This window comes from Paraburkholderia sp. GAS42, from assembly GCF_050436565.1.
Lineage (GTDB): Bacteria > Pseudomonadota > Gammaproteobacteria > Burkholderiales > Burkholderiaceae > Paraburkholderia.
In genome coordinates, this window is record NZ_JBNDML010000022.1 from 57,209 (window position 1) to 114,879 (window position 57,671).

Annotated in this window: 41 protein-coding genes and 2 pseudogenes (2 of these 43 running past the window's edge); 19 read left to right on the forward strand and 24 right to left on the reverse strand. The window is 60.3% G+C overall.

All coding sequences use genetic code 11. The features are described from left to right. The 6 genes in view from P3T16_RS27415 to P3T16_RS27440 are tightly spaced (at most 42 nt apart) and all read right to left on the reverse strand, a layout consistent with a single transcriptional unit that may run on beyond the window. Window positions 1-559, reverse strand: the 5' portion of a protein-coding gene (locus P3T16_RS27415) for a LolA family protein (protein ID WP_429344675.1). 278 nt of this gene lie to the left of the window's left edge; 559 of the gene's 837 nt are visible here — the first part of the coding sequence; its start codon is at window positions 557-559; the stop codon falls past the left edge of the window. A gap of 41 nt (window positions 560-600) precedes the next feature. After that, window positions 601-1,425 carry an outer membrane lipoprotein-sorting protein gene (locus P3T16_RS27420; protein WP_429344676.1) on the reverse strand — a complete coding sequence of 275 codons (825 nt, stop codon included), beginning with the start codon at window positions 1,423-1,425 and terminating at the stop codon, window positions 601-603. Window positions 1,426-1,467: 42 nt separating this feature from the next. Further along, the gene (locus P3T16_RS27425; RefSeq protein ID WP_429344677.1) at window positions 1,468-1,986 is read right to left on the reverse strand and encodes a hypothetical protein; all 519 of its coding nucleotides are present in this window, start codon (window positions 1,984-1,986) and stop codon (window positions 1,468-1,470) included. A 13-nt stretch (window positions 1,987-1,999) separates the two neighbouring features. Beyond that, the gene (locus P3T16_RS27430) at window positions 2,000-10,276 is read right to left on the reverse strand and encodes a choice-of-anchor Q domain-containing protein (RefSeq protein ID WP_429344678.1); all 8,277 of its coding nucleotides are present in this window, start codon (window positions 10,274-10,276) and stop codon (window positions 2,000-2,002) included. A gap of 17 nt (window positions 10,277-10,293) precedes the next feature. Next, a complete protein-coding gene (locus P3T16_RS27435) occupies window positions 10,294-11,949 on the reverse strand; it encodes a multicopper oxidase domain-containing protein (RefSeq protein WP_429344679.1) in 1,656 nt (551 codons plus the stop codon). Between the two features lie 10 nt (window positions 11,950-11,959). After that, window positions 11,960-13,525, reverse strand: coding sequence for a multicopper oxidase domain-containing protein (locus P3T16_RS27440; RefSeq protein ID WP_429344680.1), 1,566 nt, complete (start codon window positions 13,523-13,525; stop codon window positions 11,960-11,962). A 543-nt stretch (window positions 13,526-14,068) separates the two neighbouring features. Here P3T16_RS27440 and P3T16_RS27445 point away from each other — a divergent pair. The 5 genes from P3T16_RS27445 to P3T16_RS27465 all read left to right on the forward strand — a co-directional run bounded on the left by P3T16_RS27445 (window position 14,069) and on the right by P3T16_RS27465 (window position 18,590). Continuing rightward, window positions 14,069-14,317: a pentapeptide MXKDX repeat protein gene (locus P3T16_RS27445; RefSeq protein WP_429260038.1), complete on the forward strand. Its 249-nt coding sequence runs from the start codon at window positions 14,069-14,071 to the stop codon at window positions 14,315-14,317. A gap of 338 nt (window positions 14,318-14,655) precedes the next feature. Beyond that, on the forward strand, window positions 14,656-14,967 hold the full coding sequence (locus P3T16_RS27450; protein WP_429260037.1) for a high-potential iron-sulfur protein: 312 nt from the start codon (window positions 14,656-14,658) through the stop codon (window positions 14,965-14,967). A 1,051-nt stretch (window positions 14,968-16,018) separates the two neighbouring features. Beyond that, window positions 16,019-16,717, forward strand: coding sequence for a YfiR family protein (locus tag P3T16_RS27455; protein WP_429344681.1), 699 nt, complete (start codon window positions 16,019-16,021; stop codon window positions 16,715-16,717). Then, complete coding sequence (locus tag P3T16_RS27460) at window positions 16,714-17,982, forward strand: diguanylate cyclase domain-containing protein (RefSeq protein WP_429344682.1); 1,269 nt, start codon at window positions 16,714-16,716, stop codon at window positions 17,980-17,982. Before P3T16_RS27455 ends, P3T16_RS27460 begins: the two co-directional genes overlap by 4 nt. A 98-nt stretch (window positions 17,983-18,080) precedes the next feature. Beyond that, complete coding sequence (locus P3T16_RS27465) at window positions 18,081-18,590, forward strand: OmpA family protein (protein WP_429260034.1); 510 nt, start codon at window positions 18,081-18,083, stop codon at window positions 18,588-18,590. 261 nt (window positions 18,591-18,851) lie between these two features. On the opposite strand, the gene P3T16_RS27470 is transcribed toward P3T16_RS27465, so the two are convergent. Then, window positions 18,852-19,052 carry a copper chaperone gene (locus tag P3T16_RS27470; protein WP_429344683.1) on the reverse strand — a complete coding sequence of 67 codons (201 nt, stop codon included), beginning with the start codon at window positions 19,050-19,052 and terminating at the stop codon, window positions 18,852-18,854. 680 nt (window positions 19,053-19,732) lie between these two features. Here P3T16_RS27470 and P3T16_RS27475 point away from each other — a divergent pair. Genes P3T16_RS27475 through P3T16_RS27485 form a run of 3 tightly spaced genes read left to right on the forward strand, consistent with a single transcriptional unit; the run spans window position 19,733 to window position 23,982 of the window. Next, on the forward strand, window positions 19,733-21,358 hold the full coding sequence (locus P3T16_RS27475) for an MFS transporter (protein ID WP_429344684.1): 1,626 nt from the start codon (window positions 19,733-19,735) through the stop codon (window positions 21,356-21,358). 12 nt (window positions 21,359-21,370) lie between these two features. Beyond that, window positions 21,371-22,447 carry an HlyD family secretion protein gene (locus P3T16_RS27480; RefSeq protein ID WP_429344685.1) on the forward strand — a complete coding sequence of 359 codons (1,077 nt, stop codon included), beginning with the start codon at window positions 21,371-21,373 and terminating at the stop codon, window positions 22,445-22,447. Next, entirely contained in the window at window positions 22,444-23,982 is a 1,539-nt protein-coding gene (locus P3T16_RS27485) for an efflux transporter outer membrane subunit (protein ID WP_429344686.1), read from the forward strand. Before P3T16_RS27480 ends, P3T16_RS27485 begins: the two co-directional genes overlap by 4 nt. A gap of 228 nt (window positions 23,983-24,210) precedes the next feature. On the opposite strand, the gene P3T16_RS27490 is transcribed toward P3T16_RS27485, so the two are convergent. The 5 genes from P3T16_RS27490 to P3T16_RS27510 all read right to left on the reverse strand — a co-directional run bounded on the left by P3T16_RS27490 (window position 24,211) and on the right by P3T16_RS27510 (window position 30,522). After that, on the reverse strand, window positions 24,211-24,612 hold the full coding sequence (locus P3T16_RS27490) for a DUF3331 domain-containing protein (RefSeq protein WP_429344687.1): 402 nt from the start codon (window positions 24,610-24,612) through the stop codon (window positions 24,211-24,213). Window positions 24,613-24,982: 370 nt separating this feature from the next. Beyond that, window positions 24,983-25,447, reverse strand: a complete 465-nt coding sequence (locus tag P3T16_RS27495; RefSeq protein ID WP_429344688.1) for a hypothetical protein — start codon at window positions 25,445-25,447, stop codon at window positions 24,983-24,985. Between the two features lie 45 nt (window positions 25,448-25,492). Further along, window positions 25,493-26,434, reverse strand: coding sequence for a LysR family transcriptional regulator (locus P3T16_RS27500; RefSeq protein WP_429344689.1), 942 nt, complete (start codon window positions 26,432-26,434; stop codon window positions 25,493-25,495). Window positions 26,435-26,764: 330 nt separating this feature from the next. Beyond that, window positions 26,765-27,607: an oxidoreductase gene (locus P3T16_RS27505; RefSeq protein ID WP_429344690.1), complete on the reverse strand. Its 843-nt coding sequence runs from the start codon at window positions 27,605-27,607 to the stop codon at window positions 26,765-26,767. Window positions 27,608-27,696: 89 nt separating this feature from the next. Beyond that, a complete protein-coding gene (locus P3T16_RS27510) occupies window positions 27,697-30,522 on the reverse strand; it encodes a 2-oxoglutarate dehydrogenase E1 component (RefSeq protein WP_429344691.1) in 2,826 nt (941 codons plus the stop codon). A 633-nt stretch (window positions 30,523-31,155) separates the two neighbouring features. Between P3T16_RS27510 and P3T16_RS27515 the strand changes: the two genes are divergently transcribed. Next, window positions 31,156-31,815, forward strand: a complete 660-nt coding sequence (locus tag P3T16_RS27515; protein ID WP_429260025.1) for a response regulator transcription factor — start codon at window positions 31,156-31,158, stop codon at window positions 31,813-31,815. A 360-nt stretch (window positions 31,816-32,175) separates the two neighbouring features. Here P3T16_RS27515 and P3T16_RS27520 read toward each other — a convergent pair whose 3' ends face one another. From P3T16_RS27520 to P3T16_RS27530, 3 genes are read right to left on the reverse strand one after another with little or no spacing between them, the layout of a single operon-like run. Continuing rightward, complete coding sequence (locus tag P3T16_RS27520) at window positions 32,176-33,717, reverse strand: efflux transporter outer membrane subunit (RefSeq protein WP_429344692.1); 1,542 nt, start codon at window positions 33,715-33,717, stop codon at window positions 32,176-32,178. Continuing rightward, window positions 33,714-34,790, reverse strand: coding sequence for an HlyD family secretion protein (locus tag P3T16_RS27525; protein ID WP_429344693.1), 1,077 nt, complete (start codon window positions 34,788-34,790; stop codon window positions 33,714-33,716). The genes P3T16_RS27520 and P3T16_RS27525 overlap by 4 nt, the downstream gene beginning before the upstream one ends. A gap of 12 nt (window positions 34,791-34,802) precedes the next feature. Next, window positions 34,803-36,428, reverse strand: a complete 1,626-nt coding sequence (locus P3T16_RS27530) for an MFS transporter (RefSeq protein WP_429344694.1) — start codon at window positions 36,426-36,428, stop codon at window positions 34,803-34,805. Between the two features lie 442 nt (window positions 36,429-36,870). Between P3T16_RS27530 and P3T16_RS27535 the strand changes: the two genes are divergently transcribed. Continuing rightward, entirely contained in the window at window positions 36,871-37,803 is a 933-nt protein-coding gene (locus tag P3T16_RS27535; protein WP_429344695.1) for a LysR family transcriptional regulator, read from the forward strand. 307 nt (window positions 37,804-38,110) lie between these two features. Next, entirely contained in the window at window positions 38,111-38,701 is a 591-nt protein-coding gene (locus tag P3T16_RS27540) for an AraC family transcriptional regulator (protein WP_429344696.1), read from the forward strand. Window positions 38,702-39,122: 421 nt separating this feature from the next. Here P3T16_RS27540 and P3T16_RS27545 read toward each other — a convergent pair whose 3' ends face one another. From P3T16_RS27545 to P3T16_RS27560, 4 genes and pseudogenes are all read right to left on the reverse strand, one after another. Beyond that, entirely contained in the window at window positions 39,123-40,064 is a 942-nt protein-coding gene (locus P3T16_RS27545) for an aldo/keto reductase (protein WP_429344697.1), read from the reverse strand. A gap of 230 nt (window positions 40,065-40,294) precedes the next feature. Further along, window positions 40,295-40,438, reverse strand: a pseudogene (locus P3T16_RS27550) (Zn-dependent hydrolase); the annotation flags it as partial. Window positions 40,439-40,510: 72 nt separating this feature from the next. Continuing rightward, complete coding sequence (locus P3T16_RS27555) at window positions 40,511-40,939, reverse strand: (R)-mandelonitrile lyase (RefSeq protein WP_429344698.1); 429 nt, start codon at window positions 40,937-40,939, stop codon at window positions 40,511-40,513. A gap of 216 nt (window positions 40,940-41,155) precedes the next feature. Next, a complete protein-coding gene (locus P3T16_RS27560) occupies window positions 41,156-41,461 on the reverse strand; it encodes a DUF4148 domain-containing protein (RefSeq protein ID WP_429344699.1) in 306 nt (101 codons plus the stop codon). A gap of 258 nt (window positions 41,462-41,719) precedes the next feature. Here P3T16_RS27560 and P3T16_RS27565 point away from each other — a divergent pair, with 258 nt between their 5' ends. Further along, entirely contained in the window at window positions 41,720-42,142 is a 423-nt protein-coding gene (locus tag P3T16_RS27565) for a VOC family protein (RefSeq protein WP_429260016.1), read from the forward strand. Window positions 42,143-42,230: 88 nt separating this feature from the next. Here P3T16_RS27565 and P3T16_RS27570 read toward each other — a convergent pair whose 3' ends face one another. The 3 genes from P3T16_RS27570 to gltP all read right to left on the reverse strand — a co-directional run bounded on the left by P3T16_RS27570 (window position 42,231) and on the right by gltP (window position 45,874). Next, window positions 42,231-42,707 carry a GlcG/HbpS family heme-binding protein gene (locus P3T16_RS27570; protein ID WP_429260015.1) on the reverse strand — a complete coding sequence of 159 codons (477 nt, stop codon included), beginning with the start codon at window positions 42,705-42,707 and terminating at the stop codon, window positions 42,231-42,233. A 508-nt stretch (window positions 42,708-43,215) separates the two neighbouring features. Next, window positions 43,216-44,490, reverse strand: coding sequence for an aminotransferase class V-fold PLP-dependent enzyme (locus tag P3T16_RS27575; RefSeq protein WP_429344700.1), 1,275 nt, complete (start codon window positions 44,488-44,490; stop codon window positions 43,216-43,218). Window positions 44,491-44,548: 58 nt separating this feature from the next. Beyond that, window positions 44,549-45,874, reverse strand: coding sequence for a glutamate/aspartate:proton symporter GltP (gene gltP, locus P3T16_RS27580; protein WP_429344701.1), 1,326 nt, complete (start codon window positions 45,872-45,874; stop codon window positions 44,549-44,551). A gap of 163 nt (window positions 45,875-46,037) precedes the next feature. Between gltP and P3T16_RS27585 the strand changes: the two genes are divergently transcribed. Both P3T16_RS27585 and P3T16_RS27590 read left to right on the forward strand, forming a co-directional pair. Beyond that, window positions 46,038-47,003, forward strand: a complete 966-nt coding sequence (locus tag P3T16_RS27585) for a LysR family transcriptional regulator (RefSeq protein ID WP_429344702.1) — start codon at window positions 46,038-46,040, stop codon at window positions 47,001-47,003. A gap of 228 nt (window positions 47,004-47,231) precedes the next feature. Next, a pseudogene (locus P3T16_RS27590) lies at window positions 47,232-48,155 on the forward strand (amidohydrolase); the annotation flags it as partial. Window positions 48,156-48,706: 551 nt separating this feature from the next. On the opposite strand, the gene P3T16_RS27595 reads toward P3T16_RS27590, so the two are convergent. Then, a complete protein-coding gene (locus P3T16_RS27595; protein WP_429344703.1) occupies window positions 48,707-49,210 on the reverse strand; it encodes a DUF1993 domain-containing protein in 504 nt (167 codons plus the stop codon). 276 nt (window positions 49,211-49,486) lie between these two features. On the opposite strand from P3T16_RS27595, the gene P3T16_RS27600 reads away from it, so the two are divergent. Then, entirely contained in the window at window positions 49,487-50,389 is a 903-nt protein-coding gene (locus P3T16_RS27600) for a LysR family transcriptional regulator (RefSeq protein WP_429344704.1), read from the forward strand. A 75-nt stretch (window positions 50,390-50,464) separates the two neighbouring features. Here the strand turns inward: P3T16_RS27600 and P3T16_RS27605 are convergent, their stop codons facing one another. Further along, entirely contained in the window at window positions 50,465-50,983 is a 519-nt protein-coding gene (locus P3T16_RS27605) for a winged helix-turn-helix transcriptional regulator (RefSeq protein WP_429344705.1), read from the reverse strand. Between the two features lie 275 nt (window positions 50,984-51,258). On the opposite strand from P3T16_RS27605, the gene P3T16_RS27610 reads away from it, so the two are divergent. The 4 genes from P3T16_RS27610 to P3T16_RS27625 form a co-directional block, all read left to right on the forward strand. Then, entirely contained in the window at window positions 51,259-52,509 is a 1,251-nt protein-coding gene (locus tag P3T16_RS27610; protein ID WP_429344706.1) for an efflux RND transporter periplasmic adaptor subunit, read from the forward strand. After that, window positions 52,506-55,697, forward strand: coding sequence for an efflux RND transporter permease subunit (locus P3T16_RS27615; RefSeq protein ID WP_429344707.1), 3,192 nt, complete (start codon window positions 52,506-52,508; stop codon window positions 55,695-55,697). The genes P3T16_RS27610 and P3T16_RS27615 overlap by 4 nt, the downstream gene beginning before the upstream one ends. Beyond that, complete coding sequence (locus P3T16_RS27620; RefSeq protein ID WP_429344708.1) at window positions 55,694-57,172, forward strand: efflux transporter outer membrane subunit; 1,479 nt, start codon at window positions 55,694-55,696, stop codon at window positions 57,170-57,172. The genes P3T16_RS27615 and P3T16_RS27620 overlap by 4 nt, the downstream gene beginning before the upstream one ends. 118 nt (window positions 57,173-57,290) lie before the next feature. Then, window positions 57,291-57,671 carry the 5' portion of an MFS transporter gene (locus P3T16_RS27625; RefSeq protein ID WP_429344709.1) on the forward strand. Its footprint extends 795 nt past the window's final position, so 381 of the gene's 1,176 nt are visible here — the first part of the coding sequence; it begins with the start codon at window positions 57,291-57,293; its stop codon lies beyond the right edge, outside the window.

A 57,671-nucleotide genomic window follows, 5' to 3' on the forward strand; every position in this document is an offset into this window, starting at 1 on the left:
CGACCTTCACATCCAGAAAGCTTTGCGCGTCGACCCACACATGACGGATAACGCCGGAAGGCAGCTTCACCCCCAGGCGGTAAGCGTCGTGTCCGTCGACCTTCTCGATACCGTCGAGCGCGACATCGACGCCCTTCGCCTGATGGTCGATCAGCAACCCGTCGATCACCTGCTCGTCATGCGCGGACTTCAACTCATCCGGCGTGTACGCCCGCACCTCCCCGCTACCCATGACGCTCGGGCTCACCTTCCATCCTTGTTTGCCGTCGAATACCCGGACCGCCCGCCGGTTGAGCACCGTGATCTCAAAACGCGTCTTGTTCGGGCGTTTCAGCGCGAGCACAAACGGCAATTCCTGCTCGGGCGCATTCGCACTATCCACGTGTCCGACCCAGACCATCGTCTCGATCTTTCGCCATGCGTCGAGGCCGCCCCTCGCGTCGGCGTTCTTCTCGACGATCTGATCCACGCTCAGATCGTGCCCTGCCGGTATCTGTTCGCTCGCGTACACCGCCGCCGTCAGGCAGCCGACGAGCATCCACAATACGATTCGTTTCATGGCCGTACACCTCGCACGGATGTTCGGCTAGTCGCGAGCGACTAGTGGCTGGTGCCCGGCACTTTGGCCATGGCCAGTTGCGGTTTCGCAAACAACGCGTCGTCCGTCGGCGGATTCACCGTGACGTGGTCGATCGTCAGCTTGTGCCCCGGCTGGACGCCGCTGACGACGGTCTCGAGCGTGTGCGGGATGACGAGCCCGTTTTCTTTCCGGTAGTCTCGATAGAAGATGGCGACGTCGTGCATACGGCCGTCGAGCTTGCGCGGTTCGCCGTCGATCTTCAGTTCGAGAAAGCTGCTGGCGTCGACCCAGATGCGGCGTGACGTATTGTCTTTCGTTGTCAGTTTCAGGACGTACGCGCGGTGCCCTTCCACCGATTCCATGCCTAGCGCGTCGACCCGCGAACCCTTGTTCGCAAAGTCGATCAGCGGCCCGTCCAGTTCCGCCGATGCCGCGGCCGATTTGACCTCCGCAGGCGAGTACGGCTCGACTTCATCGCGGCCGAGGAAAGGTCTCACCTTCCAGCCCTGTGCGCCGTCGTAGACCTGAAACGCCGTCTGCTCGTTGAAGCGAACCTCGAAGCGGCTCTTGTGCGGCCGCTTCATCGTCATCGTGAACGGCAGCCTGGTGTTCTTCTTGCCGCCGGCTTCGATCTGCCCCGACATCGTCATCGCATTGACCGCACGCCATGCCTGCAGCCCGCCACGTGCCGCGACGTTCCGCTCGACGATCTGCGCCGCGCTCAGATGGCTCGCCGCCGCGGCCTGAGCCGTTCCCGCGGCCGAGGCCGCGAACGCCACCGGGCCGGATGCCAGAACACCGGCCACGGAGGCCGCCGAGATCGCCATCAATAGAAACCGGGCCATGAGTCACCTCTCCTGTCTATGTTGCTGATCGCTGTGCCGCGATCATTCCACTATCAGTCCGTCGATATGGAGCGAACCGATGAATACGTCGACGCGCTCGCCGGCCTTGATCGGACCGCCCTTGTTGGAAAACACCATCCAGTATTCCTGGCCGGCTTCGAGGGGACCGGTCTGACGCAGTTGGCCGATCTTGTCCATGACCGGAATCTCGAGCAACGCGTGGCTCGCTTCCCCGTACAGATAGGCGGTCGCGGTCTTCTCGCCGAGCAGATGCGCCGCCACCGGATCCGTCACGCGATAGTTGAAGCGAATCAGATTGCCCGATGCGGTGCGGCGCACGCTCAGGTTGTCGATGCCCTTCACCATCCCGTAGTAGTTCTTCGCGTGCTGCGACAGACTCACGGGCAAGTACGGCGAGTGTCTGAGCGTGACCGTCGCCGGCGGTTTGAGCGGCGCCGGTGCACTCTGCCCGGCCGCGACCGCTTGAACCAGGGTCGCGGCCAGGCAGACGCTGCTTCTGAACAGCATCGCTGGCAACGTCGAGGGGGATCGAAGTTTCATTGCAGTGTCCCCATCAGCGTATGAATGCCGGCAGCGCCTGCGCCGGAGTCAGCGGCGGTGCCGTCGGCGGTCTCACGGGCAACTTCGGTGCCCCGCCGAGGTTCGGCGCCAGCCCCTGGAACAGCCCGAGCAGACCACCCGACGGGCTCCCCAATGCGAGTGGATCGATCGGGAGGCCACCAAACAGCCCTGGCTGCACGAACTCGACCGCGCCGATGTCGTATCCGAAGCCTTGCGGCCGCGACGTGCCGAAGAAGTCATGATTCGGCGCACCGGCTGACGTGCCGTTATTGATTGCCGGTGAACCGGTCTTGATCGTGTAGTTGCCCAGCAATACGTTATAGCCGGTGCTGCCCGACGTGAGCGCTTCGTTGAACAGCGACAGCGGCCCGTACGACATGTTGATCCACTGGTTGCCTTCATCCGGCGTCGCCGACGGCATCAGGGTGAACAGCGGATTCGGAAGAACCGTATCCGAAATGCCTGGAGGCACCGTGATGCCGATTCCGCCCGCTTCCGGCGGCACACGCGAACCGTTGCAGTACTGATGCACCACCGCTGGATTCAACCCGCTGTTGTGCGCACCCGGGTAGTCGCCGGCGTCGGTCAGAATCGAATACTGCGGATTCATCGACATACCCGCCTGACGGCTGCTGGCCGAGGTGTCGCCGAACGCGCCGATATCCCAGTAGACAGCATTCGGATCGCAATAGCCCGTCGTCTTCCCCGCCTGATTCAAAGACGGATTCAACGTGACAGCGTTCTGCAGGCCCGCTATGTTCGGATTCTGCCCTCCCACCGTGATATAGAACGTGCGGTTTTGCCAGAACACATTGTTGGTCAGCACCGGGTTCGAGAACGTCGTGCAGTTGGGCTCACCCGCCGGGCACGTCACGTTCGGATTGGTGAACGCGGGGATGAGGTTCGACGTGTGGCGCGCGGTTTCCAGCCCAGCCGGCTCGTAAGTCGACGTGGTGATCGGGCTGCACGTCGTTTCCGACCCCACCGTCGTGCAGTTCGGCGGCCCGACGTTGGCCTGCGTGGCGGCAGAGGTATTGAAGAGCACGCCCGCCGACGCCGTCGAGTCGTTGGAGACGACCGTGTTGTTGACGAAGTTCACGCGCACCGCATCCTGCAGCGAGACGCCGCCCCCCGCCCAACCAGCCACGTTGTTCGCGATGATGTTGTTGATCACGCGAACCTGATACCACGCGTTTGCGTTGCTTGGGCTGCGTTGCACATCGGTGCCGTTGACGTTCTGCAGCCGCAGGCCTCCGCCCTTGCCGCTTTCCGCCGTGTTGCCGACGATCAGATTGCCATCGATCACGAGGCCAGGGCCAACGCCATCCGACAGCTGCGGTGCGCAATCGATGTCCGTGGTCGCGTTCTCGCAGAACGTACCGTCCGGAGGCACACCTTGGGCGATCACACCGCCGCCGTAAGTAGGCAGTGTCGGGTTGTTGCTCTGGTTGAACAGCACCCAGTTATGCGAGATGTCGCCGTTATAGCTGAACCCGAAGTGCGCAATACCGCCGCCGTCGCCACTGCTCATGTTGCCGCAGATCCAGTTGTAGTTGAAGTGATAGTAGTCGGCTCCTGTGCAGAAGGTCACACCGCCCGCTGACGAAGGCGTGGTCGAGTTGATTTCGTCGCCGTACGAAGCGTTCGACGTCACCGCGTTGTGGTGCACGTTCACATGCGCGTTGAACTGGAACGGCGTCTGCGTCACGCCGTCCGCAGCGATTGTCGCCTCGGGCGTTTCGACCTGGCCCACCGTGATGCCGCCCGTGAGCGTCCCTGCGTTGGCGAAGACACGGTTGTTCGAGACCTCCGTGTAATGGTTCCAGCCGTGCAGGAAGATTCCGCCGCCGCCTTGCGAGCTGTTGGTGAAGGTCATGCCGTCGATACGCGACGGATTGCACAGGAAGTTGCTCGAATACGTAGTGCAATCCGCGTTGCTGTTCGTGAGCGGCGCGCAGATGCCGTTCGCGGTGCAGTTCGGATCGGGTTGCAGCACGCCGCCCACCAGCACGTCCTTCACGCCTTTGCCGAGGACGGTGATTGCCGCGCCTTCATACGCGCCCATCAGCGTCGGCTCGATCAGCAACTCAGCCAGATTGCCGTTTAGGTTGAAGTCCCAGCCGGAGATGGGTTCGAACGGTATCCCGTCAACTTTGCGCTGCATCGTCGCCAAACAGGAATACGTACCGGTCGGATCGTACTGATTGCTCGCCGAGATCAAGCCGCCGTTCAATGCGTCGCCGAAGAGACACCCGACTTGCCTGCGCCACGGGTCCATCTTGCCCGACGGATGGGTGTTCGCGTTGACGGTCACCGACGTCGCGCCGACACCTTGCAGCCGGACCGGCTTCCACATGAGCAGCATTTCGTTATAGACACCCGGTCCGACGACGATCATGTCGCCCGGGATCGCCTTGTCGATCGCGGTCTGGATCGCGTTGCTCGTGGCGTTCTCGCCGTTCACGTAGGTCGGCGCCTTGCCGCCGATCGTGACGGTGACCGTGTCGATCGAGCGCTTGCCGTTGCCCGCCGTGATGACGAGTTCACCGCACATCGTGGGCGTGAGCACACCGCGTTGCTGGATCGTGCAGCTCGACTGCGTTCCAAGCAACGGAGGAACGATCACCTTGATCTGCGTATCGGTCCATGAAGTCACCAGTGCCGGCATGCCTCCGATCGTCACCGATCCCGATCCCTGTTGCGTACCGAAGCCATAGTGGCGCGTGATGAACTTCTGGTTGAACGGCGCCTTGGTCGCGCTCGGGCCCGTGTACCCATGGTTCGGTACCTGCTGGTTGCCCTGAGCCTTGATCGTCAACGTGTGGCCGAACGTGCTGACCCACGGTCCCGCGCCGCCGCCGCTCGAGTCGCCGGTTACGCTGGCGATCGCCGGCGTGGCATCCGGGTACGCACAGTCAGGCTGGTCGTAACCCTCCGCGAAGGCCGAGACCGGCACCACCGGCGTATCCATGTACTGCGTCTGCCCAGGCATGAACGGAATCTCGTAGCAGAACTGGCTGTACGCCGGGTTGAACAGGGGATCGCGAATCGTCTGGCCAGGATGCGCCGGATCGGGCATGTCAGGATCGTTCATGCAGGCGACCATCATCGTCGGTGCATAGCCGGTCGGGTTCGGCGGGTTGACTTGCCAGGTCGAATAGTTCAACCCGTTGAAGATGCCCCACTGATCCGAATAAGTGCGAGCGATTTCGTTGCCGGCAAAATCCTTCATCGAGATCGGCACGTTCGGGACCGCGAACTTTTCACCGAATTGCGGCGAATACGGATCGAACTCAGACGAGAAGTCGTCCAGCATGAATCCGGTGTAGTGCGCGGCGACGTGGGTCGAACTGAAGATCCAGAACTTCGTCAGCACGGTCATCTGGTTCGACAGCGTCACTTCCTTGCGGTCGCACAGGTGCCGTGATGCGCCCGCGAACGGCGCGACTTCCTGCGAGCCCGGGAACAGGCTCATGTAGTCGGGCACGATACGCAGTGCACCGACGCAAGGCCAGGAGGTCTCGATGCTGCCCGTGTCGCCCTCACCCCGGGAGTACGTGTTGGATCCGAGATTCGTGGTCGGATTCTGCGCATTGTTCCGGTTATAGGTGGAATTCACCGCAGCCTGGTCGGGCAGGATGAAGATGGCGCCGATACCGGTGAACTGCTGCGTTATCGGCGCAATGTAGTTGTCGCCGATCAGGATGTTCTTGTCTTCCTCCTTCACCAGTTCGTAGCCCGGCGGCACGATCACTTCCACCACATATTTGCCGGCAGGCAGCATCTGCGTGCCGTCGCCCGAAGGATTGGCCGTGCAGATTGTGCAGTTCGTCGTGGTTGGCTTGCCGGTGGTCGGACTCCTGCCCGTCACGCTGGGGAATTTGTACATCCCGTCATACGGCGCCGGCTGCAGCTGGTTGAACGCGTGCATGCCGTCATAGCACTTGAACTGTGAATGCGCCGGCAGCGCATGATGATTCGGGTCCAGCCATTGGGTGGTGTCCTTCAAGGTGAAGAAGAACGGATCGTTGGTCTCTTGCCCCGGACAGTTCATGTTCGGCACGCCGTCGGAGCGGAAGCCCTGCGCCCAGTCATCCCAGCTGGCGGTCTTCGTCGTGTCCACCAGCTTCAGGCTGGTGGTGCCGTCCGCAGCGGTGCCTTCCTGATACAGGTTCACCGTGACGTTCGGCACGTCAGGCGTCCACTTCGTATGGATCAGCAGCGAGGGATCGTCGAACGGCCGCGTCGATGCATAGATGACTTCGCCCCTGATGCCGCCGTTTTCATTCGCGCCAAACTGCGCCTTGCCGAACTCAATAAAGGAACTCTGCCCCGAGAAGCCCTGCCAACCCATCGTGGTCACCCACGGCGGATCGACTCTGCCGGTCGAAGGAGCCGTACCCGAGCGGTCCGTGCAGTCCGCATCGTTGCAATACACCGCCCCCGGTACGCGCAGGCTAGGAGGCAGGTGCGCCGTCGCGGATTCCTGGGTATTGGCATAGTTGGCGGCAATGGTCGAGCTGCCCCCGCCAGGCGTGCCATCGGGTGGACCGCCCGCGTCATAGACAACGTGTACGCCCGTCTGCTTGAAACGGGTCTCATCGGTGTCGACGACATACCAGTTGAACAGCGGGAACACTTCGTTAAACGACGCATAGCCGTTCATGTCGGTGTTGTTGAAATTCGAATAGCTGCCGTCGCGGAAGCGCACATTGGTCGGAACCAGCGGGAGCCCCGGGGAGCTAGGCTGCGAGACGCCGGAACCGTTGAGGTCCATAAACGTCCGGGTGTAGAGATTCGTGTGCCATTGGAGCACCGAAATATCCCCGACATCCCTGGTCTGGCCACCTGCCAGCTGGACCGCCGTTGCGAGCCCATCGACGATCTGATCGTTCCATTGATCGAAGATCGTGATTCTGAATGTACCCGTGGGCAGGCCGGTAAAGCTGAACGTTCCGTCGGCATTGCACTTCGTGAAGGCGATATCCTCGCTGTCCGGATCGCCGACGCTCACGTAGCACTGCGTGAAACCCAACGAGGTGCGCGAACCGCTGCCGTAGAGGTTCTCGTTCGGCGGACGGCTGTAGTGCAGGTTCGTTACCCGGCCCTTGAGCCCGTTGTTGCACGTCGCAGCTGCGGCACCTGCGCAGACGAGCGGCAGGCGGGCATTGATGATTTTCGGATTGGCAAAGCCGATCGCGACGTGAAAGCCCGCCGGTCCGAACTCCTGGAAGTACGCCGGGCCGCCTACCTTGACGAAAGCGTCGTGACCCTTCTGTCCGTCCAGCGTATTCGTCTGCAGCCATTCCTCGCCCCTGCCGATTCTGTCGGCTGCCGGCGTCGCGACGATACCGTACCGGCCTGGCATCAGGTTGGCAATGATGGCCTGGCCGACCAGCGGCGACACCGTCTTGCCATCCGACTCGTATTTCGGACACGTCGGAATCATGCCGACGAGACCGTCGGTCGACGTCGAAATCGGGCAGGCATTGAGCCCTGAGACCGGATCGATAGTCCCCTGCAACGAATTGGACAGCGGCATGTTGAACATGTCGTAACTCATCTGTCCGGTCGGGTCGCCGGTGCTGCCCGCGTCGTCCCAAAGCTTGATTTCGAATCCGCCGAGTCCAGGTTCGCGTGCCGTACCAAACACGTCGGTTCCGCCACTAACGTCCACTTCGCCATTGAGCGGGGCGTCGTCCTCGAAGACGAACACGGACACCTTCGCCGTCGCCATCGGCGTCTGTTGTGCCAGCACGTTGACGCTGGTCTGTCTGGGCGCGATCGGAGCGCCGCCCATGGTGTGGCCGCACTTGCCCGTCCCCGGTGCAAAATCCGCGCCGCCGGGACCCGACGGGCAGTCCTTGGCGATATCGAACGGTCTCTGCGGCCCAGAGGGGTTCGTTGGATCGACCGGCTGCGGCAAGCCCGCACCATTCCCGAAGCTGTTGCCGGCATCGCCTGGCAACACCGAGATGTAGTAGTGCTTCGTCGGATCGAGCGCCACCTGGCTGGGATCGACCGGCACCTGTTGCGCAGCGGTCGTGCGGCACACGCCGTCGCCGATGTCGCACACTGCCGGCAGGTGAGAGCTGGTCGCGGGGTCATACACGGTTTGCCCCGACTCGCAGGCGACCTTGCCGACACAGCCTGCCGCGACCACCGGCATGTAGCTGGTGTGGAAGTTCGCGCCGAGACTGGGAACCGGCAGCGGCGGGCACGTAGCCGGACGCGGTGTCGTGTTCACCTGGCACGCAGGATCGATCTGGAAGGTGCGGTCTTCCTCGATGATCCAGCGGTAGTCGCCAAGCTGAACCGGGGTCTTGCCCGGCGCCACGCTCGGCCCGTCCAGCACCTTGACGACAAGTCCGCTGCCGCCTTTGAACGTCACGGTCACGGTCCCGGCAGAAGCACTCGGCGTGTTCTGCGAATTCGTTACCGTATATTTGAACGTCAGGTTGGCAGTCGCATTGCTGCCGACCGGCGGCGTCGTCGGTATCGCGGTAAACGATCCGTCCGGATTCAGCGTGACGGTCCCGCCGGTCACGCCACCGGAAATCGCCGCGGTAAGCGCCAGGCCCTTCGGATCGCTGGCATTGACCAGCACGCCAGGCGCGCCGATTTGCAGACGCGACGCGATGTTGCTGATGTAACTGCCGTTGTTGGCCACCGGCGCGCCAGACAGACAGCCGTTGCCGGAGGTACAGGCGGACAGCGTCACCGTCGCCGATACCGCGGAATTGCCGTTCGCCTGGTACACAAAGCTGTCGGCTGTCGTGCCGGGATTCGGCACATAGACGAACGTGCCGTCCGGGTTCAGCGTGAGCGCGCCACCGGTGGTCGTGGTCTTGACCTCAACGCCGTAGACATTGACGTCCCTGGCTTTCACGCCCTTGGCCGGATCCGACACGGTCAACGTGGTGCCCGGGATAAAGAAGTAGTTAGCGGCATTGGCAACCGCATTCTGATTGGTGAGCGTCGACGTCGGCAGTGCGCCGCCATTGACGGCGATGTAAGCCTGCATGCCGCCGTCGCGTTGATTGTTGGTCGACAGGCTCAGTTCGCGGTCGAACACCGGCATCGCCGTTGCGCCAGTCGCCGGTGCGTTGACCATCACGTCGTAGGTTTTGCCGGCCGCCAGAAACACTTCCGACTGGACCCGCGTACTGCCGGGCAGCACGTTGCCGTCCTCGGCGATCAGCGAGAAACCGGAAGCGACAGGATTGCCCGTTTGTGCACCGACGATCGACGGAACGTGCATCCGCAAACCGGCGTTGACGAAACGCACGAGCACCTGGCCTGTGGTGACCGGTGCATTCACGGGAAACGACGATCCGCCGGGATTGGTCCGGTCGAAGGCGACGCCATTGATCAGGTAGTAACGCGGATCGTAGTTCACCGTCGGCGGATAGCAGGTGCCGAACGAGGTCGACTTCGAATCGCCGCAGCCGCCGGGCTGGCCCGACCACGATTTGGTTTCGCTAAAGCCCGTCGTCGTCACTGCCGCTGCAACCGCCGTGTTTTGCACGGGATCGATTTCGCTCAGGACGAGCGGCACGTCGGCGTCATAGCAGATAGCCGGATTCGTATAAGCCTGATACGTCTGCGACGCCACCGGGCAGGTCACGGTGCTGCCGACCGGGGCCTTCACCACCAGCACGCCGTAAAGCCCCATCGGCCCCTGGATCGACGGATGCGTTCCCGACTCGATCAGATAGGTGCCAGGGCTGAGGTTGTTCCAGGTGAGCGCGGTTGCCGTCGTCTGGCCTGCCGGCACCTCGGTCCCAAACGACTGGACACGAGCTGCTTGCGCGGGCGGCGTGAACGATGCACCGGTTGCCGCGGTGGCAATCGGCCACGTGACCGCGGTTTGTGTCGGATGCGGCGGACTCGCCGTTCTCACCGGAGTCCCGCCCAGACCGCCGCCCAGCTGCCCCACGATCATGAGCGAGGTCGGCACGGCGCCCGGCAGGCTATTGGTGAGATTGATCGTCAGGGGTCCTGGCGGCACGGTGATCACCACCGGCGACCAGTTCGCTCCAGCGCCCGGGTTCGCCGCCGCACAGGTGGCGGGCGCCACCGCGGCCGCCGAGCACGTGTAGCCCCACATCGGAACGGACTGTCCGTCGGGCAACACGGCAGTGCTGGCTTTCGCTGTCAGATTGACGACTTGAGCGAAAGATGCTCCACTGGCCGTCAGAAGAATGGACGCCGCGACACCTGCCTTGAGCAAGTCGAAGAGCGTCGCTCTAAACTTGGTGGATCTCATCGCGTTTCTCCCCGCCTCTAATTGGATTCGTCGATCAGGAATGCTTGTGGATCGACGAGCATCATCATCATCATTCCGCCTGGGAAGATGTTGTTCGTAGTGATCTCGCGCTCGTTATGCGAGTGCCACATGAATGCAAAGCCTGCTTCTGTCGCCGGTGGATTCACCACCGTCCCGCTCGGTGGCGTCGTCCCGGTGGGCGCAGTGGCGCGTATGGTCGCGTTAGGCCCGAGATAAGGACTGCCGCCATACCAGAAACCGTTTGTCAGCACGTGCGAGTCCGGCAGGGTGACCGGCCCGCCGCTGCCGACGTTGCCGAACGGATGCGCTTCGAGCGCCTTGCCGTGATCGGCGCACCACTCGTAGTAGTTGGGCGCGTGCGGGTCGGCCGTGTAATAGCCGTTCGCATCCGGGGTGCAGACGACGGGCTTGCCGTAGTAAGCCGCGAATTTCGGATCGGTCTCGGTGTACACGTCCACCGGCTTATGCCCATAGACGTCCCAGTTCAGGCCCTTGCCCGTCCAGTAGAAAATCCCGTCCATCGCAAGACCCGGCGTCGTGGTCGTCGTGAACAGCAAGGGGCCGGCCACCTTGGTCGGGTCGGTCTTGCTGAGCAGCATGTTGCCGTCGCGTGCCAGCACCCGGACGTGATTGCCGTGCTCGTGGAACGGATGCTGCCAGCGGCCGGTGCCGACGATCCGCAACAGCACCAGTTCACCGGGATGCATGTGCGGATTGCCGTTATAGGGCTGGTGCGGATACTGCACCGCGTAGTTCGGGTCCATGTCGTCCGGCATCGAGCGGCCGTTGACCATGAAATAGGCCGGGTGATACGGCTCCGTCTCGACGGTCATGCAGCCGTTTGGCAACGTGCAAGCGTTGCCCGCCTGCTGTTCCGCCTGGACATGGATGCGCGGGTCTATTTCGGAGAACTGGAACAGATACTCGCGGTCGTAACAAGCCGCGCTGTGGTTGTAGGCCGCCCCGGCGTTGCGGAAGTCCGGCTGGCCATCGGGAAGCGTCGCCGCGACGGCGCGGCAGCCTGTCGGCACCGCGACCGTGCCGGGCGACGAGGTCGGCAAGACGATGATCGCGCCATACAGGCCCATCTCGATCTGCAGATCGCCCTGTGTGCCGCTGTAGTAAGCATGCGTGCCGGGCGTCGCCGCGACGAAGCTATACGTGACCGTGCCGCCGTTCGGGGCAGCTTCGCGCGTCAGCAAACCCGGCGTACCGGTGAGCGTGGCAGGACAGGTTCCATCGGGGTTCAACAGCGCGGCGCAGACCTGGAATCCCGGAAAGAGGATCGACGTGTTGCCCGCCGCCGGCGGCAGGTTATTGGTGAGCGTTACCGTAACCACGTCGCCCTGCTTGACGATCAGCGTCGGACCGGGAATCTGCATGCTCGGGCAGTTCGCGCCCGCGATCGTCGACGGCGAAAAGCCGGCCGGCGCGGTGCGGCATCCATAGCCCCACGAATAGATGCTCGCGCCGTCGGGCTGGGTGATGCGGTTCGCCTCGGCGCTCAGATCGAAGTGCGTCCCCGTGATGCCGGGTGCGGCAGCTTGCGCGTGCACGCAGAAAAGCGTGACGAGCGTCGCCGCGCCGAACCGTGCAAGCCGTCCAAGGCGCGCGAGCATCGCGAGCCATGTGTGGTGAGTGATGTGGGCCACGGCTCTTCTCCTAGGTGCAGGACTTCGTGGTCGGATCCACCGCATGGCAGATATGGACCTCGGTCATCAAGCCGCCAAAGTTCTCCTGGTCATTGGCCAGGTGATCCAGATTCGGCGTGTACAGGTAATAGATCGCGCCCGGCTGATACTTCGTCGTGTCGCTGGCGTCGAGGATCACGTCCAGGGATTCACCGCCGGCCAGCGTGATCGAGTTCGTGTTGTAGGTCAGGTCGTTGCCGGATATGTCGCGCAGCAGGCGAGCGTTAATACCGATCACGTGCATCGGAATGCCGAGCGACGCCAGCGTCTGATACTCGGTCACGTCGAGGTCCGAGATGCGCAGCAGCGCCTTGCCACCGGCCGGAATGTTGATCAGCGTCGGCAGCGGTTGCGAAAAGCGTGGCACGCCGTCCGACGCGGGTGTCGACAGCGGGTTCGGATTCACGGTGTCCGGATAGCTGCGTCCGTTCAGCATGAAGATCTTGTCCCTCATGTCGGTGAACGGCTCCGGATTGAACGTCATGCCAATGAAGTGAAAATTCGGATCGAAGCCGTGTATCTGCACCGGGTATTCGACGTCGTAGGCAGTCGAGCCGTCGCCGTCGTTGTATGCGTAGAGCGTCGGCGAGCCGCTCATGTTATTCGCATGGAGGACACCGTTTTGCGGCGGCAGCGGCGTCGTGCACAGAATGTCGTTGCCGCACGCCGTGCGCAAATCCTGTTGCTGCGCCACCAGCGAGTTGTACAGCGACGTGCCGGCGGGTACGCGGTTCTGGCGTGGCCGCACGAAGATCTGGCCGACCATGCCCATCTGCAGGTGTTCTGGCGGCGTGATGTGGCAGTGCCAGAAGTAGGTGCCCGCATCCGGCGCGAGATAGTAGTACGTGAAGCTCGCACCGATGTTGATCGCCACCGACGCATCCGGCACACCGTCATAGAACGACGACGCGTTCGGATAGCCATGGAAGTGCACCGTGTGCCTTTCGAACAGGTCAGGGCGCATGATCATCCCGACGTTCGTCAGCGTGAGGAAGAACTCGTCGTCTTCGTCGATCGCCATCATCGGCGCCGGCTCGTTGCCGTTCATCACGCCGACATCCATGATCGGCCGTGGATCGACATGGCCGGTCAACTGCCCCGGCGGCACAGATTCCGGATCGGGTACGATGCCGACTGCGCCGTTGTAGGTCGGGTCAGTTCTCGGGTCGCCGACGGTATTGAACACCGATGCGAACTCGGTGCCGGGCAGGCCCGCCTTGATGTCGGCGAGCCCCGACAACGGGCCGAAAGCGAACAGGTAGGTCTGCACGCCGTTACCCATCGTTGCGTAACCATCGCCGCCCGAGATCTGCTGGCACTTGATCGCGCCGTTGACGACGTTGGTCGGGGTGGAGTTCTGTCCGGTCACGGACGGCCCGGTGTATGCCGGCTCCGACGCTCCGAGAGGGAGTGCCGTCGGATGCAGCGGCGTCGTTGGTGGACATTGCACCCGGAACGACTGGGCGAATGAAGGAAGCGTGAATAGCAGAAACAGCAGTGCTGCAACACTGCTGCGATAGGTGCGGGTACTGAACATATGACCTCCGTCCCAGGGGTCAGCCAGCGCGATGCGCACTGGACGTCATGCTCTACTGCGAATGCGGGCTGGTGACGTCTTGACACTGACCCGTATCTGGATTCTGCATATGCGCGACGGGGCCTGCGATGGGTTACCTCCCTACACTTGCGGTAGGGCAAACCCAGTCACGCGCTTCAAATTAGTCCTTGCCAGACAGGAGGGCTGCGGCGGGCGCGTGCAGCGCCCATCCGGTGCGTTTGCCGAGGCCAGCCTGAGGTGCAGTTTCGATTCCAGCGAGATCGATTCGCGCAGGGCGAACAACTTGAAGCCTGGTGCCGGCCGAATGATGCGTTGACCGGCACGGTGGCTCCGCTCCGGGATGTTGAGCGGGTATTTACCCATGCCGTTCGGCGGGGGGTCCCTACTTCATTTCCCTGTCTGTCCCGACAAGAATGAAAAGAATCCTGGGCGCGCGCTGGCCCAGCCGCGACCCAGGACGACGCGCATGTTCCATTTGATATGCGCGATGGCCTCACCACTGGATCGCTGAAGGATGACATCATGAACAAGCTCACTGCCACCATTCTTTCCACCTGCATGACGCTCGCGACTGCGGGCGCCTTCGCTGCCGATAGCCCGTCAAACGACCCCGCTGCCCAAGACGCAGTGAGTCAGGAAACCCCGACAATGGACGCAACGCCGCATGACGCGATGAGCGCGGCCGATATGGCCAAAGACGGGATGAAAGAAGACACGATGAGTCACGAGAACATGGCCAAAGATGAAGCGAAGGGTGACGAGGTGAAGTAGTAGTTCACCTGATCCGCGTGCGCCTCCGTGAGGGCCCCTGTATAGCCAGCCAGCTTCAACCCGCGCGCGCCTGCCATCCCGCAACATCAGGCAGATGCGTTCCGGAAGGCGCGGGCCGGTCTGCTGACGATAAAGTGATTGCTGCAGTCGGCGACGGAATTTATCAATAGCAATCCTGCGTAATTAAGAGAGTCCATTGACGTTTCGCGCTGAGCTGGCGAATTCGGAACAGGAAGACTTTCATGAACATGCGCGTGGTTACCATCCGGCGCGAGTACGGGTGTTCATTCATGCCGACACCCGTGCCGGCTTATTCGAAAGCGGTTAGGAGTGGCATCATGAAATCGTCCCGCCGTAGCTTCATGCTCACAACTAGTGTATTTGCGTCTTCGCTCGTCCTCTCGCGCAGCGCGCTGGCCGGCGCCGAGCCCGTCTCCGATTCGGATGCGACCGCACAGGCGCTCGGATACAAGGCTGACGCGACGAAAGTCGACACGGTGAAATATCCTAAATATCAGACCGGGCAGGCTTGCGTGAATTGCCAGTATTTTCAGGGCAAAGCCGGCGACGCGGCTGGACCGTGTCAGATCTACAACGGCAAGGAGGTCAACGCGACAGGCTGGTGCAGCGTGTACACGAGAAAAGCATAGCGCACGATCGATGCAGGAATTCGAGCGGGTCCGAATGCGACAGATCTCGCTGCTCTGTCGCATCGTTGTGCCACAGATGCAGCGATTCGCGCCCATGTCACTGCGCATCGACATAAGAATGGGTGACTTACGCGATTTTGTCTAACTTGTTGACTAAAAATCGCGCAGGTTCTGGCGTGGGCTCGCGGGTGATTCTCCATTCAAGTCAGACAGTTTCCGATCGACGCTGAGCCTGCCGCTCACCGTTCTACGAAGCGGACATTGATTCACGGTAACCGCCAGTTTTCGCACGAAATGTACGAGTACCCCGGGACGCAGTCCGAATGCGCGCGTACGAGCCTGACTCAACAAACTGGCCGGATTCGGGGCCACGCGGGTGTTGGGTAAGTCAGCATGATGACGTCGCCGACGCTACTTGCGGTGGACTACACTTGGCTACACGTATATGCGCGTAATGGCCTGCCGCTGCGCAACCCGTATGTCTGGACTGGCACCCGAAGCCTGCCCACCTTTCTCGTATTTGGAGCTCGATACGATGAACCCTGAAGCCTATCAACCGTGTATCGATGCATGCGATGCATGTGCCGCCGCTTGCGACCGCTGCGCATCCGCGTGCCTTGGAGAACCCGGCGTCGCGGTCCTGGCAAAGTGCATCCGGCTCAACGTCGATTGCGCGTCGCTATGCCGGCTTACGTCCGCCGCGCTGGCGCGGCAGAGCCGTTTCGCTCCTGAGTTCTGTGCGCTTTGCGCGCGGATCTGCGACGAGTGCGCGGACGAATGCGCAGGTCACGCACCCGAGCACTGCGGTGCATGCAGCGATGCGTGCCGGATGTGCGCGGAGGCGTGCCGAACAATCTGATGACCCCGCACGCTGCCATCGCCGACTCGATCCGCCAGTTCACCCCCAAGGCGCTCGCGGGTGTTTCCCACTGGTTGATCACGCGGCTTTGTGCGTAAGATGAACTGATCGGTGCGCGTGATACGGTGCAGGCCCGCGAATGGCGGGTGGCAGGAGGCAGCGCCGGGATCGACGCCAACGAATGTTTCCATCATGCATGCGAGCGTGTGCGCCGCGGCTGCCTGTCATGCGGCCGCAATGAAGCCAGGGGGCGCGGCAGCTATCGCCACACAGACGACGTCCGGTCGGCGTGGCTGGGCCGGGCCGCTTCGGCACGCCTTGCTCGCAGTGGCTTGCACGCTGGGCGCGGCACCAGCCGCACTCGCCGAAACACCCGCCAATGCAGCCGGTCCAGCCGACGCCACGCCCGCCGTCAGCACCGCGAGCCGCGCTGATCCCGCCATTTCGCCGGGCGACGCCGCCGTGCGCCAGGTCGTGCTAGGCATTGTCAGCTTCACACACTGGCCGACGACACCGGCCCGCCTGCGCCTGTGCGTGACGGGCCGGCCCGACTACGCGCACGGCCTGGTCGATACGCTGCAGGCCGGCTCGACGCCGCTCGACGTGCAGCGCATCGCCTTTGATGATCCCGCCATCGGCGCAGCCTGCGACGTCGTCTATTTCGGCAACCTGAGCGACGATGAGAAACAGCAGGTCAGGGCCGCCGTGGCCGGCCATCCGGTCTTGACCATCTCGGAACACAACCCGTCCTGCACCGCCGGTAGCATGTTCTGCCTCAATGTCGATGACGAACGCGTCACGTTCGACATCAATCTCGACGCCGTGGCGCGCAGCGGCGTACGGGTTCACCCGAATGTGCTCAAGCTCGCCCGGCGGCCGCTGACGCCATGAGACAGCCCGCGCCCCCCGTTTCCCCTCCTCGCACGCCGCGCCCGACGCTGCAAAGCGTGTTGCGCCGCGCGCACCTGCGCCTGGCGTTCGTCGCCGTCGCGATGGCCGCTGTGTCGTTGATCGTGGTCGCCGTGATCGCGCTGCGTGCCTATGCCGGCAACAATCTGAACCTGCTGGCCCGCTCGCTCGGCTATACGGTCGAGGCGGCGCTGGTGTTCGGCGACCGCATCGCAGCGGCCGAGGCAATCGGGCTGATCGCCAACGAAGAGGACGTGGCCGAGGTCGTCGTCACAGATGGCAAGGGCCAGCCGTTCGCGGCGTGGCAGTTGCCCGCCGGCAGTGCGATCGCCAGGCTCGAGCGGGAGGTCGCCGGCATTGCGCTACCCGGGCCCGTGACCACGTTGGTGCTGCACGACGGCATCGTCGTCGGTCACGTCGAAGTGCGCGGCCGGGGTCACCAGTTCTTCGGCTTCCTGCTCGGCGGCGTCGGCGGCATCCTGGCCTGCCTCGCCGTCAGCGTGCTCGGCGCCTATGTCAGCTCGCAGCGCCTGCTGCGCAACATCGTCGCGCCGCTGCGCGCGCTGGCCGGCGTCGCCCACGCGGTGCGGCGCGAGCGCGCGTTCGAGCAGCGGGTCGAGCCCGTGGCGATCGCGGAACTGAATCAGCTTGGCGACGACTTCAACGCCTTGCTCGACGAATTCGAAAACTGGCAAAACAGCCTGCGTGAAGAAAATGCCTCGCTCGAACACCAGGCCAACCACGATGCCCTCACGGGCCTGCCCAACCGCGTGCAGTTCGAGTCGCGCCTCGCGGGTGCCCTCCGCGAGGCTGCGGAAACGGGCCAGCGCGTCGCCGTGCTATATCTCGACTGCGACCGTTTCAAGGAGATCAACGACTGCCTCGGTCATGAAGCCGGCGACGCGGTGCTGATCGGCATCGCGGCGCGGCTGCGCGCGCAGTTGCGCGAGGCCGATCTGGTCGCGCGCCTGGGCGGCGACGAATTCGCCGTGATGCTGGCGCCCATGCGCGAAGCGGCCAGCGCCGGCCGTATCGCCGAGGGCGTACTGGCCAGCATGACGCCGACAATCGTCTTGCCCGATGGCCGTACAGTGGCCACCATGATGAGCATCGGCGTTGCGCTGTATCCCGATCACGCGTGTGACGCGATCAGTTTGCTGCGCGCCGCAGATGCAGCGATGTACCGGGCCAAGCGCGCGCGGCCGGGCTCGTGGGAGTTTGCCGAAGGCGTCGCCGGACCGGCTTGACGGGATGGCCCTGGCGCAGCAGCCGAGGCGCAGCCGGGGCCGTCGCAAGGGTTCGAAACAGCGCGCGCAAAGCGGGCGCACTCGAGGGGAATGCGATGATGAGACACTCGTTTCCTGCAGGCATCTGGCGGATGTGTATTGGGAGCGCACTGCTCCTTTGCATGCTGCTCGCGGGCTGCCAGACGCCGCCGCTTTACCGCGGTCTGACCCAGACGCAGGTCAAGGCGCTCAAGTCAGAAGGATTCCAGGAGACCGAGCAGGGCTTCGAGTTCGGCTCGAACGAACCGATCCTGTTCGACTTCGACCGCTACGACCTCAAGCCCGAGGTCCGCCGGGTCGTCGAGCGCATCGGCCACACGCTCGTGTCCGTGGGGCTCAACAGCGTGCGCGTCTATGGCTACACCGACGGGGTGGGCACGGACGCCTACAACATCCGGTTGTCGAGGCTCCGTGCCGAGACCGTGGCGAACGAACTGGTCGACACGGGCCTTGCTGCGGACCACGTCCACACCATCGGGAAAGGCAAGCGCGACCCGGTGGGCGACAACCGCACGGCCGCCGGCCAGGCGCAGAATCGCCGCGCGGCGATCGTCGTCTCGCCGCGTTGAGCCCGCGGGGCAGTTGCCTTTGCCGCCCGGAGCTGCCAATCGGGTTGGCAACGGATTGTTCAAAACTCGCACAAGACCCGATCCTCATGATTGGACTATCCAGTCATAACGTTGGTCCAGATGCGCCAGGCAGTCAGCTGGCCGAAAGATTCCGGTGCAGGTCAACTGTACGCGTAACATGCGTCACCGTTTCATTACTGCTCCACCTTGCCCGGCCATGCCATCAACGCTGAAGCGCCACCGGGTCGGGTCTCAAGCCTTCTAGGCTTCGACAATGACCACGTCGTAGTTCTCGTCTTCGAAAGCGACGAGAAACTCTTCAGGCATCAGCCATGAATCGACGCTCACTGTCTTCGCGTCAATGTCAACGTTGACCTTCGCGTCGGCATCGACGGTCTTCATCGCATGCTCAATCGTTGAAACATCGTCTGAGCGGATTTCATTTTTCATCGAGAATTTCATTGGTCGCTTCTCCAGTCAACAACGCTTGAATAAAGCAGAACCTGTCGACGCATCAGCGTCAGTGGGTTCGCATATCGATTGTAGCCACTGTAGCCACTACCCGTTCGGCTGTCGATGAAGCGTCGCGCCAGTTGTTGATCCCGACAGGCAGTCTGTTTCGGTGGCGTCCTGATACATCGCTTTGGCATTTGCGCCATTGATCTGCAGATACCCTCGCCGCGCCAAACGCGTCATAGCGGCAGGAACCACCGTGTTAAACCGCCGGCCAGGCGCGGTTACCCATTGCCCGGGAATCGCTAAAGCGTGCAAGAAAAGACGTCGCCGCTCGCGCCGCTCCACCTCGGTAAAATTTGTTCTGTTAGCCGAATGGAAAAGGATCATTTCCAGGTGGGCGCTTTGTCCCGGCAGCTATGGTGACATTGGCCAGATTTGTGAATGGGATGAACCGATACGCGACCTTTGTTAGCTTTAAGAACGCGGCCCCGTCTCCTAGAATGAGATCAATCCATTGCGCGGCAGCGATACGTGGGTGGCCCGGTTCGAATGACTGCAGGAAAAACCATAGGGTCCTTGGACCAGGCGCTTTCGCGGCGCATCCGGGATCTTCGCGAGCACTGCGCGAGAGAGGAATACTTTCCGATCCAGTACCCCACTAAATATTCGTAGCCTCGCGGACTCTTATGAACACCGCCAACCTGCCCACAGCCGGAACGCCAGGACACAAGCCGCCCGGATCGTCGGCGCAGATTTCTGCGCGCGAGGTAGAGGCTCCTGTACAGCAAACGTCCACTGAAGAGAAGCTACCGCTTCGTCTCGCTATCGGCCTGATCGGAATGTTGCTGGCATCGCTACTGGCCATATTGAACGAACAGGTCACCGCAGTGGCGCTGGCTGATATTCGCGGCGCGTTCTCGATTGGAAGTGACGATGGGACCTGGCTGACCGCTCTCTTCGAGGCCACGAACGTGGCCACGATGGCGTTTGCTCCGTGGTTTGGGGTGACGCTCACGCTGAAGCGATTTACGATCGGCGCCGTGCTGGGCGTGATGTTCCTTGGATTCCTTTGCCCCTTTGCGCCGAACCTGCTTTCGCTATATGTGCTGCGTACGCTGCAGGGCGTAGCCTGCGGATGTCTGCCCCCGATGTTGATCATTGTGGCGCTGCGTTATCTTCCCCCGAAAGTCAAGTTATACGGGCTCGCCGGGTACGCACTCACCGCGACCTTCGGGCCAGTGCTCGGCACGCCTCTTGCCGCCTTGTGGACAGAATATGTCAGCTGGCGAATGGCATTCTGGCAAATCGTGCCGCTTGGTTTGCTGAGCTGCGTGGCAATCTACAAGGGACTTCCGGAGGATCCCACGAAACTCGAACGGTTCCGTTCATTCAATTGGACCGGATTCATACTGGGATACCCCGCTATCGCAATGCTCGTCATTGGCCTTCTGCAGGGCGATCGCCTTGATTGGCTGAATTCCACGTTTATCGCCACGATGTTTTGTGGCGGGGCGCTGTTGTTGGTGGCGTTCCTTATCAACGAGTGGTTTCATCCGCTGCCGTTTTTCAAGCTCCAACTGCTTTTCCGCAGGAACTTTTCACACGGGTTACTAACACTGGTAGGCGCGGTTGTGCTGCTGGATGCCGTTGCCGCTATACCCAGCCAATTTCTCGCACAAATTCACGATTACCGGCCGCTGCAAACCACGCCGCTGTTTTTGGTGGTCGCCATTCCCCTGGTGGTTACGCTGCCTGCGACCGCCGCCGTCCTGAACCTCCGGCAGGTCGACCACCGCTGGGTCATGGCCATTGGACTTTCCCTGATGGCCACCTCGTGCCTGATGGGGAGTTTTATGACCTCCGAGTGGATTCGCGAGAACTTTTACTGGCTTGCGGCGCTACAGAGCGTTGCGCAACCGATGGTGATCATGGGGATCCTGATGGGCGTCACGACAGGCTTGCCCCCAACGGAAGGCCCGTTTGCTTCGGCCATGTTTAACACGGTCAAAACATTTTCGGCTGCTGCGGCAACCGGCCTTATTGAAGGGCTGGGTACTGCGCGCGAGCATTTTCATTCGAGCATGCTCGTGGATCGCTTAGGCAACAACCCGTTGGTTACGGGTCAAAGCATCGATGCTGTTCATGGTCTCGGCGAACTCGCACACCGGATCCACGAGCAGGCCGTAGTACTGACATCGGCGGATCTCTATTGCGTGATGGCAGGTATCGCCGTCGCCTTTCTTTTCGTTGTTCCGGTGTTACCCGTGCGCGTTTATCCGCCCTGGACCACTACGCCGCCTTCTCCCCGCTAAGCGACGATATATATGTCATCTGTCATCCGATTTGCTCCCAGAACAATTCGTCTTGCGGCGTATGTGATCATACTCTGCGTCGCTGTATGGGCTTGCATAAGACTATTTGCCGACTCAAATAGCGAGACCACCAATGATGCTTATGTAGAGGCCGATTTCACGCTGGTCGCACCGCGTGTCGCTGGCCAGCTTTCAGAGGTACTCGTAGAGGACAACCAGCAGGTAAAAGCCGGGCAGTTAATGGTCCGTATCGATGACCGCGACTTCCGGGCGGCATTGATGAGTGCGCAGGCGGACGTGGCGGCGGCAAAAGCATCGGTCGCGAACTACGAGGCCGAGATCGCGCGGCAGCCCGCGCTTGTCGATCAGGCGCGTGCCACGCTTCGGGCAGATGACGCGACGCTCGAGTTTGCGCGAGCGAACGCCTCGCGCTACCGGAATCTCTCGGAAGCCGGCGCGGGAACGACGCAGGAGCAGCAGCATGCTTCGACCGCGCTCGCCGAGGAACTCGCGCAGCAGGCCCGCAACCGGGCCGCGCTCGTTGCGACTGAGCAGAACCTCGACGTTCTGCGAACCCAGCGCGACAAGGCAGCGGGCGCGTTGGCCCACGCCGAGGCGGCGCTCGAGCAGGCGAAGCTCAACCTGTCCTATACGGAGATCCACGCGCCCATCGACGGCAAGGTTGGACGACGTTCGGCGCGGGTCGGCGCATTCGTTACACCCGGCGCGCCCCTGCTCGCGATCGTCCCGCTGTCGGAAGCCTATGTCGTTGCCAACTTTCAGGAAAACCAGCTCACCAGGATGCGGCCCGGCGATGCCGTGCGTATCAAGGTCGACACTTTTCCGGGCGTCGTGATTCGAGGGCGTGTCGATAGTCTTGCTCCCGCTACGGGTGTGAGCTTCGCGCCTATCGCGCCCGACAACGCGACGGGCAACTTCACCAAGGTCGTCCAGCGCGTGCCTGTCAAGATCACCATCGACCACGGACAACAGGCCGCGTCTGCATTGAGCGTGGGGCTTTCTGTCGAAACGGAGGTCGCCGTTGGCAAGCATGCCGATACGCGGATCGCAGGAGAAGACGCGAAATGAACGCGTGCGATTTTTCCATCCGCATGTCGGCGCTCGCGGTATTGCTCTGCTTCGCGCTCACGGGCTGTCTGGTCGGCCCGAACTTCGAACGTCCGCAGACGAGTACGCCTGACGTGTTTAACCGCACTCAGGCTGCACAAGCATCGAGCAAGGCAGTCGAATCCGCATTCGGTCCGGAATGGTGGACGCTATTCAACGATCCCATGCTGAATTCACTGGAAAAACAACTGACAGATGCGAATCTCGATGTGGCGGCGGCGTCAGCGCGTCTGCGGCAAAGCCGTGCGGAGCAACGCATCGCCGGTGCAGAGGAATATCCAACGCTGGACGGCGTGGCGTCGTACAACCGCGAGCGTGGAAGCCCGAACGGCATCCTGTCGTTGCTCGGCGTCACCCCGACCGGAGGTAAGGTGGCGTCGGCTTCGGGCAGCACGCCGCCTGGTGTGGCACCGTTGCCGGGCTCCAAGGGCTCGCCAGCTTTCAACCTCTACCAGTTCGGCTTCGATGCATCGTGGGAATTCGACATCTGGGGTCGGGCTCGACGTGGTGTCGAGGCTGCGACGGCGCTGGCCGATGCCTCATACGAGGACCGCAACGCAGTGCTATTGTCCGCACGCGCTGAACTCGCGCGAGACTACATTCAGTTGCGTGACACGCAGGCTCTACTTGAAATTGCAAGGCAAAACCTTGAAATCGCCCGCGATGCCGTCAGGCTCACGCAAACCCGGGTGCGTGAAGGCGTCACGACGGATCTGGACGTGGCCAACGCAACCGCACAGGCGGAGTCGATCGAAAGCCTGATCCCGACGCTCGAGTCGCATCGCGAGACCACGATCAACGCGATTGGCGTGCTACTGGCCATGGAACCGGGCGCGCTACGGCAAACGCTCAGCGAGCCGCATGATGTGCCGGCGCTGCCCGAACAGGTGCCCATCGGATTTCCATCGGAGCTGGTGCAGCGCAGACCCGACGTCAGGAAAGCAGAGGCTCAGCTGCACGCGGCCACGGCGACGATCGGCATGGCGAAGGCCGACTTCTATCCACGCATATCGCTCAACGGCAGCGCAGGGTTCCAGAGCCTTCAGCTCTCGAATCTCGCCGACTGGGCGTCGGGACAGTTTGTCGTCGGACCATCGATCACGCTTCCCATATTCGAAGGCGGGCGCCTGAAGGGGACACTGCACTTACGCGAGGCGCAACAACAGGAGGCCGCGATCGTCTACAAACGCACCGTACTTGAAGCCTGGCGCGAGGTGGACGATGCGCTTGTCGTCTACGACGCTGAACAGCGGCGGCGCGATCGCCTGACGGCGGTCGTCAGCCTGAACCAGCGCGCGCTTTCGATTGCGCGGCAACGGTACAAGGCAGGCGCAGTCGACTTTCTCGACGTACTTAACGTGCAGAAACAGTTGCTCGACGCGCAGAGCAAGCTTGAGCAAAGCAAGGCCGACGCCGCCGCCAACCTGATCACGCTGTGCAAGGTGCTCGGCGGCGGGTGGGAGTCAACCTATGCCAACCAGGACAGTCTTCATTGACGCGGCATTCTGTTGCTAGCCCGTGAATGGAGAAGATGTGTGTGGTGGCGCATCCCCCGTCGCATCGACCTGAATGTTGACTAGCCCCATACGTGGAATTGTTTTCAAGCGCTGCGGACCCACCTTCTCATCGGGCGGTTTATAGCCGTCGTCATGAAGTCTTTTGTTCGCACGCTTGTCGTCGTTATCTCAATGAAGAAAAAGACGTCGCGCCTTCCAGGAGAATATCTACACCCGGCTTGTCTGCAACGGTTCAATCGCGTTTAGGGCCGATTCGAGGATCATCGCGCGGGCATTGACCGGTGCAGGTTTCGAACGTTGCGGATGAAAGATACGGTCCCCGCGCCTGATGCGTTGCCCGCTCAACGCGCATATCCCTGATACCTTGGCGCTTGCGACCCGCCAGATCTGGGCGCCGTAGAAGCAGCTCGTCGGATCCCGCCACGCGATTGTCACGGTTAACGATGTGGTCCGCTCAATCAGACTCACCTTCAAGTGCGGCGAGCGACTGATACTGGATGTCCGGTGTTTCGCCACGGGCGTCGTATCAGCGCGGGCATCTGCGCATCGTGATCCCGATGATAAAAGTCGTATGGTCTGAACCCACGGATCGACTTGGCTAACCAGCATGGTCGCGCTCCTTACGAATCGAAACGTGACGTTTCATTCTCACTGAACAGGACGCCGCGCCGGTAACAATACGTTAAGCGTGCCGAACGGATGTGCCATGACTCAAGTGCCCATGAACGGCCGCCGCGTTACGTTAAGGTATCCAATGTTTCGCACCGACGCTAGTCGTTCAAGCAGATGTGCGATGCACCTCATCGTTCAACGTGGTCATACTTTCGAATAGGCTCAACGCCACCCGCCCCAGAGCGTAAGGAAGACTGCAATCTGATCGCTATTTCCGCTTGCGACGCGGCGATCCGGTCGCGAATGGCGCTGCAATGCAAATCCCAACTCACTATCGGGCCGACATATCTCCTAAGGACCCTTGTGATTACTGAATCCCCGGATGTTTCGCCGGGTATCGCGGCTCCGGACTGACCTTCGCCAGGCGTTGCATCAAGTCCTCAATCGTATGTTCATCGAGCGTTGAGACCAGATCGATGATCTGGCCTCGAAGCGCTTCATCCGCGTATGGCTCGCTCAGCCAGTGGAATTTCTCGACCGTCCGCTCCCATGTCAACGGATTCTCGAGCCCACCTTCGAAGCCGACATGTTCCTTTGTCAAGGTCGGCCCGTCCTTGCATCGGATCGTCACCCGGGTGTTCAACGCGTGCGGATACTGCGCGCTGAATGCAGCGTCCGGCCGCACCACGACCTTCCTGAGCAGTGCCAGCGCGTCAGCCGCCTGGACGCGTTCCGGTTCGAGCTGAGCCGGCCCCACCTCGTCATCGAGCAGCGCCGCCGCGATCAGATACTTGAGGTTGTAGTCGTGCCTGCTCCTTGGTCTGGGGAGCATCCTGATCAATGCGCTACCTCGACGGCGCTCACCGGGCACCACGCCTCAGCCGTTTGAGGTACCTCCCATTGCGAGACCATCGGTACTTAGCGCGCCATCCGTCCAGTCGCGCAAGAATTCGATCCATGTTTTGATCTTCGCGTCGAGATACTGACGCGACGCATACACCGCGAAAACATTCAGCGTTTGCAGCTGATAGTCCGGCAGCACGCGTTTCAGCGAGCCCAAGCGCAGCATGGATCGCACCGTGAACGTCGGTAACGCCCCAATGCCCATTCCTTCCAGCACCGCAACCGCCATGGCATCGGGGACGTTCACCTTGAAGCGGCCATCAGGCAGCATGAATTCGTGCTCTCCGCTCACATCTTCCAGATGCCAGCGGTCCGCCGGAAAAATCGGCATGGCGACCTGAAGACAGGTGTGATTCGATAAATCTTCAACTGTCTGCGGCACACCATGTATCTCGAGATACTTTGGAGACGCGCATAGAATGCTGTAGAACGTGCCGAGCCGCCGTGAGATGTAGGCCGAGTCGGGCAGCGCCCCCTGGGTGACCCGCAAGGCCACGTCGTAGCCCTCTTCCAGCAGGTCGGGAACGTTCTGCGAGAGCGTGAGATCCACGGTTACTGCGGGATAGCGCTCCTGGTAGGCCGCAGCCGCGGGGACCACATAGTTTTGCCCCAGGCTCGACAACGCGTGGACTCGCAGCGTTCCCACCGGGTTCGCATGCGCGTCCGATGCCTCGGCCTCTGCCTCCGCAACCGACGCGGTGATCGCGTAGCACCGTTGCAGATACCGCTCGCCTGCCTCTGTCAGTGCGATGCGCCGCGTCGTGCGGTTGAGCAAGCGGGTACGCAGATGAGTTTCGAGTTCGGAAATCGACCGGGACACATAGCCCGTTGTGGTACCCAGTTGATTCGCGGCCGCCGTAAAGCTTCCCGCCTCGGCCACTTCGACGAAAATCTTCATGTTGCGGAACGTGTCCATGCTAATCCGATTGATCCAGATTGAACGGAGACAGCACACTTATCTCCGCCCCGGCATCTTGCCTGAATTCGACATGCTGCCTCTAACGCTTCATTCACAGCATAGCCCGAACCACGTCCAGATTCTGCTGCTCAATCCTCCAGACAATCCGTGCTCCGAGCGTTGCGCCCTTGCTGGCCGGAGTCATCCCCGATCGTTTCCGCGTTAGAACAAGTTACCCGGAAAGACGCCTTTGGGTAAAAGATGAAGATCGAGACAGAAGTCAGGGACATGGCGCGGCATCGCGACCGCTTGCCTTGAGGCAGGCAAGGCAACCATGCGCATGCCCGGTCATGAAAAATCGGTCGACTTCGAGACTGATTCCCACGCATCGATCTCATCGTTCAGGTCGGCCAGCTTTTTGCGCACAACGCCAAGCGCGTCGCTGCCGAGCAGCAGATGGACAGGCGGGTTGTCGTGCTCGATGATGTCCAGCAGGACCTGCGCCGCTTTGGCAGGGTCGCCTGCCTGCTTCCCATCTTTTTCCTTGCGAAGTCGGCGAACCGGTTCAAAAACGGCGTTGTAGTCGTCGACGCTACGCTCTGTACGAATCATCGAGCGACCAGCCCAATCGGTTCGGAATGAGCCGGGCGCGACAATCGTTACCTTGATCCCGAAACCGCGCACTTCCTTCTCCAGCGCTTCAGAGATACCCTCGAGCGCGAATTTGCTGCCGCAGTAGTAAGAGACGCCGGGAAACGTCACGAGCCCAGCCATCGACGTGATGTTGACGATATGACCCGCACGTCGCAGCCGCATTGACGGCAGCACGGCCCTGGTCATGGCCACGGCGCCGAACACGTTGACGTTGAACTGGCGTACCAGTTCGTTGAGGGGTGACTCCTCAAGGGTTCCTTCATGGCCGTAGCCAGCATTGTTCACAAGTACATCGACCGGTCCCGTGCGCCCGGTAACGTCCTTGACGACCGTCTCGATCGCTGCGAAGTCAGTGACATCGAGGATCACGCCGTGCGCCCGTTTTCCGTCCAGCCTGTCGAACTCAGCTTTTGCTGCCTCGCTTCTGACGGTGCCGATCACGGTGTGTCCCGCAAGCAAAGCGGCTTCAGAAAGCGCGCGGCCAAAGCCAGAGCTGACACCCGTAATCAACAGCACCCGCCCGGCACGTTTGTCCATGATATTGACCTCCTCTTCATCTACCCACTACCGTCTTCATGCCTGGGGCGAATCGGTGACATCGTCTCCGACTCGCCCTTTCCGCCTTCTTACTCGTCGATCGCTGCGTGCAGATACTTTTCCTGACGCGCAAGGTGCATCGACCGGTAACCCGGTGCAGTCGATGCGGTCGCCTCGGGTCCGATATAGCGCAGCGTTGCAGGTGCCTTCACGATGTCCAGCAGCTGTTCCAGCACGAAATTCCACGAACCCTGGTTTTTCGACTCTTCCTGACACCAGACGACGCTCTTCAGATTCGGATAGCGCTCCAGTTCCGAACTGATCTGCTTTGCGGGGAACGGATACAACTGTTCAACGCGAATCAATGCGATGTTGTCCTTCTTCGCCTTACGCCGACGCTCCAGAAGTTCGTAGTAGACCTTACCCGAACACAGAATGACCCGGTCGACCCTGGACGCCGCTTCCTTAGAAGGCGATTCGGCAAGAATCTCCTTGAATCGGCCCCTGGCCAGATCCTCGAGGCTGCTGACAACCTCCGGGTGGCGCAGAAGTGACTTGGGCGTCATCACAATAAGCGGAACGCGATCGGGGAGCACTGCCTGCATCCGCAACAGATGGAAAAGCTGAGCCGGTGTCGTGGGCTGAACAACCCGCATGTTTTCCTGTGCACACAGTTGCAGGTAGCGCTCAAGTCGGGCGGACGCGTGTTCCGGCCCCTCCCCTTCCTGACCGTGTGGAAGCAGCATCGTGACACCACTGTGTTGCCCCCACTTTGCAGCGCCAGCGGACAGAAAGTTGTCGATAACAACCTGCGCCCCGTTCGCGAAGTCGCCGAACTGCGCTTCCCACAATACGAGTGAGTTTTGTCGAACAACCGAGTATCCGTACTCGAAGCCGAGAACCGCTGCCTCCGACAGAACCGAGTTGGTCACCGAAAATCGTCCTTGGGTCTCCGACACGTTGTCCAGCGGGATGTACGTGCCCTCTCCCCGAATCGACCGTTTCTGATCGTGGAGTACCGCGTGACGATGGCTAAACGTACCGCGCTCACTGTCCTGGCCGCTCAGGCGCACGTCGATACCCGCGGAGAGTAGAGAGGCGAAGGCCATATGCTCAGCCATACCCCAGTCCAGCGGACGCTTGCCTTCCGCCATCTCGCGACGGGCAGTCATCACTTTTCCGACGAGCGGATGTAACGAATACTGCTCGGGAACGCTTGTGATCCTGAGTGCGAGTTCTTGAACGTGGTCCGGCAAGGGTGCCGCGTAATAGATACGGCCAACGTTTCCATCGAGCAGCTGCGGCCAGCTCACCTCTTCGCTCTTTTGATCGACGGGCTTCTTCTCTTCGACGGTCTGCGCAGCGTCAAGACGTTCACGGTAGTCGTGGACATACTTCTCCACGTCGTCCGCCGTCACGACCCGCTCGTCCACAAGCTTCCTTGCATAGAGAGTACGGACACCAGGGTGGCCCGCAACGGAACGATACATTAGCGGTTGCGTGATATTCGGCGTGTCCTGTTCCTGGTGGCCATGGCGGCGGAAGCAAACCAGATCGATAACGACGCTCTTATTGAACGTCGCACGGAAATCGATTGCCAGGCGCGTTGCCGCAACAACTGCCTCAGGGTCGTCGCCGTTCACGTGCAGGATCGGCGCCTCGATCATCTTGGCGATGTCGGTGCAATAGAAAGACGACCGGACATCTTCCGGGCGGGAAGTGGTGAAGCCAACCTGGTTATTCACGACCACATGGATCGTGCCGCCCGTGCCGTAGCCCCGGGTATTCGAAAGGTTCATCGTCTCCATGACGATACCCTGCCCCGAAATAGCAGCGTCCCCGTGGATCTCCACGGGCAGCACAGCGCTCGCACCTTGCCCCAATACTTCGGCGCGCGCACGAGCGATCCCTTGAACAACCGGGTTCACAATTTCCAGGTGCGACGGGTTAAACGCGAGTGTTACTTCTGCCGGCCCGGTTGCTGTCGGGAGCAGGCCGGTAAAGCCCTTGTGATATTTGACGTCACCTGCCGGAAGAAGATGCGCGGTTTTCCCGTCGAACTCGTCGAACAACGCAGCCGGCGGCTTGCCGACAATATTGACGAGAACGTTCAGGCGTCCACGATGTGCCATGCCGAGAATTGAGCTCTTGACTCCCCTCGTGGCACCGTATGCAACCAGCTCATCCAGCAGGACGATGAGCGACTCGCCACCCTCAAGCGAAAAGCGCTTCTGGCCGACGTAGCGCGCATGCAGGTATTTTTCGAGGCCCTCGGCGGCCGTCAGCCGTTCGAGGATGTGCAGCTTGTCACCGGTATCCAGCGTGGCTTTTGCACGCGAAGCCTCGAGATGCATTGGCCACCAGTTACGCTGAACTGGATCAGCCAGATGCATGAACTCGGCGCCCAGCGTCCCGCAATATGTCTCTGTGAGCGCCTGCATCAGATTGCCGAGCGATGTATCTTCGTCCGAGAAATAAGCGCCCGACATGCTGAACTTCGTGTTCATGTCCGCCTGGGACAGATCGTAGTAGCCCGGGCTCAGTTCAGGCACCGGCACCGGCGCGGTCCAGCGCAGCGGATCCAGATGAGCATTGCGGGTGCCGACCATGCGATAGGCTGAAATCAAGGCCTGTACGGCGACCTGCTTGCGGGCGAAACTCAGTACGTCGCTCTCTGAGCGCCCTCCAGTTCGCGTCTGCCTGGCCAGCTCGACAAAGCGAGACACAACCGGTGCGTGTGCAACATCGCCTGCGTCTGATCCATCAACCGCCGGCACGCCCTGCAACGCGTCGAAATAGCCGCGCCACTCTTCCGACACCGTGTTCGGGTCGGCAAGGTATGCCTCGTATTGCTCCTCGACATAGGGAGCATTGCCTCCAAACAGGAAGGAAGTATTCCGGTTCCGCATCATCATGATGACTCTGTCCTCAGTCGGGCTCATGCCCGGTATCTGCCACGTATTTACCCAAGGCAGTACCTTTACCGCCGTGGTCAACCCAACGCGTCCACAGGTACACGAAGACAAAGATCCGAATGCGAAAGAAGGCAAGGTTCAGCGCCATCCAGTCCGCGTCAATTTGTGCAAGACCCCATGACTCCAGTCACCAGGTCCCTGTGCCCGCCAGGACCAGCGATCTTCTGATCGCCGATGAGATCAGCTTACGCTTCACGGGTCTTCACCGACGCTCTAGCTTTGATGGTTTGGGGACATTTCCTGCCGATTTTCGGCCATCACGTCAAAATTTCCAGAATCTCGTGTATCTGCACGGTCGAACAGTTTTGTCACGGGCTCCGATAGCGGACTGCGCTCGTCATACGGCCAAATACGACTGCAAATTGGGGCAGGCGCGGAGCGACGGTGCAGCCGCTCTGCCCACTCAAGGTGTTCGCGTCAGCGCCGGTCAGGCTACCAGGCAAAGGTATTCCTTGAGGCGCAATGACGCCAGGAAAAACCGTGCGCAATATGTAGCGATAAGTTCGAGCATTGCTTACCATACGGAGAGTATCGGCGTCAGCATGCTGTAACGAACTTTTCGAAGATCGAGCGATGAAACACGACAACGTTGGGACGGGAAGTGAATCATTGCCGGACTCGCTTGTTTATGTGGTCGACGACGACGAGTCTATTCGCGGCGCGCTAACCTCTCTGCTCATGTCAGTCGGAATTCACGTGCGGGCGTTCGAATCGGCCGACGATTTTCTGGCCGCGGAGATGCCGGACGTGCCGAGTTGTCTCATTCTTGACGTCCGGCTGCGAGGCACGAGCGGCCTGACCCTGCAGCAGGCGCCATTTAAAGAAAGTGTTCGATTTCCGGTCATATTTCTGACCGGACACGGTGACATTGAGATGTCCGTCAAGGCAATGAAGGCGGGCGCTTTCGATTTCATGACAAAGCCGTTCAAGGATCAGGATCTGATCGATACGATCGCCGCAGCCCTGAAAAGGGATAGCGAATTGAAGCGCCAGGAAAGGATCGTTGCGGGCATCCGTCAAACATACGATTCGCTGACAGCGCGCGAGCGGGAAGTCATCAGGTTGGTCGCCGATGGACTGTTGAACAAGCAGATTGCCGACCTTCTCTGTCTTAGCGAGGTGACGGTCAAGATCCATCGGGCGCAAGCGATGCACAAGCTGAATGCGCGCTCAGTGCCTGATGTCGTCAGGAAGTTGCAGCAGGTGCTGCCTCTCCACCAGGGCGCCAGGTAGACGTTTCTGCATTCGCTGCGCTGGGGCCGCCATCTTCAGCGTCGGGATCGATCCCGACTAATACGAACTGTCACTAAAATCATTCGAAGGTCTTATTGCTCCCTGTCTGCAGGCCTGTAATTTGTCTGGAGGATTCAATTTTTCTGAATCCTTTCGCTGGCCTGCGGACTCGAGATGAAATCAAAGCGCTCTTCCGCAGTTATTGGGGTGGTGGACGGGCGTATCAGGTCGCGACTCGTACCACACGCGCGCCTTCCATGTGCGGGGCGCCTCGGCAAAAATACACGTAACACTTCGCCGCAACTACGCAACCTGGAACGCATGCGAGAGACGCCACACCTGTCCGCCCCAGTGCCCCCGTCAACGCGAGACGGATGGATTGGCGTAAGTCGATTCCCACCCGCCGCCGAGCGTCTTACAGAGGGTGATGAGATTCGCGGCAGCGGTCGCCTTGCTTTGTTCGAAGTTGCTCTGGGCGTCCAGTAGTTGCTTCTGCACGTTAAGTACGTTGAGAAAGTCGACCGCCCCACCCTTGTAGCGCTGCTGCGCGATCGAGAGCGCGCGCTGGTTTAGAGCAACCACCGCCGTCAGCCGATCGCGCCGCCTCTGTTCAGCGTCATAGACGACGAGCGCATCGTCCACCTCGCGCCAGGCCTCAAGTACGGTGTGTTTGTAGACGATCGCAGCCTCCTGCTGTTGCGCCTCGCGTAGGTGCAGTGTCCCCTTGAGGCGCCCGCCTTCGAATATGGGAAGCGTGATCGATGGTCCAACAACAAACTGGCCCGACGCCCAGTTGGCAACGTTCGAGAGCTGAAGACTCTGGAACCCTGCGCTGCCGTTCAGCGATATGCGTGGATAAAAATCGGCTTTTGCCATGCCGATCGATGCCGTGGCTGCGTGCAGCTGAGCCTCTGCTTTTCTGATGTCGGGTCTGCGCTGCACCAGCTCCGACGGAAAGCCGACGGGCACCTGTGCAGGTAGCTCGGGCACGTCATGCGGCTCGCTGAGCGTTTGCCGTAGCGCGCCCGGTTCCTTGGCCAGTAGTACGCCAATCGCGTTGATCGTAGTTTCGCGTCGCGATTCGAGCGTCGGAATCAGACTTTCGATTGACGCCACCTGTGCGGAAGCGTTGGCCACATCCAGATCCGTCGTGACGCCTTCACGCACCCGGACCTGTGTGAGCTTCGTGGTATCGCGAGCAATCTCAAGGTTCTGGTTCGCTATCTGAAGGAGAGCCTGCGTGTCACGCAACTGGATATAGTCTCGTGCGAGTTCAGCGCGTACGGACAACAGCACTGCGTTGCGGTCCTCGTATGAGGCATCGGCCAGCGCCGTCGCCGCCTCCACACCACGTCGGGCGCGACCCCAGATGTCGAGTTCCCACGATGCATCGAAGCCGAACTGGTACAAGTCGTAAGCTGGCGAGCCCTTGGAGCCTGGCAACGGCGCCACGCCAAGCGGCGCGCCACCCGAAGCCGACTGCGCCTGACTTCCCGTCGGGGTGACGCCGAGCAACGACAGGATGCCGTTCGGGCTTCCACGCTCGCGGTTGTACGACGCCACGCCGTCCAGCGTTGGATATTCCTCAGCACCGGCAATGCGTTGCCCGGCGCGGCTTTGCCGCAGACGCGCCGACGACGCCGCCACATCGAGGTTCGCATCGGCCAGTTGCTGCTCAAGTGCGTTCAACGTGGGATCATTGAACAGCGTCCACCATTCCGGAGCGAATTCAGATTCGACGGCCTTGCTTGATGCTTGCGCAGATTGGGTACGATCAAAGACTTCCGGCGGCGTAGACGTTGTTGGACGTTCGAAGTTCGGGCCGACGGTGCAGCCCGTTATCACAAGGCATGCCAATATCCCCAATACGAACGCGCGGAAGGAAAAGTCGTTCGCAATCATTTTCCATCTCCCCATTCGGCCGGCGTATCACCATGCTGACCGACGGCGACCTCAGTTTCGACAGAAAGCCCCACGCTCAACGCAGACGCGGCCTGTTGTCCGTGGTCGATGGTGATCTTGACAGGCACACGCTGGACGACCTTGGTGAAGTTGCCCGTTGCGTTGTCGGGTGCGATAGGCGCGAAGCTCACACCCGTAGCAGGAGCAAGACTATCGACATGCCCTCGAATCACAACACCAGGAAAGCTGTCGACCTTGATCCGCACGCTTTCGCCAGGCCGCATCCTGGCGAGCTGGTTTTCCTGGAAGTTAGCGACGACATAGGCTTCAGAAAGTGGCACGATCGCGAGAACCGCTGCACCTGGCGTCACGAATGCACCAACCCGCGCAGAACGCCGTCCAACCCTGCCGTCGACCGGCGCACGGATCTCCGTATAGGACAGGTTGAGCTTTGCCTGCTCGAGCGCCGCCTCGGCGCGTGCGAGCCCGCCGGCCGCCTTGTCGCGCTGGGTATGCAGTACGTTCAGGTTCTGCCCAGTCGACGCCAGCGCGGCCTCATCGTGGGCCTGCTGCGCGAGCTGCTCGGCGAGCGTGCTCGAAGCGTGCTGCTGCTCCTGAGTCGTTCCCGCGCCGGCTTCCGAGAGGTTCTGGTACCGCGAGGCGTTTGCTCGCGCAAACGCGATCGACGCGTCGTCGGATCTAAGCGTCGCGCGCGCCTGCTCGACGAGCGAGGGCTGCCGCGCGATCTCGGCGTCGTAGTTCGCGACGGACGCCTTTGCCGCAGCCACGTCCGCTTCCGCACTCATCAATGCGGCCCGGAAGTCACGATCATCAATACGTATCAGCAATTGCCCGGCTTTTACTGATTGGTTGTCGTTGACGAATACGTCGGATATTTCGCCGGCGATACGTGGCGCCACGAGGGTGAAATCGGCCTCTACATAAGCATCGTTTGTGGATTCGGTATTCGAGCCGCCTAACAGTCTTGAGCAAGCCAATGCGCCAACGCCGACTGCGACAACCAGAGCGGCAACACGAACAATTTTGAGGGGTGATCGAGCAACGGATGACATAAATACCGTCTCTTAATGGGAAGAAGGGGGCGTAGCGCACCACGGCGGGTAAATACGCACGGGTAACACTGACACCAGGAAAACAAGGGCGATGGCAACACCTGCCATCACGCGATAGAGATCCGCCGAGGTCAGTACCACTGCCTGCACGTGGATCCGGTGTGCAAGTTCGCCGAGACCATGCGCCGCGTCGATGCTTTGGCTCGCCACAAGCGCGTGATTGCCCAAGTGGTCCACGAGCATGTTCGAATGAAGACGTTCGCGATCTGTACCCAACCCTTCGAAGAGACCCGTTGCCGCAGCCGCGGAAAACGTTTTTAGCGAGTTAAACATCGCCGAAGCAAATGGACCGTCTGTCGGTGGCAAGCCCGTCGTGACGCCCATCAGGATTGCCAGGATCACCATCGGTTGCGCGACGATCTGTATCGATTGAAGCCAGTAGAAATTGTTGCGGATCCACTCGGACGTGATGAAGCTCCCCATCAGGCACGTGGTAACCATGAGGCACAGTCCAATGGCCATGACCCAGCGGTGGTCGACTTGCCGGAGGTTCAGGACGGCGGCGGTCGCAGGCAGCGCAATCACCAGGGGAATGGCAACCAGCAAAGACAGCGGCGCGGTTTGCAGCGGCCTGTAACCGTGAATATGCGCAAGATACTGGCCGGGTATTGCAGCCACGCCAACGAGGAGTATGACCGCGCCCGCGAGTGTCGTAAGTCCGTGCGCAAAGTTTCTGCGCGACAGCATCTGCAGCTTGAAAAAAGGAAGCGGATGAAACCACTCGTTGACGAGGAATGTCACCAACAGCAGTCCTCCGCCAATCAACATCACGCGAATGAATTCGGAATCGAGCCAGTCAAGACGATCACCTTGCAGAAGGCCGATCACGAGCATGGCGACGGCCGGAAACCCGGTCAGAAAGCCGGTCCAGTTGAATGCCCCGAGTCGTTCGAGTTTGACCGGATCTGGCGGAAGCCCCTGCTGGATCGCCACGCAGCTTACGATGCCAAGCGGCACGATTTGCCAGAATGCCATTTGCCAACCGGCATACTCGGTCCATAAAGCTGCAAGCGGTGTGCCGAGCGCCGGTCCAAAGGTCGCCGTGAGCGCGTACCCCGCGAGTCCGTATAGTTTCACTTTGGGCGGAAGATAGCGCAGCGCCACGATGATCAGCATCGGGGGAAGGCATCCGCCGGCAATCCCCTGCAGCACACGCAACACGTAAAGCGTAAGCAGGTTCGGTGCAAAGGGACAAAGGATCCCGAGGAACATCGTCGCGATCACGGCGCCGATCGTAAATCGCTTGAGCGTGAACGTGATCCCAAACCACGGCGCAAACACCATCGCAGCGACATTAGCCGCCTCGAACAGCGCGGTCAGCCAGGTTCCATCGTCATGCCCGATCGAGAGCGCGCCCTGAATGTCCGCCAGCGACAGTGCAGTGACCTGTTCGTTGAGAATGGCCAGTAGAGACGCAAGCAGCATCCCAACCAGGCCGACGGCGAGACCAGGCGAAAGCGCGGATTGTCTGGACGTCGGCGGCGCTTGAGCCTCTGCCCCCGGCACAGAAGAGAGTGCCGGCGACTGCGCGACGGCCGGCGCTTCCGCTTCACGTGTTAAAGGGTTGCCTGTATTCATAGGAATCCCGTTGCTACTCATGTTCGATAGGGCATCTAATATGTCGGTCGGCGGTTGCCTGAAAAGCGGAGATCCTCCAACATCGATAACGGAATGCGGTTGCCGCATCACCGATACCTGGCGACCGTGTGATTGTCCAGGATAGGCCCAATTCATTGGAGCCCAGGCTAGTCAGGTATTGGGCCAATGAGTTCGCGAATTTTGCCAACCGGCCATGGACGTCGTGATAACCATCACTATCTGAAAGAGTCCCTTTCAAACCGACAAGGCGAACTTTCCGATCAGGAAAATCATAAAAGGCCGCTTCCTGCTATCTAGAAAGCGTTCGGCGTTGGACAATGAGTGTCTTCATTGAGCCATTCGTCGATGCGGATCGTCACCATGCGTATCACAATGCATAGAATCGCGATGTGTGGACGCAGTGATCAAGGTGGGAAGTGGAATGGACAAATTGCGTGAGATGGAGATTTTCGTAGCCATCGTCGAGCGAGGCAGCTTTACTGGCGCGTCCGACAAAGTCGGAATCTCGGCCGCCGCGGTCTCGCGGGCGGTCAATTCGCTAGAATCCCGTCTCGGCACACATCTGCTTGCCCGGTCGACTCGAACGGTTCGTCCGACGGATGCAGGTATGACATACCTCGAAGCCTGCAGGAAGGTGTTAGACGCCATCACGGATGCGGAAGCAAACATTGCGGCCGATCAACTCAATCCTGTAGGTACGTTGACCATTTCTGCACCGGTCCTGTTTGGCCAGCGATATGTTGCTCCTCTGGTTAACGCCTTCGCGCTGCGTTATCCGGACGTCAGCGTCAATGCGGTGTACGTCGATCGAACCACGCGGCTTCTAGAGGAAGGGGTGGATATTGCTATCCGTGTCGGCCACCTCGGAGACTCCTCGACATTCGCTGTTCCGTTGGGTTTTGTGCGGCGTCGAACGTACGCGGCGCCCTCTTATCTCGCTGCGCATGGGGAACCCCTTCACCCCAGGGATCTGGCCCATCACCGCTGTGTGTCCTTCACTGGCGTCTCGCTTCCACTTGAGTGGGTGTTCAACGAGAACGGTTCGAGGTTGCCTGTCAGGCTTCGGCCGCGGATGATCGTCGACCTGGGTCCCGCTGCCGTTCTCGCCGCCGTTGACGGTGTGGGGATAACCCAGTTGCTGTCGTATCAGGCGGCTGCTGAGTTAGCCGATGGCAGGCTCCAACCTGTCCTGACGTCATTCGAGCCCGAGTCGACCCCGGTGAGCCTGCTTCATGTAGAGCGGCGAAGCACCAGCGGTAAGATTCGCGCCTTCGTGGAATTCGTCACCGAAACACTACGCAAAAACGCGCACCTTCAGGGCGTGGACGCTACTGCAGTGCGAACTTCCCAGTAGGCGGCCACCCAGCGGACATTGACCCTCCCACGCAACACAATGTACGACATTACTGCAGCTGCGCCCTTGGCCCAAATCTCACGTTGATTGGCCACGCATGGCGACATCCACGTGTTTCCTCCCGGATGCCGGCTGATTAGACTTGGGCTCGTGGATACGGCACAGCCGCCTCTTCAAAAGTCGTGGCCTACGTTGATACGGGACGATAACCAAGGGCAGATTCATCATGCGGAAAGAACGCCATACCTCGCGCCGGGTGATAACCGGGTACGGTCGCTCGTGCGCAACGGATTTGCGGAGTCGGCGCATGCATGTTGCGATGATGCTGTACGCGGGATTTCGGCTACTCGAAGTGACGGGCCCGATGGATGTTTTCCATGAAGCAAACCGACTGTGCGGAGGAACGCTGTACGAACAGCATCTCGTGGGACCGTTCCCGGGGCCCGTCCTGTGCTCGAATGGCGTAGCGGTGCACACGACGGAATGTCTGTCGGATGCGCATACTTCGTTCGACACCGTCGTAGTGCCTGGTTCCCCGATCATCGGCTCGGGACGTGAGCATCGCGAACTGGTGGACTGGCTCAGTGATGCCGGACGTGGCGTGCGAAGGCTCGCGTCGGTGTCCAACGGCGCTTTTTTAGTCGCGCGCGCCGGTCTTGCAGACCATCGCTCGTTGGCCATGCATTGGCGCGACGCGCAATGGCTCTCCACCGAGTATCCCTTAGTAGACGTCGTAAGCAATCAAAGCTGCTTGAAGGATGACAATCTGTACTCGTCGTGCGGTGTAAGTGACGGTATCCAGGTGGCCTTGGCTCTCGTCCGGGAGGACCTTGGCGAAGAGTTCGCCGGAAGCATTGCAGAGTCATTGTCGGGGCAGCGCAACCGGGCGCAAAGTTAAGGTGTTTGTCGAAATCTATGGTTGACGAGAATTTAATTTATAAGGCACTCGCAAACCCATTCCGACGCGAGATCCTGAAGTGGTTAAAGGTGCCAAACAAGTACTTTGTAAAGGGATACGTCGATCTTGGTTGCGGTGTACCGTCAAATGCAATCCATACGCGCGGCGGGCTATCTCAATCGACTGTATCAGCGCACGTCGCGGTGTTGGTCGAGGCGAGACTGCTTGTTTCGACCCGTGTTGGTCAGTGGATGTTTCTAGCGCGAAATGAAGAGGTCATTCGCGCCTTCGCGACACAGATCAGGTTGCATCTGTAGCCACTAGCTTTATCGACCGGGTGTCGGTCACCCAGGCAGGCCTTCTACAGTGCGGCGGTCCATGCTCACTTCGATCGTGGCGAGATAGCCGTCGTGGATGATGGTTACTGACTACTTCGCGGAATAAAACCAGGGCTGCCGGTCTTCACAACTTCGTTGAACCTCTGCCTGGTCTGAATCCGATTGATCTCGTCAAACGCGTCTGCCGGGAGGGCAGAGATGTTGAAATTCTCCTGCGCACGGGCCGCAGTCTTGGGCGTTGTAAGCAAAGCTGTGCCGCGCTGCACCGCCCAGGCGAGCAGCACCTGTGCTGGCGTCTTTCCAACTCGCGCGGCAATCTGCGAGATGACCGGGTCCTCGAGCGGCCCTGGCCTTATTCCGTGACCCAATGGCGCAAAAGCCAAGAACACTATCTCTTTCGCTTTGCAGAATTCCAGAAGTTCCGTTTCTGGAAGATAAGGATGTGCTTCGACCTGGACCACGGCCGGCTTGATTCTTGCCGATTCATACAGGGGCAGAATTTCGTTCAGGCTAATATCAGACAGTCCAATGGCCCGGCATCTTCCATGGTCGACAAGATCTTCCATTGCCCTCCACGTATCGAGCAAAGTCACGCCTTTATCGTAGAGGACATCTCCATTCTCGTCGCGCGGATCCTGCTCATCTCCTGGTTGAAACGCAAACGGCGTATGAATGAGATAAAGATCCAGATAGTCCAGCCCAAGTCTTTCAAGACTTGCCTCGAATGCCGGTTCAACACGCTCGGGCCGATGATTTGAATTCCATAGCTTGGTGGTCACAAAGATTTCTTCGCGCGCGATCCCTCCGACTGCAAGTCCAGCCTGCAGGGCCTCGCCCACCTCACGCTCGTTCCGATATCGCTCCGCACAATCGAAGTGTCGATATCCGGCTTCCAGCGCGTATCGGGTGGCGCTTGTAGTCGTGGCTGCATCAGAAATCAGCGTGCCAAATCCGACTGCGGGCATACGGCCGCCTCCGTGATTAAGCCCTATCCTTCTGACCCGAAAATCGGAAGACTCAATCATGACGAAAACCTCCGCACTATGTCGTGCCCAGCAATGAAGGACCGACGCTTGAGCGTGCGATTGCGGCGCCATGTCCATGACCAGAAAAGATGTCGACGCATCGAGTCGGCTAACCGCTTCATAGCGAATCCCTGGCTAAAGCGTTTATGAACCGCCTGCTCTGAGTCTCGTTATTTATGTTAGGCGAGTTCGCCCGCGCGCATCAAGGCCTTAATAGCCCCCGGTCGTCGTCACGCTCCCAAACAACCGGCGCTTTCCAGTACGGCGTGGAGCAACACATCGGCTCCCACAGTCGCCCATTCCGCGGTTATCGCTTCTCCCTCGTTGTAACTCAGTCCGCCGATGCAAGGAATGAAGATCATTCCCGTAGGCGCCTGCTCGAGGCCAAGCTCGTCCGTCACACGCGCAAGCTCATCGATGCAAACAAGAAATGCTTCGCAGCGCTATTAGTGATCGTGGCCATGCTCACCGCCAGTAGGTCCGACCTGATATTCCTCGTCGGTAACCTTCTCCATCCAGACGACGCTCACGCCATCCAGAGCTTCCTGAACTCCGATGTGGGTCATGGAGGTAGTAGCAGATGCTCCGTGCCAATGCTTGTGACCCGGCGGGCACCAGATCACGTCGCCAGCACGTATTTCGACAATGGCTTCACCTTCGCACTGAGTCCATCCGCAGCCTGCGGTGACGATAAGCGTCTGTCCGAGAGGATGAGTATGCCAGGCGCTCCGCGCGCCAGGTTCAAACGTCACGCTCACCACTGAAACGCGCGCCGGCTCTGGAGGAACGTTCAACGGGTCGATGCGAACAGCACCCGTAAATTGCGCTTCAGAGCCTTTCATTGAAGGTTGCGAGCCTACACGCTTGAGATTCATGGTCGATCCGTTTCGGTATGGGAATTACCCGGCACTTCACAGTAGTGGTCCCTCTCAACGAGCGGCAATATCTCGTGAACAAGGTGTTTTTCGATCAGCTAGATATCAGACACACGGCGAACGACGACTAGCCATATCAATGCTCAACTACCAACAACCTGAATCAGGACGGTTGCACGATGACCGATAGCAACCGTCCCTCGCGCCTGGCGGCGCTCAGCGGCTGTACATTGCATTCCAGTCGGCAGCCGACACGCGGCTGCCCGATTGCGATGTGCTGCTCGACGCGCCACCGTAACTGCTCGCTGATGCATCGCGTGCCGCTACGTTCGCTTCGGCAGCCTGAATTGCATCGGGATAGCGCGTCGCATCGCCGTCACCGACGTGATAACTCACACTCTCCAGTTGCACGAGTTCTGCGCGGACCTGCGCACGTGTGGTGTGTCCCGTCGATTGAGCGAACGACGCAACTGGAATCACAAGAGCGCTGGCAATAATGGCTGCACGGATAATTGACTTCATGGCAAACACCTCGACTAATGTTGGATGGCCTGCAACAAACTCAGTTGTTTGAAGCGGTGAATGAAGTCTATGCTTCAACGTTGTCGGGGTTAACCCCTGATCGATCAAGGCATTGTTTACCGAGCGCGCGCGAATGCAGACAACGACTGGCTCGCAATGGGCGAATGTGCGCCCAACTACATCAATCGCGATCTGATCGCACCGCCTGCGCGCAATCTCCTTCTGCGATAGCATCATCGCCACAACCCGGAGGCTCGAATGACTACGAAACCACTAACGCTTGGCATCGATCACATTGGCTTGACCGTTCGCAATCTGAACCTCACTCGCGACTTTTTCATCAGTTGTTTGGGATGGACGCAAATTGGAGAGAAACCGGATTATCCGGCTGCATTCGTGTCTGACGGGCAGGTGATGCTGACGCTGTGGGAAGTGCAGAATCAATTGGGCCGCGTGGAATTCGACCGCAAAACGAACGTGGGCCTGCATCACCTGGCCTTGCGCGTCGGCAGTGAAGCAGCGCTCGAGGACGTATTCTCGAAGGTGTCCAAATGGCCCGGCGTCGAAGTTCAGTTTGCACCAGAAAACCTGGGGGCTGGCCCAAAGCGGCACACAATGATTTTTGAACCGGGCGGGATTCGGCTCGAGTTTGACTTCGATCCGCGCGTCTCGGCCGCCTGAGCGCGGACATGTTGCGCGCTCAAAAAGAACGCGCAACGTCGCCGTCGTGATGCGCGATGTGTCCGGTGAGAAGTACCGCGCAGCGGACTCAGTGCGGTAAGCGGTCCGCGACCTTCGCTACGCCCGCGGCAGCGCACACCTCATCCTTGTCGCCGCCGGGTGCGCCCCCGATACCGAGCGCGCCCACCATCTCTCCGTTTACCTTGAACGCTACTGCACCCGGCAACGCCATGACGTTGTGCACGGTCGCGAGCTGCGGTGCGTACGGACTCGTCTTCATCAATTCGAAAAAGCCACTCGACCGGTCGAAGCCGAATTCCGGCCCAAGCGTCACGACGGTGAACGCCTTACGCATGCTCGATTCAGCAGTGTGTACAGTGCTCCTGTCTCCGCGTAGTACCACTTGCGGTACCCCATCCATATCGAGCACCGTGGCGGTCACCCAATAATGCTTCGCTTCGCACACGCGAATCGCTTCTTTCGCTGCATCGAGAGCGACGTCGAGCGGCAATGTGTAGTGGTAGCCGGACGTCTGCGGTTCTTGTGCCTGAATTACTGGCGACATTAGCGACGCAACGCATAGTGACGCGGTCAGACAAAGACGTTTCATGATTACACCGTGTGGCGCCGCGATGGGCCGTTGTGAGAGATCGGTAAGGGAGTAGTGCGCACATGGACTCCTGGTACATGTGGGCTGCAGATCCAATAGATCATCGGCCACCCCACTCTAGCTTCAAACGTCACGCGCATACACACCCTGTTATTAAAAAGAGTTGTTCGCGTTGCGCAACAAGCCGCGTGCCGGGATGGCCGGTAGGCGCGGCGTGAACTGAGCGGAGGTGTCGGCTCTCCAATTGGCATGCGGCGCGCTGGTTCTTACCATCCTTAATAACGGGCTTAGCCTGCTCGGCATTGGCCCAGCAAACGTACTTCTGCTTAACGGCACGATGCCGTTCGCAGTCTTGCTCTTTGCGGGGTGCAGCATCAAACCGCATTTGATGCGATTCTTTGTTTTTGGCGCTAGACGCGCATCCTTTTCACGCGCCACCTCACGAGAGGTCCGAGCAACCGCTTTAAAGACTCGCCAGTTCTTGGGTGATCGCCAAAAAGCGCTCGACATCATGTGGCGCATTGCAATGGAGTGGGGATATCCGCACCGCGCCTGCCAGTTTGAATGACTTCAGCATCCGCCCGGAGTACAGGCTCGACGCTATGCGCTCATATACGATGACGCCGCGCCTCTCGTATTCGCGCACGGCATCGGTCGGCCCCAGATTCTCGAAGCCGATACCAATGATCAGGTCGCGCTTCGTCAGATCGGGATGATCCCAGAACACGCTGACGCCACCGATCTGCCTGAGACCGCGCTGCTCCCCATGACCATCGAGCAGTGCGCCGAGCAGTGCGCGCTCATGCCGATCGATGCGATGCATCCCCTGCACGAACAGCTCGCGACGATCACTCGCGTCGCCGAAATGGCCGCCAATCCACGTCACGTAATTGACGATCTCGGTAACGACCGCGAATTGCGCGGGCGCAGGGCTGCCGAGTTCCCACGCGGACTCGTGTTTTGCAGCGAGGCGGTGATGCGGCAGCATGGCCGCGCGCGGCGACAGCCACGCGATGCCCGAGCCGCGGCAGCCAAAGAACTTGTAGGGCGCGAAATTGATGCCGTCGACGGGCGTCTTCTCCAGGTCGATGACACCGTGCGGCGCGTGCTGGACCGCGTCGACGATGATAAACAGGCCCGGCTTCTTCGCACGCGCCCGCTCGACGATCCGTTCTATGTCGAACTTCGCGCCGGAAATGTTCGAGGCGTACATCACGCTGAGCAATGCCGTGTCGGCGTCGATCAGCGACACAATTGCATCGACGTCCACGCCACCCGTTTCGGGATTGCTGGGCGCAACGCGCAGTATCTTGTGCGTGCGTTGCGCGTAAAGCGTCATCGCATCGTAAGACGACGGGTGTTCGAGAATCGTCGTGACCACGTTTGTGCCGGGCACATTTTCCATGATCGCGCGCACCATATCGAACATCGCCCCCGACGCCGTCAGCGACGTGTAGATGCTGCCATCGCGCGCGTTCAGGATCGCACGGATGTCCGACTCGCCTTGCGCCTGGATGTCTTGAAGGTAGCGCGACCGGTCGTGGATGCGCTCCGGGCAATCGGGCATCGCGTCGATTCGCGCGTAAGTGTCGACGGCCGTTTTCAGACGGAACGACCCGCCCGCGTTGTCGAAGAAGAGGCGCTTTCGTCCATCGATATCGCGATCGACGTGATGAAAACGTGCGTTTATCGCCTGCATTAACGATTCGGGAAAGAACTCGCCCTGGCTGCTGCTCATCTGCAACGCTCCTGATCTTCCTGCTGGATAGTTGTCATGCGGCCGAAGTCGCCGGCGTTCAGGCGTCGAGCGACGCGAGATACGCTTTGCCCTTCTCCGCGTCGTACTGTCGTTCCCACTTCGCAATGACGAGCGGTGCAAGCGCATTGCCGACCACGTTCAGCGCCGTGCGTCCCATGTCCATCAGACGGTCCACGCCGGCTATGAATGCGAGCCCTTCGAGCGGCAGACCTGCGCTCGCGAGCGTCGCGAGAAGAATCACGAACATGAAGCCCGGCACGCCGGCCGCACCCTTTGACGTGACCACCATCGTCAGCGTCAGGACGATCTGTTCCTGCCAGCCGAGATGAATGCCGTAGAGTTGCGCGACAAACAGCGTACCGATGCCGAGGTAGATCGACGCGCCGTCGAGATTGAACGTGTAGCCGGTCGGCACGACGAAGGTCGTAATGCTCTTCGGGACGCCAAAGTCTTCCATCTTCTTCATCAGTTGCGGCAGCACCGTTGCCGAGCTGCACGTCGAGAACGCGATGATCAGTTCATCCCTGATGACCCGTAGTAGCGTGAAGAGACGAAAGCCGAACAGCCGCGCTGTCACACCGAGGACGACGAGCGCGAACAGGACGATCGCAAGGTAAGTCACAGCGACCAGTTTCAGCAGCGGCAGCAGCGAACCGAAACCGAAGCTCGCAACCGTGACCGCGATCAGCGCGCATACGCCGATCGGCGCATAACGCATCACCACGTTCGTGACCTTGAACATCGCTTCCGACACGCCCTTCAGCGTAGCGATCACCGGCTTGCGGAATTCTCCCGGCACGGACTGCAGGCCGAGACCGAACAGAACCGAAAAGAAGATCACCGGGAGCAGGTCGCCCTTCGCCATCGACGCAATCACGTTGTCCGGAATGATGCCGAGCACGAGGGCCATCAGTCCGTGATGCCCCTGCACCTGCTGCGTCGCCTGCTGATACCGCGAAATGTCTGTATGCCCGAGTTGCGACATGTCCGTGCCGACGCCCGGCTGCAGCACATTGCCGACGACGAGCCCGAGCACGATCGCGATCGTCGTGACCACCTCGAAATACAGGAGCGTTTTGAGGCCAATTCGCCCCAACGACTTGCCGTCCCCGACGCCGGCAATTCCGATCACCATGCTCGTGAAAACGATCGGCACGACGATCATCCTGATCAGCTTGATGAAGATATCGCCGGCGGGTTGCAAATACCCTGCAATCGCCTCTTCGCGCATGTCTGGGTAATGGTTCAGCACGAGGCCGGCCACGATGCCGATTGCGAGACCGATAAGGATCTGCCACGCGAGGCTGACTCGCGGCTTGCGAGCGACGTGCACGGCAGGCGGGTTTTCGACGACGGAATCCATATTCTCTCCAGACTGGGGTCAAAATCTGTGCAACCTGATGTCGCGGACAGCAGGCATCCCGAGCCACGCGATGAGACAAACCATAAGTAGCCAAAAGAAGCAAAAAAAGCGATTTTTTTGTATGAGAAACTATCGTTTTTCCTCATGCGAGAGAAACGACGCAATGATGACGTTCAAACAGATGGAAGCGCTCTACTGGATCGTTCAGTTGGGATCGTTCGAGGCAGCGGCAAACAGGCTCAATACGACGCAGTCAGCGGTATCGAAGCGGATCCAGGAACTTGAACGCGCGTTTGACCTGACCGTGTTTGACCGCGTGCACCGCAGCGCGAGGCTGACAGAGAAAGGTGAACAGTTCTTCGGGTACGCGAAGGAACTGCTCGACCGGCGCGACCAGATCGTCGAACAGGTCGTCTCGAAGGAAGCGCTGGTACGGCAAATCCGGATCGGCGTGACCGAACTGACGGCGCTGACGTGGTTACCGCGCCTGATCTCCGCGATCCAGGGAGCGTATCCGAAGCTTACCGTCGAAGCCGAGGTGGATTTAAACGCAACGCTGCGCGAGCGGCTCGCAGCCGACACGATCGATATCATCGTGGTCCCGCAAATCCATGGCACGGAATCCTTCGCGACTACGCGGGTTGGCGAAGTCGACAACGCGTGGATGTGTGCCCCTTCGCTTACCGCCAGGAAGACCGCGATTCCGCTCGCGGACATTGTTCAGTTCCCACTGATCCTGCAGGGCGGCCTGTCTGGAACGGGCTTTATCTACACGCGCTTTCTGCAGGAACACGGCGTGAGCATGCAACGAATTCTCGCGAGCAACAGTCTGATTGCGCAGATTGGACTCACTCTGTCGGGCCTTGGCGTGAGCTACCTGCCCAAGTCGTGCCTGAGCCATATGGTCACGCGTGGCGCGCTGAGGATCGTTCAGACTCAACCTGCCCTGCCGCCCGTCTCGTATGTGGCGTTACACCGCGCGGGCCAGTCGCACTCGCTTAATGCCGATGTTGCGCGACTCGCTGCCCAGTGTTGCGATTTCAGCTTGAACTTGCTCGATTCGGGCCGACAAACGGGGACTACGCTCGCGCTGCGCAAGAGGAGCACGCAAGCCAGGAAGTCGTCGTAGGGAAATTTCAACGTTTGACGCGCGCCCGCGCGTTTGCTGCTCCTCAGCGACGAGCCAACTGTTTCAACCCGCTTTCACCGTCGTGTCGGCACGATGAGACATAGCGCCAACGCTCGACTCCCGGACGACGAGTTCAGGCACCGCAAAGTATTGCACTCGTGAGGCTCACGACATCTGTACGCTTCTCGAGCTACGAATTGTGCGAAACGCTGCTGCCAGATTGGACGCGCACCGGGCCGCCTGCATGCCTCGCGAACGCAAGGCAAGATGCACGCCTGCGGACACGATGGACATATGTCGATGGTTCTCGGCGCGGCGCGCCTGCTTGCCGAGAGAAAGGACTTCAACGGAACCGTGCGGTTCATTTTTCAACCGGCCGAAGAACATGGCTGCGGCGCGAAAGCGATGATGAAAGACGGGCTCGTCGAGCGATACCCTGTCGACGCGATCTTTGGCGCGCACAATATGCCCGGCATGCCCGCCGGGACATTCGCCACGCGCGCCGGCGGCATCATGGCTAGCGAAGACAATTTCGTCATTCACATCAAGGCCCTTGGCACACATGCAGCCCGGCCACACATGGGCGTCAATCCCATCGTGATCGCCTCACAAATCGTGCTGGCATTGCAGACAATCGTGTCCCGCAATCTCGATCCGAGCCTGCACGCGGTGATCTCCTGCACGGAAGTCATTACGGACGGTATCCGCAACGTCATCCCGTCGAACGTGACGATCAAGGGTGATACGCGCAGCTATGCACCCGAAGTCCAGGCGATGCTCGCAACCCGCATGCGCGAAATCAGCGAAGGCATCTGCCATACGCACGGGGCTGAATGCACGTTCGAATACACGCACGAATTTGTGCCCACCATAAACTCGCCGGAATATGTGGAGCTTGCCGTTGCGGCTGCCCGCAATATCGCCGGCACGGATAAAGTCGACGCCAGCGTGCAGCCCATGATGATCTCCGAGGATTTCGGCGCGTTCCTTCAGTCCGTACCGGGCAACTTTATTTTCATGGGCAACGGCGATACGGGGAAGGAAGGAGGTATTCCGCTTCACAACGCGACGTACGACTTCAACGACGGCATATTGCTCACCGGCGCGCGATACTTTGCAGAGATAGCTCGACTCTCCCTCCCTCTTTCCTGAGTGACATCCGCTTCGAGTCCCCGGCTTCGTCAACGGCCAATCGGCTCTCGTCCGGATTTTCAATCATTCATTCATTCCTATGAGCGGCCTTTCGAATTGAGAGGCTGACTGACGACAATTGGCCGAAGCTCGCCCGATGCCCCCACGCCTGGACGAACGGGCCGCGCATCGCGCGTCAGACTGCAGTCGACCCTCTACGGCCAGTCGCGCTGACGCGTGCTTACCGACTGAAAACCGCCTGGTCCGGACGTTCAAGCCGAATTCTCGGGGACAACTGTTCGGCCATAGCCGACGTTCACGCGTCGCCGTTGGTAAGACCGCTTAGGGCTGCTCTTTTGCCGTTCACACACCGAGGCCGCGAACGTCAGTTCTCGCTGCAGTCGGATGAGTACTTGCGACCCCGAGCGGACAGTCGTCTTCTGGAAGTCAAAGTCCGCTTTCGATTGACAGGCGGTCGCTCATCGTACTGAGATCATTAACAGATCATCTTCGAGGAAAGCTGACGCTTTCCTCGGTCCGCATCTTGAGCAACGACTCGGGCCGCCCGCTACTCAAGCGTCGAAGGCATTGACTGGCCCAATGAAGTCCATCTTTCCAACGTCGATTCCATTCGTACGCAAAATCGCATAAGCCATTGCTACGTGGAAGTAGACATTCGGAATCACGATCTGCAGCAAATAGTTTTCTCCAGTTAGCTTACCCTGCACCCAGGACACTTTTACGATTTGATTGGCTGCTTCGGCGTACCGGTCTACCGACACGCTTTCAACGAAGTCGACCGTCTTACGAATGCGCGTACGCGCTTCGTCAAGCGTTTGCTCATTGTCTTCATGTCGCGGTGGCTGCTGTCCTGAAAGCCAGGCGGCCCCACCCTTCAAATAGTCGCAAGCGCTTTGTATCTGATAGAGCAACCCTCTCATGTCGGGAGCTAGACGCGTCGACAACAGAATGGCAACGTCGAACTCCTTCGCATTCGCAAAGCGCTCCGCCTTGTCGAGATAAGTCTCCATTGCTCTTACTGCTTGCACGCATTGCGCGATAGCCTGTGCATACATCGGCGTCTCCAGGGACATGTGTTGCCATGAACTCACGCTACGACGTGACACCGCGAAGGATCGGCTTCGGGTCATTGCGTGGCGAAAGATGCTTGCTCTCAATCTTGCATTTTGCTTTCAATTCCGTTTTCCAGCGCGGCCATCCATATCGATTCCGCAGCGGCGCGCTCCCCACGATGCGTGGGCGCTTGGGGATCAAGCTTCTGCGTGGCCATTTCCCATACAATACTGCGACCTGATCTTACGTGAGCAAACGCGTTGGACCGACTAGAAGCCATGGAAATGTTGCTGACCGCGGTGGACGGGGGAAGCCTGTCGGCGGCTGCTCGCGAACTGAAGATTCCTGTTAGCACGCTCACTCGCAAGGTTGCCGATCTCGAGGAGATGCTTGGAACCCGGTTGCTGATACGAACCACGCGAAAGCTGACATTGACCGACGCGGGCACGTCATACGTCGCGGCGGCGCGGCGCATCCTTGACCTCGTGCGGGAACAGGAGCATGAAGCCACGGGTGAGTTTGCGACAGCAAGAGGAGAACTGGTCGTTACCGCACCTGTGCAGCTTGGTCGTCTGCATGTTCTGCCTGTCATCAATCAGTTCCTCGCACAGTATCCGGACATCACAGTTCGACTCCTTCTCTCCGACCGAAACATCGACCTCATTGATTCGCACGCCGATCTCGCAGTGCGGATCGGAGAGCTCCCGGACAGCAATATGATCGCCACGCGCATCGGTTCATTGCGGCCGATCGTCTGCGCAAGCCCGGCGTTCCTCACCAAACACACGCCTCCACGCGAACCCGACGACCTCGTGCAGTACTCATGCGTCGTCTTCAACAGCCCGTATCTGTCGCCGTGGCGCTTCCGTCTTCCCACGAGCAACAAGATGTATATGCTCGAAGTGAAGCCCCGGCTCGAGGTCACTTCGCCCGACGCTGCAGTCAGCGCCGCAGTGGACAACGCAGGCATCACCTTCGTCTTCGAACACGATGCCGATGAAGCGATTCGGAACGGACAGCTCGAGATACTCCTGCCAAAGTTTGAGATTGAACCAGTGCCAGTCCATCTGGTTCACGTGTCGAGAAATCTCATGCCCATAAAACTGCGGCATTTCATCGATTTTGCGGCTCCCAAACTCAGGGAATCGCTGTCCAGATTCGGCAAGCAAAAGCAGCGCTAGCGCTTTTCCGCTTCCCTAAGCGTACCGTCACGCTCGGGCCACCCGCTGCGACGATCAGCCGACAGCCGTCGGCTCTTACGACTCCTCGGTCTGTCTACCAAGTACCCGATCGTTCCGGTTCTCGATGACGTCTCGCGTCGTCTTCGTGGCGCCCGGACCGGCAGCAAATCGAACGTCCTGGTACGTCAGCGCCTGCCCGCTCGTTGTGCGAACCACTACGACTTCTACTGGACGCCCACTCGCATGCTCCACCAATTTGATGGGCGGCTTGTCGTTCGGTCTGAGCCACTTGTCCCCCCATTGCATGAGCGCGACCAGGACCGGGTATAAGTCCGTTCCTTTCGAGGTTAACCGGTAACCGAACGTGTTTGCGCGTTCCGCGATCGGGAAGCGTTCGAGAATGTCCAGTTCGATCAACCGCTCAAGTCGTGCGGTGAGGATATTACGGGCGATACCGAGCCCGCTCTGGAATTCGTCGAAGCGCCTACTGCCCTGCGTACATTCGCGCACGATCAGCAGCGTCCACCACTCGCCCACCTCGTCGAGGGCGCGAGCAATCGAGCAGTCCATTCCACCGAAGCGTTTTCTATACATGATGGAACGGATCCTAACTCAAGTTTCGTCACGCAACTTAACCAGTTTGCGGGGAACAGCTTCCCGGTTTCGGCCAGTAGCGTGACGCAACGGTGTTCCCTATAGTTGCGTCACGAAACTTAGTCGACAGTCTCCCCGGGAAAGTCACCCCGGATCGCTGCCACATTCTGGATTACCGCGCTGTCTGCACACGAGACAGCAACGATTGATCACCTGACGGGCGAGCTGGGACACATCTCATCTTCGCACAGCCTTTCAACATACTTAGGAATGCCATGAATAACCGAATTGACCAAACCGAGGCAGGAGTGACCACTCCCACACGCCTGGCGAGATCCGGCTCCGTTCGATGGGTCGGTAAAGGTGTTGCTACCGTTGTGATTGCCGCCGTGGCAGCGACGGCGTTTCACATGCACTGGTCGAGTGCCGCGCGCGTTGTCGCACCGCCCCCGCCATCGGTCACCGTCAGCGCGCCTTTGCAGCGCGATATCGAGGGCCGGCTCGGCTTCCTCGGCCAGTTCTCGGCCGTAAATCGTGTCGAATTGCGCGCCCAGGTCGGTGGCACGCTTACCCAGATCCACTTCAAGGACGGCGATATAGTTCACAAAGGTGATCTGCTGTTTGAAATCGACCCGGAACCCTATCAGATCAAGTTGAGCGAAGCGACAGCCGAGCTCGAATCTGCAAACGCACGGCTGGTACTTGCCACGCGGGAGCTTGCCCGGGCGCAGGAACTCCAGCGCTCCGAGGCCGGCACAGTTGAAAACGTCGACCAGAAAGTGGCTGAGCAACGTGCTGCTGAGGCGGCTGTAGACAATGCAAATGCGCTGGTGCGTGACGCCCGATTCGACCTGGATCGCTGCAAGATCACGGCGCCGTTTACCGGCCGCATTGGCACACATCTCGTCTCGACCGGCAATCTGGTGTCCGGCAGCCGCGCCGGCAGCGGCCCAACGACGCTGCTTGCGACCATCGTCTCGCTCGACCCGCTCTATCTGGACTTCGACATCAGCGAAAACGACTACGCCGTTTTCCAGCGTTCCCGTGAAAGCCAGAACGGGCCGTTGGCCGACACAGTGAACATTTCACCGACTGGCGACGGTGGGTTTGGACGCACAGGCACGCTCAATTTCATCGACAACACGCTCGATCGTGCGAGCGGGACGATTCATGCGCGTGCAACGATTCCCAATAGCGACCTGTCACTCACGCCCGGTGGCTTCGCTCGCGTCCGGTTGGCAACGACTGCACCGCAACCGGCCTTGCTCGTCCCCGATGCGGCCGTGCTCGACGATCAAACCGACCATATGGTGTACGTCGTTGGAGACGACGACGTGGTCAGCCCTAGAAAAGTAGAGATTGGCGACCTTCGCGGCGGTCTGCGGGTGATTCGATCGGGACTTTCCTCGACCGACCGGGTCGTGATCGACGGCATTCCCGCTGTCCGCCCCGGTTCAAAGATTTCCCCCCACGCTGGAACGATTCAGTTCTCGGCTGAACAGGGTGAGGGAGGAGCAAAATCATGAAACTGACGCACTTCTTCATTGAGCACCCGCGCTTTGCAGCGGTGCTCAACATATTTGTTGTTCTCGTGGGCCTGGCAACCATGGTGTCGCTGCCAGTCGCTCAATATCCGAACATCGTTCCCACGACCATTCAGATCACGACCTCGTATCCGGGTGCGTCGGCCGATACGATTGCACGCACGGTGGCAACGCCGCTTGAGCAGTCGGTCAATGGCGTCGAGAACATGGATTACATTTCGAGCCAGTCGACCAGCAATGGCGAGCTGACGATCACGGTGATCTTCAAGGTCGGCACCGATCCAAATACGGCTCTCCTGCTGACGCGCAGCCGTGTGGAAGACACCCTGTCACGCCTGCCTGTCGAGGTGCAATTGCAGGGGGTGCAGGTGAAGAAGACCATCCAGGCGCTGCTGCTGGGCGTTCACGTCTATTCACCCGATGGCTCCCGTAGTCCCGAATACCTGTCGAACTACATGCTCAAGGTTCGCGATCAGATCGCGCGCTTGCCGGGAGTGTCGGACTTTCAGTTGTTCGGCGAGCGGCAGTACGCGATGCGAATCTGGATTGATCCGGACAAAGCGGCTTCGTACAACATCAGCGCCAGCGAAATACTTGCTGCGCTCCGCGCGCAGAACGCCGCTGTTTCCGCAGGCGTGCTCAATCAGCCTCCTGTCTCGAACAATGGTACGGGTGCCTACCAGATCAACGTCGACGCGCTTGGCCGTCTCAGTACGCCCGAACAGTTTGGCGATGTCGTCGTCAAGTCGGATTCGCAGGGGCGTGTCACGCGCATTCGCGATATCGGCCGTGTCGAGCTCGGCTCTGTTGACTACGGCTCCAAGGCTTATGCGGACAAATACGCCGCAACCCCATGGTTCGTGATTGCCACGCCCGATGCGAACGTGGTGAAAGTCGAGCATGACGTCTGGGCCAAAATGGCCGAGTTGAAAAAGAGCTTCCCGTCCGGTGTCGACTACATCAAGATTTACGACCCGACCACGTTTGTTTCGCAGTCGATCCACGAAGTCGCCAAGACCATCATCATCGCCATTCTGCTGGTGGTGGGCGTGGTGTACCTCTTCCTGCAGAACTGGCGCGCCACGATCATCCCGGTTGTCGCGATCCCGGTGTCGCTGGTTGGAACGTTTACCATCCTTTCGCTGTTCGGCGCGTCGATCAATAACCTTTCGTTATTCGGATTGGTGCTGGCCGTCGGGATTGTGGTGGACGATGCCATCGTGGTGGTCGAGAACGTCGAACGAAACATGGCGCTCGGCATGTCGCCGCGAGAGGCTGCACATCAGACGATGAACGAGGTCTCGACGGCCATCATGGCAATCGCGCTCACGTTGTGTGCGGTGTTCGGGCCCACAGCATTGATGTCCGGCATCTCGGGGCTGTTCTTCAAGCAGTTCGCCATCACGATCGCGGCATCCACCGTCATCTCGTGCTTCGTCTCTCTCACGCTGAGCCCTGCCCTGTGCGCGGTGCTGCTCAAGCCCCACGAGATGGAGAAGTCTCATGGTGGATCGACTGCGCTGGGCCGCCTGCATCACGCGGTGTTCGGCAGATTCAACGCGTCGTTCGAATGGCTGTCGTCGCGGTACGGAAAGATGACTGGCCGGTTCGTGCGCACGACGTCTGTCATGCTGATCGTCTATGCCGGCCTGATTGGGGCCACTGCATTGCAGATGTCGAGAATGCCCACGGGTTTCATTCCGGATCAGGACATCGGCTATCAGGCTGTCATTGCTTTCCTCCCTCCTGGGTCCAGTCTCGAGCGCACCGACAAGGTGGTCCGCGAGATCAACGACATCGTGCTCACCACGCCCGGACTTAAAGGCGTGACTCACACGTCCCCTGTGTCCGGCTTTGATGTCACCACCGGCACGATCGCACCTAACGTAGGGACACTTTTCTACGGACTGCCTTCGCTGTATGGCAAACATGTGCCTGGCGTCAATGCAGCGTCGATGCTGGTCGAACTGCGCAAGCGTGTTGCCGGCGTCAAGGACGCGGTGGTCGTCGTGATCAATCCGCCGCCCGTGCAGGGACTGGGCTCAGCGGGCGGCTTCAAGCTGATGCTCGAAGACCGTGGCGGGCTGGGACCGCAGGCACTCGCCAATGCAGCGCACACGCTCGTGACCGCTGCCAACAAGGACAAGACGTTCGGGGGTGTTTTCACGCTGTATAACGCCGGCGCACCGTCGGTCTATGCGGACATTGACCGCCTCAAAGCGGAAAAGATCGGCCTCACTCCGACCGATGTGTTTTCGACGATGGAGCTGTACCTGGGCTCGCAGTACGTGAATGACTTCAATTTCATGGGCCGGACGTATCAGGTGCGGGTTCAGGGCGATGAAGCATTCCGGCAGACACCGGAAGACATTGGAAGGCTCAAGGTGCGCAATGCGACCGGCGACATGGTGCCGATCAGCAGTGTGGCGACGTTCAAAAACACCACCCAGCCGTATCGCGTGCCGCGCTACAACATGTATCCCGCAGCGGAAATCATGGGCGCGGCCGGCCCGGGGTTCTCATCGGGAGAAGCCATTCAACGGATGGAACAGCTCGCTGATCAGGTTCTTCCAAACGGCATCACGTATGAGTGGACTGACCTTGCTCACCAGCAGAAAGAGCAGACCATGTCGCCGCTCGTGATCTTTGCTGCTTCGGCGCTGTTCGTGTTCCTCGTGCTCGCTGCTCAGTACGAAAGCTGGAAAACGCCGCTCGCAATCGTGCTGATCGTGCCGATGTGTCTGCTCGCGGCGGCGATAGGCCTGAATGTGCGAGGCATGCCGATCGACATTCTTGCGCAAATCGGCTTCGTGGTGCTCGTGGGGCTTGCTGCCAAGAACGCCATTCTCATCGTCGAGTTCGCCAAGCAGAGGCAGGAGGAAGACGGAGTCAACGCGGAAGACGCCGCTACCCATGCAGCGCACGTGCGGCTGCGGCCCATTCTGATGACGTCGTTCGCTTTTATAGCAGGCGTGGCGCCACTCGCCATTGCCAGCGGCGCCGGCTCGGAAATGCGGCAGTCGCTCGGCACAACCGTGTTCTTCGGCATGCTCGGCGTGACGATCTTCGGGCTCGCCTTCACCCCAGCGTTTTATGCCTTCGTTCGCAAGATCGGTATCAGGGACATGCGCGCCCTGCGCCGCAAACTCGGTAGTGGAGAAGCAAAATGAACGACTTCTTATCCCGGACTTCGAAAGCGATCGCGGGTAGCCTATTCGTCAGCGCATTCCTGGCGGCCTGTGCGGTTGGGCCGAACTATGTGGCGCCCGACACCCAGATGGAACCGTTCCACAACGCGAAGGTCGTCGCGGACCGGCAAACCACGCTGCCGGCCCCGAACCTCGATAACTGGTGGACCGGTTTCAATGATCCAGAGCTGGTTAAGGTGGTGCAGCGGGCGCTGGATCAGAACCTGAGTCTTCAGGCGGCAATTGCACGCGTCGCCCAATCGCGTGCCGCAGCTCAGGCGGCAGGTGCCCAGTTGCTTCCGACGGTCGATGCCAATGCGTCATATACGGCAGAACATCAGAGCGTGCAGAGTCCCCTGGGCGCGATTGCGAGCGCATTTCCCAATTACAGTCGCGACCAGAAGCAGTATGTCGCGGGTGCGACGGCAAGCTGGGAAATCGATCTGGCCGGCGGCCTGAGACGCGCACACGCGCAAGCCACGGACGAGGAACAGGCTGCCGAGGCCGCCCAGCTAGGAACACGCGTGACGGTTGCCGCTGACGCTGCCGACGCTTACCTGCAGATTAGGGGGCTGCAGGCGGAGCTGGCCGTCACCCAGGATCAGGTGGATACGGACGCGCGTCTGCTGGAACTCGTGAAAGCGCGCAAGCAGGCTGGTGCGTCTGACGAACGCGAAGTGGCTCAGGCGGAAGCCCTGTTGCGAGGGGCGCGCGCCACCGTTCCAACCTTGCGCGTAGGGCTCGAAGCACAGCTGAACCGACTCGATGTGCTGATGGGCGCGCAGCCTGGGACGTATGCAGCAGAACTCGGAAATCAGGCCGGTGCCGTTCCGGACGTGCCTGCAATCGGCAGCGGCGATCAGCCCGTGGACGTTCTGCGCCGCCGCCCGGACATCATGGCGGCGGAGCGCCGCCTGGCGGCTTCCAATGAGGCAATCGGCGTGGCACTGGCCGGCTACTATCCAAAGATTTCACTCGCCGGCGCACTGGGATTCGACAGCATCACAGGCAGTCATTTCCTGAGCGCGAAGTCATACGAACCAGTCGGGACAGGTGCGCTGCATTGGCGGTTGTTTGATTTCGGCAAGGTGGACGCCGAAGTCAAAAATGCGCGCGGGTCGTACGCGGAAGCACTGGCGCAGTATCGGGAGGCTGCGCTCAAAGCGACGGAAGACGTCGAAGACGCCTTTATGGCGCTCTCGCAAACGGAAATTCGCGCGCAGGAAATCCAGCAGGAAGTCGACTCGTTGACGAAGGCACGGGATCTCTCGGAGAAAGCGTATCGCGCGGGTTCGATCACGTTGACCGATGTCCTCGACGCCGATCGGCAACTGCTCGAGTCGCGCGACGATCTCGATGCGACGAAGGCCGACGCTGCGCGCGCCGCAGTGCGAACGTTCCGTGCGTTGGGAGGCGGATGGGATGCCCCGCAGCAGCAGGTTGCCCAGAAAGACTGACCCGACTTATCCAGTTTATGGGGAACAGCTTCCCACTTCCGGTCGGTAGTGCGATCTACCCCGCTTCCCTATAGTTTCGTCAAGAAACTCAACTCGCCATCCTTACGGAGAAGTCCACATGGATCGCCGCCTTTTAACGCTCGCACTTGGTATGTTTGCGCTCGGCACCGATAGCTTCGTCTTCGCGGGCATCCTGCCTGAAATCGCCCACTCGTTTGGCGTGAGCATCGGAGCGGCGGGCCAGCTGATTAGCGTCTATGCCCTGAGCTATGCCTTGCTTGGCCCGACCATCGCAGCGCTTGCCGCGAACGTTGCGCGAAAGCGTCTGCTGCTCAGCGGCATTGGACTGTTTGTCATTGCCAATCTCGGTACCATCGTGGCTCCGAACCTCGGCATCGCATTGGCCACCCGCGCTTTCGCAGGTCTTGGCGCGGCCATGTTCTCACCGACTGCCAGCGGAACCGGTGCGTCACTGGTGCCGCCAGAGCGTCGCGGATAT

Excerpts from the sequence above, each read along its gene's own strand:
- P3T16_RS27420 (WP_429344676.1), bottom strand. The coding sequence starts at position 1,425 with ATGGCCCGGTTTCTATTGATGGCGATCTCGGCGGCCTCCGTGGCCGGT.
- P3T16_RS27425 (WP_429344677.1), bottom strand. The coding sequence starts at position 1,986 with ATGAAACTTCGATCCCCCTCGACGTTGCCAGCGATGCTGTTCAGAAGC.
- P3T16_RS27430 (WP_429344678.1), bottom strand. The coding sequence starts at position 10,276 with ATGAGATCCACCAAGTTTAGAGCGACGCTCTTCGACTTGCTCAAGGCA.
- P3T16_RS27440 (WP_429344680.1), bottom strand. The coding sequence starts at position 13,525 with ATGTTCAGTACCCGCACCTATCGCAGCAGTGTTGCAGCACTGCTGTTT.
- P3T16_RS27445 (WP_429260038.1), top strand. The coding sequence starts at position 14,069 with ATGAACAAGCTCACTGCCACCATTCTTTCCACCTGCATGACGCTCGCG.
- P3T16_RS27450 (WP_429260037.1), top strand. The coding sequence starts at position 14,656 with ATGAAATCGTCCCGCCGTAGCTTCATGCTCACAACTAGTGTATTTGCG.
- P3T16_RS27455 (WP_429344681.1), top strand. The coding sequence starts at position 16,019 with ATGCATGCGAGCGTGTGCGCCGCGGCTGCCTGTCATGCGGCCGCAATG.
- P3T16_RS27460 (WP_429344682.1), top strand. The coding sequence starts at position 16,714 with ATGAGACAGCCCGCGCCCCCCGTTTCCCCTCCTCGCACGCCGCGCCCG.
- P3T16_RS27465 (WP_429260034.1), top strand. The coding sequence starts at position 18,081 with ATGAGACACTCGTTTCCTGCAGGCATCTGGCGGATGTGTATTGGGAGC.
- P3T16_RS27470 (WP_429344683.1), bottom strand. The coding sequence starts at position 19,052 with ATGAAATTCTCGATGAAAAATGAAATCCGCTCAGACGATGTTTCAACG.
- P3T16_RS27475 (WP_429344684.1), top strand. The coding sequence starts at position 19,733 with ATGAACACCGCCAACCTGCCCACAGCCGGAACGCCAGGACACAAGCCG.
- P3T16_RS27480 (WP_429344685.1), top strand. The coding sequence starts at position 21,371 with ATGTCATCTGTCATCCGATTTGCTCCCAGAACAATTCGTCTTGCGGCG.
- P3T16_RS27485 (WP_429344686.1), top strand. The coding sequence starts at position 22,444 with ATGAACGCGTGCGATTTTTCCATCCGCATGTCGGCGCTCGCGGTATTG.
- P3T16_RS27490 (WP_429344687.1), bottom strand. The coding sequence starts at position 24,612 with ATGCTGGTTAGCCAAGTCGATCCGTGGGTTCAGACCATACGACTTTTA.
- P3T16_RS27495 (WP_429344688.1), bottom strand. The coding sequence starts at position 25,447 with ATGCTCCCCAGACCAAGGAGCAGGCACGACTACAACCTCAAGTATCTG.
- P3T16_RS27500 (WP_429344689.1), bottom strand. The coding sequence starts at position 26,434 with ATGGACACGTTCCGCAACATGAAGATTTTCGTCGAAGTGGCCGAGGCG.
- P3T16_RS27505 (WP_429344690.1), bottom strand. The coding sequence starts at position 27,607 with ATGGACAAACGTGCCGGGCGGGTGCTGTTGATTACGGGTGTCAGCTCT.
- P3T16_RS27510 (WP_429344691.1), bottom strand. The coding sequence starts at position 30,522 with ATGATGATGCGGAACCGGAATACTTCCTTCCTGTTTGGAGGCAATGCT.
- P3T16_RS27515 (WP_429260025.1), top strand. The coding sequence starts at position 31,156 with ATGAAACACGACAACGTTGGGACGGGAAGTGAATCATTGCCGGACTCG.
- P3T16_RS27520 (WP_429344692.1), bottom strand. The coding sequence starts at position 33,717 with ATGATTGCGAACGACTTTTCCTTCCGCGCGTTCGTATTGGGGATATTG.
- P3T16_RS27525 (WP_429344693.1), bottom strand. The coding sequence starts at position 34,790 with ATGTCATCCGTTGCTCGATCACCCCTCAAAATTGTTCGTGTTGCCGCT.
- P3T16_RS27530 (WP_429344694.1), bottom strand. The coding sequence starts at position 36,428 with ATGAATACAGGCAACCCTTTAACACGTGAAGCGGAAGCGCCGGCCGTC.
- P3T16_RS27535 (WP_429344695.1), top strand. The coding sequence starts at position 36,871 with ATGGACAAATTGCGTGAGATGGAGATTTTCGTAGCCATCGTCGAGCGA.
- P3T16_RS27540 (WP_429344696.1), top strand. The coding sequence starts at position 38,111 with ATGCATGTTGCGATGATGCTGTACGCGGGATTTCGGCTACTCGAAGTG.
- P3T16_RS27545 (WP_429344697.1), bottom strand. The coding sequence starts at position 40,064 with ATGATTGAGTCTTCCGATTTTCGGGTCAGAAGGATAGGGCTTAATCAC.
- P3T16_RS27555 (WP_429344698.1), bottom strand. The coding sequence starts at position 40,939 with ATGAATCTCAAGCGTGTAGGCTCGCAACCTTCAATGAAAGGCTCTGAA.
- P3T16_RS27560 (WP_429344699.1), bottom strand. The coding sequence starts at position 41,461 with ATGAAGTCAATTATCCGTGCAGCCATTATTGCCAGCGCTCTTGTGATT.
- P3T16_RS27565 (WP_429260016.1), top strand. The coding sequence starts at position 41,720 with ATGACTACGAAACCACTAACGCTTGGCATCGATCACATTGGCTTGACC.
- P3T16_RS27570 (WP_429260015.1), bottom strand. The coding sequence starts at position 42,707 with ATGTCGCCAGTAATTCAGGCACAAGAACCGCAGACGTCCGGCTACCAC.
- P3T16_RS27575 (WP_429344700.1), bottom strand. The coding sequence starts at position 44,490 with ATGAGCAGCAGCCAGGGCGAGTTCTTTCCCGAATCGTTAATGCAGGCG.
- gltP (WP_429344701.1), bottom strand. The coding sequence starts at position 45,874 with ATGGATTCCGTCGTCGAAAACCCGCCTGCCGTGCACGTCGCTCGCAAG.
- P3T16_RS27585 (WP_429344702.1), top strand. The coding sequence starts at position 46,038 with ATGATGACGTTCAAACAGATGGAAGCGCTCTACTGGATCGTTCAGTTG.
- P3T16_RS27595 (WP_429344703.1), bottom strand. The coding sequence starts at position 49,210 with ATGTATGCACAGGCTATCGCGCAATGCGTGCAAGCAGTAAGAGCAATG.
- P3T16_RS27600 (WP_429344704.1), top strand. The coding sequence starts at position 49,487 with ATGGAAATGTTGCTGACCGCGGTGGACGGGGGAAGCCTGTCGGCGGCT.
- P3T16_RS27605 (WP_429344705.1), bottom strand. The coding sequence starts at position 50,983 with ATGTATAGAAAACGCTTCGGTGGAATGGACTGCTCGATTGCTCGCGCC.
- P3T16_RS27610 (WP_429344706.1), top strand. The coding sequence starts at position 51,259 with ATGAATAACCGAATTGACCAAACCGAGGCAGGAGTGACCACTCCCACA.
- P3T16_RS27615 (WP_429344707.1), top strand. The coding sequence starts at position 52,506 with ATGAAACTGACGCACTTCTTCATTGAGCACCCGCGCTTTGCAGCGGTG.
- P3T16_RS27620 (WP_429344708.1), top strand. The coding sequence starts at position 55,694 with ATGAACGACTTCTTATCCCGGACTTCGAAAGCGATCGCGGGTAGCCTA.